Below are 57671 nucleotides of genomic sequence, written 5' to 3'. Positions count from 1 at the left end.
GCTGCGGCAGCTGCGGATAAAGCAGTCAGGGATCTGGCGGATACTGCGCTGAACAGCCCAATGAAGGGAGTGATATTAAAAAAGCTTATGAATGGAGGTGAAACGGCAGCAGCCGGATATCCGGTTGTAGTTATCGGACGAACTGATGAGGTTACCATAGAAGTTGGTATTCCCGATGAACAAATCAACGAGATTAAGCTGGGGCAGAAAGCAGAAGTTTCCGTATATGGGATAGAAACTGGGTTTGAGGGAAGTGTTTCAGGAATTGGTGCGTTAGCGGACAGCAATACCCGGACCTTTACTGTAAAAATCCGTGTAAAAAATCCTGCCGGCGTGTTAAAACCTGGAATGATTGCCAACGTCATCCTCCATACCGGTTCACAAAAATCTGTTTTAATTCCGCTGGACAGCGTACTGCAGCGGGCGAATGGATCAGTCGTATTTGTGTATGATGCTGCCAGCGGTACCGTGACCAGAAAAGTAGTGACAACCGGAGAGATCAGGGGTAATTCCATTGAAATTCTTTCCGGACTGGAGTTTGGAGAACAAATAGTGACAGAAGGTCAGTTTTTATTATATGACGGCGATGCTGTTCAGCTTGCAGAGGAGGTTGAGCCATGATTGCATGGAGCGTTAAGCATAAAAGTATTCTTGCTCTGCTGACCGGACTATTTATGATGCTTGGTATTTATGCTTATGTCGTAATGGAGAGACAGGAAAATCCTGAAGTCACCAGCCCGGTTGCTTCCGTTACCTGTATTTATCCAGGTGCGAGCCCGGAGGATATAGAAAAGCTGATCGTCAAGCCAATTGAAGATAAAATTGATACCATTTCAGGAATCAAAAAGCTGGAAAGCTACTCCGTGGATTCAGCCGGAGTAATTCAGATTACACTGAAAGATATGAGTGATAATGAAATTAATAAAAAGTGGGACAAGCTGCGGGAAAAGATTGATGATATAAAGCCCGAGCTTCCCGCTGATGCACAGGCGCCTGTAATAAAAACAGACTTTTCAAGTTCCTACGGACTTATTTTAGGCCTTTCAGGGGAAGACAACACCAATCAGGAGATGGCAGATGTTGCCAGGCAGATAAAAAACATGCTTTCCAAAGATACAGATGTGAAAGCTGTGGATATTATGGGTGATGAAAAGCAGCAGGTGGAAATTGACTTAAACATGTCAAAGCTTCAGCAGTATGGTATATCGCCTGCCACAGTCGCCACTCAGCTGGGAGCCCGTAACATTAACATTCCCGGCGGTAACCTGGAACTTACTGGCACTAAGATACCGGTGCAGGTTTCCGGGGAATATCAGTCTATGGAGGAAATAAAGAATACAATTGTTTCTGTTTCCACTGATTCCGGTACTCCTGTTTATTTGAAAAATGTGGCCGAAGTTCTTCAGACGCCGGTAAAGCCGGAAAAGCAGGTATTTGTCAATGGAAGCCAGGGGGTGCTGATCGGTGTCAAATATGCGGATGGTATCAATATATTAAATGTGGAAAAACGCCTTCAGGACAAAATTCACGGGTTTGAAAAATCAAAGCTGTATGCGGGAATGAAACTGACAGAATTAAATAATCAGGCCAGTTTTGTAAAGGATTCCATTGATATGTTTGCAGATAACCTGATTGAAGGGATTCTGCTGGTTTTTATCGTTGTTCTTATATCCATGGGACTGCGGTCAGCTGCTGTTGTATCTATCCCCATTCCTGTTATCTGTATTCTTGTATTTGGTTACATGTATCTGACAAGAATTCCTCTTCACCAGGTAGCAGTTGCATCACTGATGATATCGTTAAGCTTAATGGTAGCAAATGGAATTGTTGCAAATGATAACATTCAAGTTTATCTGGCCAGGGGTGAAACGCTCACGAATGCCTGTATCAATGGTGTAAAGGAGGTTGGAATTCCTATTCTGACTTCATCACTGACTACGGTTGCCTCCTTTCTTCCTTTGGCAATGATGAACGGAGATGCGGGAAAATTTGTAAAAACGCTGCCGATTCTGGTAAGTGTGGCGCTGGCAGGTTCTTATCTGACTTCTCTGACAATTGTTCCAGCTCTGGCTCATCTGCTTAACCGTCAGCCGGCCAAAGATAAGCCTGTTAAAGCCGAGCCATCCAGATTTACAGTATGGATACAAAAAATAGCAGAAAAACTGCATTTAAAACAGCTTCTGGAAAAAGGGAATGAATTATATGGACGCTTATTAAGTTTTTCATTAAAGAAACCACGCACGGTTCTGTTATTTTTTGCCGGGTTGTTTGCAGCTTCTTCTCTTATTGTACCGACTCTCGCCGTGCAGCTGTTTCCTCCTGTAGAGCGTGATCAGTATGTACTCAACGTAACAACCCAGGACGGAAGTACTTTAGAAAAAACTCTGGCTCAAAGCCAGAAGGTAGCCGCTGTGCTGGAGAATGAAAAATCCGTACACTCCTTTGCAAGCACTGCTGGTGATGGTTTTATGAAATACTATGTTACCTTTGAACCGGAACAGCAGGCTACGAACAAAGCACAGTTTCTGATTAACGGAACCCGTTCAGAAGCAGCTGCTGTAGAAAAGAGAATTCTTGAAGCAGTTCCAGGGATCAGTACTACCCTTAAATATCTGGAAATCAGTTTGCCTTTGACATACCCCATTCAGGTACGAGTATCTGGTGATGATATTGAAAAACTTCGGAGCGCAGCCGCTGAGATAGAGGAACGCTGCCGTACTGTACCGGGTACCCGAAATGTGGAGGACAACTATGGAGATAACAGCTACCGCTTAAACGTAAATGTAAATGAGGAAAAGGCGAACCTTGTAGGAATCACCAACTACGATGTTGCCAGTACAGTGCGAATGGCAGTAAACGGATTAGAAATATTAAAAATGAAGCAGAAGGATCTGGAGAAAGATTCCCTGCCGGTTATTGCAAAAATATCCGATAAAGATAAAACCAGCAGGGAAATACTCAATACCATATTCCTGACTTCTCAGGTGACAGGAAAGAATGTTCCGCTGACGCAGATTGCCGCAATACAGACCCAGTCGTCGTTAAACCAGATTATCCGCCGGAACAGCCAGCGGACGATTACCATTGGCAGTTATGTGGAAGATGGATACAATACGGCAGCAGTAATGGAAAATGTGGAAAAAAGTATGAAAGATCTAAGGCTTCCGGACGGTTATACTTTGGAATACGGCGGCGAAAGTGAAAACAGCACGGATGCATTTTCTTCCATGACATTGCCCACGATCATCGCAGTTATCCTGATTTATATCATACTGGTATTCCAGTTTGGAGATCTTGTAGAGCCGCTGATTATAATGGGTACGATTCCGCTGTCCTTTATCGGCATCATCTGGGGCTTAAAGTGGATGGGGTATCCCATTGGATTCATGGCGCTGTTAGGTGCAATCAGCCTCATGGGAGTTGTTGTTAATAACGGTATTGTACTTCTGGATTACATAAAGGTGCTGATTCCCCAGTCGGATAGCGTTAAGGAAGCCATTGTTAAGGCATGTGAAACGCGAATGCGCCCAATCATGATTGGAATGGTAACAACCGTTTTCTCTCTTCTTCCGCTTATGACTTCAGGAGGACCGCTGTGGGCACCTATGGCTACAGCAGTAATATTCGGAATGATCCTGTCCACAGTTTTAACTATGATTGTCATTCCCTGTGCCTATGCAATGATTGCGTCTGTGCGTGAAAAACAAAAAGGAAATTAAATTTATTTCAAAAAGGTTTAAGAAGGCTTTGTTCACAATAATATGAACAAGGCCTTTTCCTTTATATAGAGTTAAATTAAAAAACTACTAAACAAATAAACTATATTTTTTTGAAAGATATGTTATTATAGTGTAAAAGATTGAAAACGGGAGGTACTATGGAAAATCATATAAAAATAATTGACACCATAAAAGAATACTGCCTCGGGCATTCTGGTTCCTATGAAGCAAGACCATTTGGAGAGTACCCAATCTGTTATAAGGTAATGGGGAAATTATTTGTGCAGCTCAATCCACAGGAGAATTTCTATAAAATAACCTTAAAATGCGATCCGGAAAAATCATATCTTTATCGTCAGCTTTATCCGGGAATAATAGTAAGGGGTTACCATTGTCCTCCCGTTCAGCAGCCGCATTGGAATACGGTTGATTTAGATGCGTTTTCAGATCAGGAGCTGCTTTTTCAGATGATTGATGAGGCTTATGAATGCGTGATAAATAAATTCAGTAAAAAAGCGAAAGAGAAGCTGCGCAATCTGTCTGTGCTGGAGTTTCGGGACACGGATGGAGATGATCCGGATTTTGCTATGCTTTGCGGAAGGCTGGACCGCACACTGGTTGAGATTGTGGGAAGTCAATATCAAAGAAGCAGGTATGATCAGTATAATCAGAGAGACAGCATTCATGATGTGATTGTTGCATATCATAATGGAAAAGCGGTAGCGTGCGGAGCATTCAAAATGTTTGATGAAACTCATGCGGAGCTGAAACGGGTCTATGTGGATCCGGCACATCGTCATATGGGGTTAGGCGGGGAATTAATCCGGAGATTAGAAGCAAAGGCAAAGATGAAAGGTTATATCTGGTGTATTCTGGAAACCGGGAGGCAGTTAGATGCAGCTCATACAATGTATAAAAAGGCGGGTTATCAGATTATTCCTAATTACGGCCAGTATGCTGGGATGGAGGATTCCATTTGTATGGAACGTAAAATATGATGGGGGCAGAAAAGCAGATACCAGCTTTTTAATGATATGCATGGATGATTTGGAGAAGGCCAAAGAATGGCTTGTAAGAAAGGAGTGTAGGGGGTATTATGAATAATAAAGAAATCATTGAGAGAGCGATGCAGCAATCAGCAATAGACAGTAATTGCTGTATGGAGAATTTTAGAAGCAATGAGAATAAGGTCGTACTATCTGTAAAAAATCCCAAAGCCAGAAAATATTTAGAACTCCCCTTTTTCTGCGATTTAACATCCTATGGCAACAACATTGTTGCATCTGTTTCGGGAGAATTAAAAGATATAGTAGAGGAATATATAGAAAAGTATCCGGTTGCTCATTGTTTTGAGACACCAAATCTACATATATTGATAGAAAGACTAAAGCCGTTTAATCTGAATGTCTGTTTTATGGGTGAGTATTTTTTGCCGGATTTGGAAGCGTTAAAGCCGCTTTCCTGCCAGTTTGAAATAAGAGTTCTGGAGCCGGAGCATTTTTCAGAATATTATCTGCCGGAATGGAGCAATGCACTATGTGAAAAACGAAAAGAGTTAGACTGCCTTGCAGTAGGTGCATTTGATGCTGGAAAACTGATTGGACTTGCAGGAGGGTCTGCTGATTGTGATACCATGTGGCAGATCGGTATTGATGTACTGCCGGAATATAGAAGGCTGGGAATTGCTTCCAGTCTTACAAGCAGGCTTGCGATAGAAATATTGGATAGAGGGATTGTTCCATTTTATTGCTGTGCATGGTCAAATGTGAAGTCTGCACGGAATGCCATAAAAAGTGGGTTTCGACCTGCCTGGGTGCAGGTTACGGCAAGAGAGAATAGTTTTATTGATGAAATGAATAGGTAGGAAATCAGGAGACAGTTGTATGACAACAATATATTTTATTCGGCACGCTGAACCAGATTATTCAAATCATTCTGATGTACCGTTATTAATGCCATGGATTGTAAAGTTTACATTTGATGATGAAAAATTTATGGGAATTGAAAAAATAGAGGTTCGGAGAAGCAGATGATGTTTATGAATACAGACTTTTTAAAAAATAACGAAATATCTCTCAAGTTAGTAAAAACAACTGTAGGCAACATACATAAGCAATGGCTTCCTGCATATCATTTTGCAATATATGATAAGCAGGGGGAAGAAGTTGGTGGTTGTGATTTAAGAATCGGACATAACACTAATGTGTATTATGGCGGCAACATTGGATACCGCATAGAGGAACAATATCGTGGATCTCATTATGCAGGGAAAGCCTGCCTGTTACTGTTTCAGCTGGCTAAAAAACATAAGATGGATTACCTTATAATCACCTGCAATCCCGATAGCCACGCTTCAAGGAAGACCTGTGAGTATGCAGGAGGAACATTAGAAAAAATTGTACAGATACCAGTTGATAATGAAATGAGAAAAGCTGGAGAAACGGAAAAGTGTATCTATCGGTTTCATTTACATGATTATTAGAAATTAGGGAGGTGACTGACAATGAAAAATGAATTACATGTCTTTTTTGATTATATCTGTCCGTTTTGTCTGAGGGCACATAACTATTTAAAGGAGCTTATGACGGAATATCCGGATGTGCCAATAGTATGGCATCCCTGCGAATCTCATCCCAGACCAGACCGGTATGGACCTCATAGTGATTTGTGTATTCAGGGATATTTTTACGCTCTTGATCATGGAGTTAATCATATGGATTACCATGACCGTATGTACCAGGCTGCCTTTAAAGATCATGTTAATATTGAGGATATTGATGCTCTTGGTGATTATGTCAGTGATATGGTTGATGCGAATGACTTTAAACAATCGATTCGACAGGGGACTTATCTTAAAAAACTCGCGGAATCCAATAAACTTGCATTTGAACATTCTGGCGTCTGGGCTGTCCCTGCATATAGAATGGGGGATTTGAAACTAGATGCAGTTGAAAATGTGGGTGTTAATAAAGAACAGATACGGCAGATTCTAAAGGGGGAAAGTAATGCAGCTGAAAAATAATATGTTATTAAAAATTGATAAGGCTGTTAAAGCAGATGCAGCTGAAATAGTTGAATTTCTTAATATTGTGGGTGGAGAGAGTGATAATTTATTGTTTGGAGCAAATGGTTTTCAAATGTCGGTAGAAGCAGAAGAAAATTTCATAGAAAACCTGCTGGATTCTACTGTTTCGGCTTTGTTTACAGGGAAAATTGAAAATAAAATAGTGTGTACAGGCAGTATAATGACCTCACCAAGAAAAAGAATATCTCATCAGGCGGATCTCGCCGTTTCAGTGAAAAAGAAATATTGGGGTTTAGGTATAGGAACACACCTGATGCAGACAATGATTTCGTTTGCTAAGGGAAATGGTCAGACAGAAATACTGCATTTAGGCGTGAAAGAAGATAATTTAACAGCAGTAAAACTATATAAAAAAATGGGATTCAATGAAATCGGCAGGCATAAAAACTTCTTTAAAATAGATGGTAAATATTATGATGAAATTCTAATGGATTTGCATTTATGAAAATTGACTTTGTAGAAACTGATTTAATAAAAAATATTGATAAAATACACACAACAGAATTAGGTGAGCAGAGGATCAGGAAGAATTTGAGTCTGGATACGCCTGATTTAATTGCATGGAGTAAAAACAGAGTTGAAAATGCAGACAGTATAAGCAGAAAAGGAAAGAATTGGTATGTGAATGCTGCCGGATGCATTTTAACTATTAACGCATATAGTTTTACAATAATTACAGCTCATAGAAAGAAATAATAGGAAGAACACGCTGGTGTGAAATATCTTAAATAGAGCGGAGGACAATACTGTGAGAGTGTTTGTCGTGTACTGCCATCCAAGTAAGAAAAGCTTTACGCATGATATTAAGCAGGAGTTTTTAAAGGGACTAAATGACTCAAATCATGAATTTATTGTCTCTGATTTATATGAGATGAATTTTAATGAGGTGATATCAGAAAACGAATATGAGAGAGAAGCTTATTATAAAACGGAAATTCCGGTGGCGGACGATGTTATTGAAGAACAGCGTAAAATTCAGGAATCTGATGCTATTGTATTTATATACCCTGTTTTTTGGACGGAGGCTCCTGCAAAATTAGTAGGCTGGTTTGACCGGATATGGACGAGCGGTTTTGCATATAATCCGAATCCCAAAATGAAGATACTTAAGAAGGCATTATTTATCGTTTCTGCAGGAAAAACAATGGAATCTCTTGAAGAAACAGGCGAATCTAGTGCGATGAGAATTGTTATGCTGGGTGACAGGATCAGAGACAGAGCCATTGAAAAAGAAATGATTATATTTGATGGCACCACCCATTGGGATGAGGAGCAACGAAAGGAACGGATGGCAGAGCATCTTAATACTGCATATAAGTTAGGGTTGAATTTTTAAATAAATAATATGGATTAATTCAGATGGTAGGAGGAATATTGTGAAAAAATTAGGTTTGATAGGTGGCATGGGACCGGAGTCTACCATTCCCTATTACCGCGATATTGTTTATGGTATTAAACAAAGAGTGGGTAAAGACTATTATCCTCAATTAACAATTGAAAGTGTTAATGTTTTTAAAGTTTTGAAATTATGCAGAGAAAATAGGCACGAAGAATTGACCAATTATCTTCTGGAAGCAATCAACAATTTGGAACGTAGCGGAGCAGAAATAGCTGCTTTATCAGCAAATACACCGCATATCGTATTCGACAGGCTTAAAGAACAAACATCAATACCTCTAATCAGTATTATTGAGGCGACCTGTCGAGAGGCTGAACATAGAGGTTTTAAAAAAATAGGTCTACTTGGAACCATTTTTACAATGACGGGAGATTTTTATAAAAAACCTTTCTATGAGAAGAATATAGAGATTGTGGTTCCATCAAGTTTATCAATGGAATTTATTAACGAAAAAATTACAAAGGAGTTGGAACTTGGCATAGTGAAAGAAGAAACACGAAAGAGCTTTCAAAAAATCATTATGCAGATGAAAGATGAAAATAATATTCAGGCTGTAATTTTGGGTTGTACAGAACTGCCTTTGATTTTAAATGATGAAGTGAGTTCTGTCCCGTGCCTGGATACAATGCAAATACACATCGCGTCTATAATAAATGCTATTCTTGGCTGATTTCCGTCCTGGCAGAGATTATAAACAAACTGGTAAGAAATTCTGGTAGCAGATGGTATTCAAAACGAAATGGATATGTGGACAATATGATTTAAATCTATAAAAGTTTAGTATGAAACCACAAAATAATTAAACGACAAAAAGGATGGCTGCCGATATGATTCTATCTGACAAAACAATTATTAAAATGCTAAAAGAAAAAACTCTGTTTATAGAACCCCTGGAAGAGGGACAGATTCAGCCCGCAAGTGTGGATATTCGCCTTGGAAACACATTTAGCGTAGTGGAAGATACTTCAGACGGAATTATCACAATGCAAAACGAGATTAAATACAAGACAATTGTGACGGATAAATATATTCTCCTTCCCGGTCAGTTTGTACTTGCAACCACGCTGGAGTATTTTGCAATGCCAGATGATCTTACCGCATTTGTTGAAGGAAGAAGTTCTCTGGGCAGGATGGGGCTTTTTATCCAGAATGCTGGTTGGGTTGATCCGGGGTTTGAGGGAGAAATAACCCTTGAGTTGTTTAATGCCAACCGCTGCGCGATTGAGCTGCAGTCTGGACGCAGGGTGGGACAGCTTGTTTTTGCCAAGATGGATGAGAATGCTTTGAATCCATACCGGGGAAAATATCAGGGGCAGAAAGGGGCTACCGGTTCAAAGGTATTTATGGATAACGATGTAAGTTAATTAATGGAGGCTGAAATGGTACGGCAGAAATGTGAGTGCTGTATACTGGAAGTTTTGTCTTCCAATGAACGGGCAATTAAATTTTACATAAGCCATGGTTCTACAATTTTCGAAGTGGAAGAGAATGGCATGAGATTATTATGTGATAAAATGACGAAAGATTTCAGGTAAGGAGCGATCTATGGAATTTGAGATGCAGGAAAATGTTTTGACTGTAAAAGATTATCAAAAACTTAGAACATCTGCAGGCTGGAGCGAGTTACCAGAGCAGCAGATAGAGACTGCATTAAAGAACTCATTATTTACAATAGCAGTCAAATATCAGGAACAGGTTGTGGCTATGGGCAGACTTGTGGGAGATGGGTGTTATATCTGCTATATCCAGGATCTGGTTGTATTACCGGAATACCAGGGTAAAGGTATTGGAAAATATATGATAGAAAGGCTTGTTTCTTATGTAAGGGAGCAGGGAATTCCAGATACAAATATTACATTGGGACTCTTTGCCGCCATAGGGAAAGAAGGCTTTTATCAGAAACAGGGATTTCATATCCGGCCAAATGATCACAGAGGGGCTGGAATGGAGATTATATTACCCGTACACCAGGATACAGGAGCATAGCTGGAAGTAAAAATAGAAAAGGAAGGTATGGCATGCAAACAATTATTATCCGGTTATCTCCGGAGAAACTTGAAAATGCTGATTTGGACTTACGTTACTATATTCCAGAACGTATAGAGGAAATAACTGACGGAATGGTTCAGGACAATGGGTATGATTATCTGGAGGAAAATGCTCTGGCACTTTGGCTCCAGACAGAGGATGCGATCAGCGCTTATCCAGCTATTGTGAAGCTGTTTAGGGAAGAATCCTTTATGGGAAATGACCTTTCTTTGTCAGCTGAACTATATATCTCTGAAAAAGATACGGATGAGCTGGAAAACTGCAGGCTTGTTTATCCATAATAAAAGGGGGAAGATCCAATGGTACATTTGGTATACTGCGACAATCAAGGTAAAAAGGGAGAACGTGACTTAGACAAAATAATCTCCGGTACGAAGATGATGGTGGTAAGAGGGGCAGCTGGACGTAAAATCCCTCATAGCAGAGTATTTGAAGGTGAAACCGTTTATTTTATGGAGAAAGGAACCGGTGAAATCTCTGCGTATGCCGTTGTAAAGTCTGTCCAGAATCATGTAAAACTGGCAGATGAGGAAATATCAAAAGTTTTGAATGAGAATCAGGATAAACTTAATCTGACGGACAAACAGAAAGAGCGCTGGCATAAAAAATGTTTGTGTCTGGTTGAATTTGGCGGAGTTCAGCAAATTGAACCAACGCTGCCCTTTGATCATCAGGGGAATATGGATGACTGGCTGATTATTGATAAGATTGAGGATGTGGTTGTGGGTACCAGTATACCCTATAACTATGAAAAGTCCAGGTTCTGACAATTATAAATAAGTATAATTCCATTTTATAAAGGACATATGAAATGAATCCATCCAGACTAAAAATAGGAGATACCATAGGAATTATTTCTCCCTGCCATACGGCAGACCAGGAACGTTATGCTCCATTTCTTGCAGGAATCAAAAAACTTGGATATCAGGTAAAAGAAGGAAGTAATTTATATAAAAATACATATGGCTATGCGGCAAGTGAACAGGAAAGAGCAGATGATTTTAACAATATGATTTTAGATCCCGAAGTTAAAATGATTTTGTTTGGCGGAGGCAATGTGGGGAATGAATTCCTTCCGGCTATCAATTTTCAGGCGATAAAAGACAACCCAAAGATTATTTGCAGCTACAGCAATGGTACAACAATCTTAAATACGGTTTATGCCCAGACCGGCCTGACGGTTTATTATGGACAGTTTCCAGGTGTATTTAAGGATTTGAATAATTACAATCTTAAACAGTTTCAGGCACATTTTACAGGTGAAACTCCGTCAGTATTTGAGAAAAACAGTAAGTGGAAAGCTATAAATGAAGGGGCATGTGAGGGGACTCTTATTGGAGGCTATACAACACGCTTTGCTTATTTAATCGGAAATAAGTACTTTTCTTTTGACAAAAGAAAAGATTATATATTATTTCTGGAAAATTATGAAGCCTTCAATGAGCCGTCAGAGATCAGTGCTCATTTAGCGCAGATTGAGCAGCATGAAATCATTGAGCATGTAAAAGGCCTGCTCTTTGGACATTACTCTGAAAGCATTAATCAGGAATTGACCGATGTTCTGATACGCTTTGGTAAGAAAAATGGAATACCGGTCATGTCCTGTGATGACTTTGGACATGGCAGAAACCATGGGATACTGCCAATTGGAATTCGGGCCAGGCTGGATACTGGTAAGAAAACGCTGGAATTTATAGATTAAAAAGAAAAAGTGAATTATATGAAAATTTTGATGTTTGGTGGTACAAGATTTTTTGGTATCCATACAGTAAATGAATTAATAAAAAATGGACATGATGTCTCCATTGCAACAAGAGGAATCACGTCTGATAAGTTTGGCAGCAGTGTCAAGAGAATCATTCTGGACCGGAACAATCAGGAGAGTCTGAAACAAAGTCTTGCCGGAACACATTATGATGTGGTGATTGATAAGCTGGCATATTGCTCTAACGATGTGAAACAGATATTTGATGTTCTTGATTGTGATAAGTATATTCAGATGTCCAGTACCACTGTTTATGATCCCAAGCACTGGAATACCGTGGAAGAGGACTTTAATCCTAAGGAGAAAGAACTGGTCTGGTGTTCAAGAATGGATTTTCCATATGATGAAATAAAAAGACAGGCAGAACGCGCGTTATGGCAGAGATACCCGGACAGAAAAATCGTTTCAGTCCGATATCCATTTGTATTGGGAAAAGATGATTACACAAAAAGACTATTGTTTTATGTTGAGCATGTAAAAAATGGTCTGCCTATGAATCTTGATAACCCGGATTACCAGATGAGTTTTATAAGATCTGACGAAGCCGGAAAATTAATGGCATTTCTGGCAGACAGTAATTATACCGGACCAATTAACGGCGCTTCTGATGGAACGATATCAATACGGGAAATTCTTAATTATTTGGAGCAGCGGACGGGGAACAAAGCAATCCTTGCGCCAGATGGAGAGAATGGTCCATACAATAACGAACCTGAATACAGCATTAATACAGACCGGGCGAAACAATGCGGTTTTACTTTTACCAATATTAAAGACTGGATCTTTGAACTGGTTGATGAGTATTTGTCCGATATCACATATGAAAGGAAATAGAAAAATGTTTCGATACGTACATACTAATATTATTGCGAAAGACCCGGATAAACTGATTGCCTTTTACAAAGAAGTGTTTCACTGCAAAAGTATAGGGGAGAAACGGGATTTAAAAGGACAGTGGCTGGACAGGCTGACAGGTTTAAATAATGCCCATATCACAGGAGAACACTTATTACTTCCAGGTTACGGTGATGATCATCCCACCTTGGAAATATTTTCCTATGATGCAGTCAGAGAGAACGTAAGGGGAGAAGTAAATCGCCCTGGTTTTGCCCATATTGCATTTGAAGTTGACGATGTGGAGACAACCCTGGGATTAATGATACATGCCGGAGGAAGCCAGGTCGGAGAATTGGTAACAGCCGAATATCCCAATGATACGGAAGCTGTTTTTGTCTATGCCAGGGATCCGGAAGGCAATATTATTGAGCTGCAAAGCTGGAGGCAGAAAAAGAACTAAGTATTTCTGGCTTTTTACAGTAGAGAGGAGTATAAACAATATGGATCAAATTCTGGAACTTGTGTGTGGATTAAAAGATAAAAACGATAAATATGCATATCAGTGTTTGAAAAAACTGGAGTCTGAAAGTTTAATTTCAGATAAAGTTTACCCATATTTTGATCTTTTTGCTGAACTATCAGATCATCCTAATTCATATTTCAGAACCAGAGGAATTATATTAATTGCAGCAAATGCAAAATGGGACAGGGAAAATAAAATTGATGGAATCATTGATCAGCTTCTTAAGCACGTGGAAGATGAGAAGCCAATTACGGCAAGACAGTGCATAAAAGTGTTGCCGCTGGTAGCTCAATATAAACCTGAACTGGCAAATGATATCAGCATGGCTTTACGTAATGCAAATACCCAAATGTTTAAGGACAGTATGCAGCCATTGGTTAATAAAGATATAAAAGAAGCATTAAATCGTATAGATGGGATAAAACGATAAATTCACAGATAAAAGAAAGGCGTGGAATGAATATACAGTTTGAAAACAGATACTACTCTGACAAATTAATGATATCAGAGTATGTACATAAGATATTGTGTAAAAGAATTTATATAATGGGAGCTGTAGTTGCTCCCATTGCGCTTATTATGACTGGAATAACGCTGATCGGGCAGGATTACATTCTGACTGCGGTTTTCGGAGTTTGTCTATTTATCCTTATTTTCACGATTCTGATTACCCCCCCAATGACCATAAGACAGATGCAGGAATATGACAGGAAACTGAATAACGGGAAAAAGAATGAGGCAATTATTCAGTTTGGTGAGAAAATCTCTATTTCCCAGGGGACATTTTTCCTGACAATCGAATATTCTCAGATTTTAAAAACTTATGAACTGAGAAATTCGTTTGTCCTGATGTTTACTAAAAACAGTGGAATCATTATTGATCCGAACGGATTTACCATAGGTGATTTTAGTGATTTCAAAGAATTTATCAGCAGAAAATGCAATGTCCTGTAATGAAATTGTGAGTTTCAGAGACTGTTGTAACCGTATTGATACTATAAAATATATGTATGTTACAATTGTTGATAACCGTATTATTAATAGAATATATAGTAATTGTTAATTAATAGTCAAACAATAAAGAAAATATTATAGAATATACGCTTAATTATCCTCCGCTTTTGTCGATATTATCCATAAGAGCTGAAGAAATACCAGCTGACTAAACGAGCGGAGGTAAAGGCTATGAACATCATAAAAAACTTAAAAGTGGCAAACAAATTATGGCTTATTATTTTTCCTGCGGTTTTCGCACTCATATTTTTGCTGGTGTTTTTTATTTATCGGTCGAACCAGATTATGGAAGATTCAAAGACAGCTTTATACGATGAGGTCTTTGTCAGTACGGATAAAATCCTGAATGCAGACCGGGATTTTTATCAGGCGGCTATTGTGCAGAAAGAGATTTATCTGGATAAGGATAAATTGACAGATGAAGACATAAATAAACTGATAGCAGACTACGATGAAAATGTCAAACAGGTTCAGGACCGGGTTACAACCGCACTTGACAATGTTAAATCAAATGAAGCTCTTTACAGAAACTATCAGCATTCCACTGCCAAATTGACCTTAGAACAGTTATATACAGCTTTTCAGGCAGACTTTCAGACATGGCTGAATGCATATGACATTAAAAATGGTACGGGGGATATGGAGTTATCACAGTCCGGCTTTGACAAAGCAAGAGAAGATATTAATCTGATGACAGAACTGCTTGAAGATTATGCCAAAACCCGCTCTGCTGAAATTGAAAACAGTGTAACCCAAAGTATCCGGACATCAGTTGCAACAATAGCTGCTGTGATTTTTTTAATCGCTCTGTTCTCGATTCAGACTGTCCGATATTTAAAAATTAATATCCAGTATATTACCGGAATCAGCAAACGGATTGCCCAGGGAGAATTATCTCTTGAAATAGATGAGAAAAAAATCACCAGAGATGAACTGGGGCAGCTTTGTGATGCAACCGGGCAGACGCTTCGGCAGTTGAATGAATATAATTCGTATATCAATGAGATCACTGAGGTACTGGATATTATGGCTGGGGGAGATATGAGAATTACATTAAGTCAGGAATACTCTGGCAGGTTTTCTTCTATTAAGAGTTCCCTGCTTCGTATTTCCTCTTCTCTGAATAAGACACTGACGACAATTGCGGATACTTCCAGACATATAGATTCCAGTTCCCGGCAGATTTCCGATACCGCACAGTCCCTGGCCCAGAGCACAACAGAGCAGGCGAGCTCTGTGGAAGAGTTGTCTGCTTCCATTGCAGATGTGTCTCAGCTGGTACATAAGAATGCAGCCAGTGTGACAGAAGCTGCTGATTATATCGGAGAGACAGTCATGGATATTAAAGAGAGCAATGCCTCCATGAAGCAGATGCTGGCTTCCATGGAAGAAATCGGCAGTTCCTCCGGTCAGATCAATAAGATCATTGCAGTAATTAATGATATCGCATTCCAGACCAATATTCTTGCATTGAATGCGGCTGTTGAGGCAGCCAGAGCAGGCTCGGCGGGAAAAGGCTTTGCGGTAGTTGCAGATGAGGTCCGGAATCTGGCAACAAAATCTGCCAGCGCAGCGCAGCAGACTTCTTCCCTCATTGAAGATTCCATTAAAGCAGTTTCAGACGGATCTAAACTGGCAGAAGATACGGCAGAAGCGCTGGAACGGGTTTCCTCAAAGGCATCTCAGATTAATGAGATTATTCTTAAGATTAAAGAGGCTTCCTCTGAACAGGCTGTTTCCATTTCCCAGATTAACCAGGGAATTGAGCAGATATCCTCTGTTGTACAAACGAATGCCGCTACTGCGGAAGAAAGTGCTGCTTCCAGTGAAGAACTGTCCGGTCAGGCAGCCCTGTTATATAGTGAAGTGGGTAAGTTTAAGCTTGCAGATGTATAGACCGTTTTCATTATCAATTATTGTTTGAATACGTATGCTTTGGGAATAGCCCGGATTGTTATTTTACAGTCCGGGTTGTTTTGATTTAAAGACACTGGCTTGGTTGTTATATTCCATTACTTAAGCTATAATATTTGTAATTGGTAAAGTAATATAAAAATATGAAAATGGAAAAACTGCATAGTAAAAAAGCTACGGAGGAATTGAACATGTTTGAACCGATGATTGCTGCACTGAAATTGCAAAAAAGGCGAATCGTTTTTACTGAAGGGACTGATCCAAGAATATTAGAAGCAGCCAGCCGCCTGCAACGCGAAGGAATTCTGACTCCCTTTTTGCTGGGGAATCCGGCTGAGATCAACGCTGCAGCCAGAGCGTGTAACTGGCCTGTTGATGAAATTGAGATGATCGATCCTCTGAATTATGATGGTCTTGATGAAATGGTGTTAAAAATGACGGAATTAAGAAAAGGTAAAATGGACGAAGCAGCCTGCCGCGAGGCTCTGAAAAAGTCCAACTATTTTGGAACCATGCTGGTTCAGATGGGTAAGGCAGACTGTCTTTTGGGAGGAGCAACTTATTCCACTGCAGACACTGTGAGGCCTGCCCTCCAGCTGATTAAGACAAGACCCGGCAGCAAAATTGTATCCAGCTGTTTTATCCTTACCAGGAAAACAGAAGGTGGGAATGAGATGTATGCCATGGGTGACTGTGCGATAAACCTTGATCCCAATGACGAGGAACTGGCGGAAATCGCATGTGAAACAGCCCGGACAGCCAAACGGTTTTCCATCGATCCCAGGGTTGCGTTACTATCCTATAGTACACTGGGTTCGGGAAAGGGAGAGTCTGTTGATAAGGTGAGAATGGCAGCTGAGAAATTAAAAGCCATGAATCTGGATTTTCCGGCAGACGGAGAATTGCAGTTTGATGCGGCATTCTCTCCAGTTGTGGCAAAAACGAAAGCTCCGGAATCAGCAGTTGCGGGAAAGGCTAACGTATTTATTTTTCCTGATATCAACGCCGGTAATATCGGTTATAAAATTGCACAGCGTTTAGGAGGATTTGAAGCCTTCGGACCAATCCTGCAGGGATTAAATGCGCCGATTAATGATCTTTCCAGAGGCTGTAATGCAGATGAAGTTTATAAAATGTCAATTATTACAGCAGCCCTTATATAGCTTAGAAACAGACATTTCACTGTCTTTGTGAAAGGAGTTCCATATGTTTAGAGAAATGCGGCGTAAAAATCAGGTACTGTCAGCAGAAGAAAGCATTCAGATTCTGGAGCGGGGAACATCAGGAGTGCTGGCAGTATCTGGTGATGATGATTATCCATATGCTGTCCCCTTAAGTTATGTATACCATGATAATAAGATTTATTTTCATGGTGCAAAAACAGGTCAAAAGTTAGATGGAATTGCCAGAAATGAAAAAGTTTCATTTTGCGTTATTGATCAGGATCAGGTTGTACAGGATGAATATACCACATATTTTCGCAGTGTCATTGTATTTGGCAGAGCCCGTCTTATGGAGGAAAAGGAAAAAAGGAGAGCTCTTGAAATCTTAACAGCAAGATACTCTCCTGATATAGAAGAAGGCCAGCGGTCTCAGGCAATTGATAAAGGTTTAAGCGCTGTCTGCATGATAGAACTTAGTATTGAACACATAAGTGGTAAAGAGGCAAAAGAATTGGTTAAGCAAAAAGAAAAATAATTGATTCGGACACTCACATCATCAGTGAAATTTCAGAAGAAGTAATGCATCTCACTGATAAAAGAGTAACTGCAGCTGCTCACATATCCAATGGGATTCATATCTAAAATTTAAATGATCCGACCAGTGATTTTAATGACACAGCCTGTGCAGATAATTCTTCTGCTGTAGAAGCACTTTCTTCTGCAGCAGCAGAATTGGATTGCACAACCTTGGAAATCTGATCGACACCAATGAGCATTTGGTTGATTGCATCATTTTCCTGTTCTGTAGCCGAAATTATTTCTCTCATACTTCTTACTGCGATTTCGGTTTTTTCCACAACTTCCTTCAATGATAGACCTGTTTCATCAACCATACGTGACCCTTCTTCTACCGCAAGAATGGATCTTTCTATCAGTGCAGTTGTACTGCTGGCGGCCTGACTGGATTTGGCTGCCAGACTTCTTACCTCATCAGCAACAACGGCAAAACCCTTACCTACGCTTCCCGCGCGTGCTGCTTCTACCGCAGCATTCAGGGCCAGAATATTTGTCTGGAAAGCAATTTCTTCTATTACTTTTATAATTTTTCCTATCTCGGCAGAGGTAGTATTTATTTCGTTCATTGCAGAAATCAGGCTATTCATCTGATCGTTGCTGAATTTAATTTTTTCACCCAGTTCTGACATGTACTTTTCTGAAGCTGTTGCATTGGAGGTATTTAGTTTTGTCCGAGAAGAAATTTCATCGAATGATGCTGCCAGTTCCTCTATGGAAGAGGCCTGCTCGGTAGCGCCCTGAGCCAGTCCGGTTGCACCTGCCGCCAGTTGTTCTGCGCCTGAGGTTACCTGACTGGAAGCAATATCAATCTGATGTAAAGTATCAGTTATATTATTGCTCATATAACTGATGGATTTATAAATTTCATGCATATCACCCACATAGGCGCTTTCGGGTATCTGAGGCCTTGCTGAGAAGTTTCCTCTTGCCATTTCGCCAAGAAGATATTTTACATCTTCAATGATAGATTGAAGTGAACTTGTTAACGTCTTTGCTGACTGAGTCAACAACATTGTCTCATCATTGGTCTTAATATCTGCAACGATACTGTGGAAATCCCCTTCTGCCAGCTTCTGAAGCCGGGTTGTACATATGTGAATCGGTTTTCCAATGGCATTTGCTAATTTAGCAGCGGATAGAAAACTTATGATAAGAGTCAGTACAATCACTGCAATGGTCATGGCGATACTCTGGACCGTACCACTTAAAAAATCATTAACCGGGGCACTGATTGCAATACTCCAGCCGTTTGTTTCTTCTATTGGGGCATAAGCAAGATATTTATTCTGGCCTTGGTATTTGTAAGATCCAAAACCATTTTTTCCGGAAATCATTTCTTTCAGCACTGCTGCCAAAGATGCATACTGGGGATCTTTTTTTGCTTCTTCTATGTAATTAGTCAGGTTTTTAATTAATTCATAGTTTGGATGTGCAATCATCGTTCCCTTGCTGTCAGTGATGTAGGCATATCCATTCTTACTGACATTTATGGAAGAAACCAGAGTGTTGAGAGAACTTACATCCATACAGGCCATAACTGCACCAATGACTTCTGAATTCCGGATACCGTCTTTCCAGATCGGAGCCGCAACGGCACACACATATTCTCCGGAGTCTCTGCTGTAAATCGGATCGCTGATATTTGATTTACCAGCCAGAGCGGTTATAAAGTATTGTCTGTCATAAACGTTTAACTCTGAATTTGCAAGACTAACACCATCTTTATTAAATAAATAGACCTGGCTCCAGTTATACGATTTTTTGTATTGTTCTAATATTTCCAACTTTTCAGTAATTGGTATTGTATCTACTGAAAACTCTTTTACTGTGCCTAATGTTTCTACAATATTTAACGTGGATTTCAGACGATATTCTACCTGACCTGCAGCCACTGTGGCAGTCGTTTTTAAATTATTTTTCAAGATATAGATTGTTGACGAAAAGTTGAGAAAACATGTTAAAAAACCTACAAAGATAAGTGATGCAGAAACCGTTACCATGATCATAGACCGTATCTTTCTTTTAATTGTTGTCGCTTTTTGTAATTTGTTGTTATTCATATTTTTCTCCTTTTCGTATTGTGGGGTAAAATATAACAATGAAAAATCTGATTATGAATAAATTTTATTATAATTACACAAAAATGTAAATAAAATTTTTGATAAATCAAAAATCTTTTGTCGACAAAATACGACAAAAAATGTCGATAAAAAAATGTCAAAAAATTAACATAATTTTAAAACAAATTTAACAAAATCTAGTGTTATACTGTTACGGAACAACGGAAAGGATGACGCATTTTCCAACTTTATGCAATGTGGATACACTGGACTGGAAGACCCAGAACACAAAAAAAATCGTCCGTCACATAGTGAAACATGTGGAACCCGGGGATATCATACTTCTTCACGATGTTTTCCCTACATCGGTAGAAGCTGCGCTGGAGGCAATTGATGTATTAACCAGACAGGGTTATACGTTTGTTACAGCTGATGAATTATTAATTGATTAATGAATGAATGGTTCAGGCTCTGTTAGCGGAATTGAAAAAAAGTATCACTAAGAGCTCTTCCGCAATGGCATTTTGGTTATATAATAATCTTAGAACAGAAATGTCCATTATATAACAAAGGAGGAGTTAACATGTCAACAGCCGTAATCTGTACGATTTTAATTGTGATCTGTTATTTTGGATTAAGAAGTTCGATTAAAAGGGCAAAGCAGGGCTGCTGCGGAAGCGGCAGTGAAGAAGTTAAGAAAATAAAAGCTGCAGATACCAATGAATCCCATTACCCGTTTACCTCGACTATTCAAGTAGATGGTATGACCTGTGCCAACTGCAGAAAAAAGGTGGAGAATGCATTCAACAGCCTTAACGGGATTTATGCAGCCGCAGATTTGGAAAAAAAGCAGGTTGTGATTCATATGAAAGAAAAATTAACAGAAAGTGAACTAAGAGATATTGTAAAAAAGGCTGGTTATTTTCCAGGACGGTTCATATAATCCCAGTGCTTTTGACGGAGGTGCGGCTCAATAACTATATTACAGTTATTGAGCCGCACCTTTCCTTTTACATTTAAAATCAGGGTAGGAATCCTCTTTTACACAGCAATGGATCCTTTGACCAGACTGATTTATTTAATCCCTTTCATCATTGCATTTACAAGTTCTGGATAATAAAAGGTATAATTAATTCTGTCAAGCAGACCAAAGAGTTCGCCATTACCGCTTATGGCACCATTATCCCACCAGATGCAGGGAATCCCTTTCGCTTTTGCTGATTTTACATAGAAATTTGCCCAGTCGGTACGCTGTTTCAGATTATTTTTATTCATTGCTCCGAATTCACCAATTATGACGGGATAACCTTTGGAAATAAAATAGCGGTGGATATTGTCCATCAGATAGGTTATGGCCCCGGTATCTGCACTGTTATTAAGGTGCCACTCCGGAGTTCCGGAAGTATTCAGGGCAAAGTCATACGGAGTGTAAGCGTGTATAGAGACAATGATCTTATTATCTTTTGGTATAACAAAGTTATCCCAGGCGTTTGAGGAAGAAGTAGCAGCATAAGGCGGTATCATTAAATGCCTTAAAGGGTTGTTCCCGCCGGAGCTGCGAATGGTTTTTACAAAAGCAGCATTGAAGCGGTTCACGACCTCCTGTCCTTCTCTGTTACCGCCGTTCCACTCGTCCGCCGTACCCTTTTGCCGCGGTTCATTCAGACCTTCAAAGATCAGATGCTCATCATAATTTTTAAATCTTTCCGCGATCTGGGTCCATACTTTTGTAAGGATTCTGGTGGCAGCAGCTTCATTTGCGAAGGAAGGAAAATGCCATTCCTCATGATGAAGGTTTAAAATAACAAACATCCTGTTATTGATGCCATAATCTACAACCTCCACAACCCTGTTAAGCCACGCAGGATCAATGGTGTAATCCGGTGCAGGTCCAAGGTGCTTTTCCCAGGTAGTTGGGACTCTTAAGGTATGAAAGCCGCCTGCCTTGATTTTATCAATCATGGCTTTATCCGTTTTTGGATTCCCCCAGGATGTTTCGGAAGAAAGACCGGAGCCTCCCGTTGCATCCAGGGTATTTCCTAAATTCCAGCCGATACGGATTTCCCTGACCAGTTCAGCAGAAGAGATATTCCGGATGGATGAAGGATTGCTGGCTTTTGCTGCGGCGGTCTCATTCATTAGACCTGCCTCTTCAGACATAATACTTGTTGTTTTCATGTTTTTTGTACTCATATACCCTCCTATAAAAATTTTTTTACTACAATTAGAGAATAACACGTTCTGTATCAGTTTAAAATGAAATCAAGTGCAATAATATCTGTTAAATAAAATGAATGGCAATAATGATAGGTTACATAGCAGATTTTAGGGAAAAAGCAGGTGATGATACATAGAAATGCATGGAGAACAAATGTTCTTGACAAATGACCGGACACTGTCCATAATAAAGAAAAAGAGATCAGAATAAGCCCTGTTTATCTGACTGGATACGGGATAACGTATGGAGGAGAAGAAAATGGATTTATTTGATTATATGAGGGAAAACACGATGGAAAAAGAGTCCCCTCTTGCTTCCAGGCTTCGTCCGTCCACCCTGGATGAAGTGGTGGGCCAGCAGCATATTATCGGAAAGGACAAGCTTCTTTACCGCGCGATCAAAGCGGATAAACTTGGTTCAGTCATATTCTACGGACCTCCTGGAACCGGGAAAACCACTCTGGCCAGAGTAATTGCCAATACCACCAGTGCGGATTTTAAACAGCTCAATGCAACAGTGGCTGGAAAAAAGGATATGGAAGAAATTGTGAAAGAAGCTAAGGATTCTCTGGGGATGTACGGGAAGAAGACCATTCTTTTTGTAGATGAGATTCACAGATTCAATAAGGGGCAGCAGGATTATCTTCTGCCTTTCGTAGAAGACGGTACATTAATTCTAATCGGTGCTACCACGGAAAACCCATATTTTGAGGTGAATGGTGCTCTTCTTTCCCGTTCCAGGGTATTTGAACTTAAGACACTGGAGAAAGAAGACATTAAGGAACTGATCAGACGGGCAGTTTACGATAAAGAGAAGGGAATGGGCGCCTATGACGCAGTCATTGATCCTGAGGCAGAAGATTTTCTGGCAGATGTGGCAAACGGCGATGCGAGAGCAGCATTGAATGCGGTGGAGCTTGGTGTCATGACAACGGAACGGGATCCTCATGACGGGAAAATTCATATTGATATGGAAGTGGCACAGGAATGCATTCAGAAACGTGCAGTCCGGTACGATAAAAATGGTGATAACCACTACGATACCATATCTGCATTTATTAAAAGCATGAGAGGTTCGGACCCCGATGCAGCAGTTTATTATCTGGCAAGGATGCTTTATGCAGGGGAGGACATTAAATTTATAGCCAGAAGAATCATGATCTGTGCGTCAGAAGATGTGGGGAATGCAGATCCACAGGCGCTTGTGGTGGCAGTAGCGGCGGCACAGGCAGTGGAGCGGATCGGACTTCCCGAGGCCCAGATTATTTTATCCCAGGCAGTTACCTATGTGGCATGTGCCCCCAAAAGCAATGCGGCTTGTATCGCAGTATTCGAGGCACAGGATGCGGTAAAAAATAAAAAGACCATGCCCATACCGGTTCATTTACAGGATTCCCATTATAAAGGCTCCTCAAAGCTTGGACATGGGCAGGGGTATCTCTATGCCCACGATTATGAAAATCATTATGTGAAACAGCAATATCTGCCGGATGGGCTGGATGGAACGGAATTTTACCGGCCGACGGAAAACGGATATGAGAAAAAAATCAGGGAACACTTGAGCTTTCTGAAAAAATAACTTTTCTTTTTATATATTAAGGTATATAATAGGCATATCGTACGACCTGATTCAACATGATTAGGACCGGAAGTGCATTCCGGTCGTCTGTTTGCGATATTCTATCGTAAATCATTCCCAAGATTACGAAACAACTGGTATAAGGAATCATGAAGGAGATTAATATGCGTGAAAAATTACAGACATTGCCGTTAGCGGAGTTAAAGGAGCTTGCCAAAGCCCAGGGGATAAAGGGCTTCAGTTCCATGAGAAAGCCCGATATTATAAATATACTCTGTGAAAAGGAAGGAGAGACTTCTGATTTCGCAGTTGCGGCCGGGAGTGTTTCGGCAGAAAAAAGGGAACCGGTCAGAGAGCCGGTAACCGGACAGACAGAGAAAGAAACCGGCAAACCGCCCGTACCAGCTCCCCAGCCCCAGGTACAGTCCGCCGGAGAGCAGCAGAACACACCGGTTCAGAATAATATTAAGAAAACGGTTGTCCGTTCCTACCGTCAGGATACACAGCAGAGAACATACCGCCCGGCAGGGGGAGCAGTTTCTGAGGGGAATAACAGATATGACAATTCCACAAGAACGGAAGGCATGACCAGGAATGAAGCGCCGGTAAAGCAGGAGACCCCTGTGAGGGTGGAACCAAGGCAGGAATATGGTGCGGAAGATCCCAGGGTGGATTTTCAGCCAAGCCCTGAACTTCAGGAGCTTGACAGCGGAATTGATGCCCATGGAATACTGGAAGTCATGCCTGACGGATTTGGCTTCATCCGTTGTGAGAATTATCTTCCCGGTGAGAATGACGTCTATGTAGCGCCATCCCAGATCCGTCGTTTTAACATGAAGACCGGAGACATTATTCATGGCAGCCGCAGAGTAAAGACTGCAGCAGAAAAGTTTGCAGCACTCTTATATGTGAAGAAGATTAACGGATATCCAACCAATATGGCAGAGCGCCGGCCCAATTTTGAAAATATGACTCCTGTTTTTCCTGACAAGCGTCTTCACATGGAGACAGACGGAGGAAAGAATACCACTGCCATGAGAGTGGTGGATTTGTTAGCTCCCATTGGAAAAGGCCAGAGAGGTATGATTGTATCTCCGCCAAAGGCAGGTAAAACTACGTTATTAAAGCAGGTGGCCAAGGCAATCACACTCAATCATCCTGAGATTCATCTGATGATACTTCTCATTGATGAACGTCCGGAAGAGGTTACAGATATTAAGGAATCGATTGTAGGTAATAATGTGGAGGTTCTTTATTCCACGTTTGATGAACTTCCGGACCGTCACAAACGGGTATCGGAGATGGTGATTGAGAGGGCCAAGCGTCTTGTAGAGCATGGAAGAGATGTGGTAATCCTTTTAGACAGCATAACCCGCCTTGCAAGAGCCTACAACTTAACGGTTGCACCAAGCGGAAGAACTCTTTCCGGCGGTCTTGATCCTGCAGCTCTCCATATGCCCAAGCGCTTTTTCGGTGCAGCAAGGAACATGAGAGAAGGCGGTAGTCTTACCGTACTTGCTACAGCACTTGTTGATACGGGAAGCCGTATGGACGATGTTATTTATGAGGAATTTAAAGGTACGGGCAACATGGAGCTGGTGCTTGACCGGAAGCTTTCAGAGAAGAGAATCTTCCCGGCTATTGATATTTTAAAGTCAGGAACCAGAAGAGACGATCTGCTCCTTACCAGAGAAGAAGCAGAGGCTGTGGACATTGTGCGTAAGGCTACCAATACATTAAAACCTGAAGATGCAGTAGAAAAAATTCTGGACCTGTTTTCAAAAACCAAGAATAACCGGGAATTTGTGGAGATGTCCAAGAAGATGCGCTTTTTCTAAGGCTGTAATCTTTTATATAATAAATGCTTGCATTAAGTTTTTTTCTATGTTATACTATACAAGCTGTTTATTAGACAAAGTCGGTTTACGAACCGCGATTTAATAGAAATCAGAGTATGCGAGGTGAAAATCATGAAAGAGGGAATCCATCCAAATTACTACCAGGCAAAGGTTGTTTGCAACTGCGGTAATGAATTCGTAACTGGTTCTACAAAGGAAGACATCCACGTAGAAGTTTGTTCTAAATGCCATTCATTCTACACCGGTCAGCAGAAAGCTGCTTCCGCTCGTGGACGTATTGATAAATTCAATCGTAAATATGGCGTTAAGGCTGAATAAGTTTGGAGCAAAGAAAAGGTTGAGTTTAGTGGAAACACTTTAGCTCAACCTTTTTTGAGATTAGAATCTTGTTACATCTATTTTTTTACAGAGAGGTGGTTGGCGTATGAAGTATTCAGGGATCGGCGGTCAGGCCGTGATTGAAGGCGTTATGATGAAAAACAGGGATGAGTATGCCATAGCAGTCCGCAAGCCGGACGGAACCATTGAAGTGAAAAAAGATGCGTATGTCAGCATGGGGGAAAAAGTAAAATTGTTTTCTCTACCGTTTTTCAGAGGTATTTTCAGTTTTGCTGATTCTATGATACTGGGTATGAGGGCGCTCACCTTTTCTGCCAGCTTTTTTGAGGATGATGAGGAGGATTTAGAACCCTCCGGATTTGAGAAGCTGCTGGAACGGATTTTTGGTGAAAAGATGGAAAAAGCCCTGATGAGCATGGTGATGGTATTTTCCGTAATCATGGCGATCTGCATATTCATGGTGCTTCCTCTGTTTCTGGCTAATATATTTCACCGTTTCATTCAGTCACAGACTGTGATGGCTATATTGGAAGGTGTAATCCGTATCGGTATTTTTATCACTTATATTAAACTGGTTTCCCGCATGGAGGACATCAGACGTACCTTCATGTACCACGGAGCCGAACATAAATGCATTAACTGCCTGGAGCACGGGCTGGAACTGAATGTGGAGAATGTAAGAAACAGTTCCAAGGAACATAAGAGATGTGGAACCAGTTTTCTTTTAATTGTAATGATTATCAGCATTTTGTTTTTTATGGTGATTCAGGTAAAGACTCTGCCCCTGCGGATTATAAGCCGTATTATTCTGATTCCGGTGATTGCAGGGGTATCCTATGAGTTCCTGCGTTTAGCAGGGCGGAGCGATTCAAAGCTGGTGGATATTTTAAGCAGACCGGGCATGTGGATGCAGGGGCTGACTACCAGTGAACCCGATGACTCCATGATTGAAGTCGGGATTGCCTCTGTGGAAGCAGTATTTGACTGGAGAGAATTTCTTGGTAAGAATTTTCCGGAGAATAAATCATGAGTTTAACATTAAGTCAGTTATTGGAAGAAGGAACAGACAGACTGATGAAGGCAGGGGTAGAGGAAGCTGCGATTGATGCGAGATATCTGCTGCTTGAAGCATTCCATACGGATCTGACTCATTTTCTTATTGAACGGAACAGGATTCTGAGTGCGAAAGAGGAATCCGGAGAATCTGTACGTGATTTTTACCGGATGCTTGGACTGCGGTCGGAGAGAATTCCCCTTCAGCAGATTACCGGGAGCAGGGAATTTATGGGTCTTGATTTTTTTGTCAATGAACATGTTCTGATTCCCAGGCAGGATACGGAGACACTGGTGGAGCAGATTTTAAAGGATTATAAGGGCAGGAATCCCAGGATTCTGGATTTATGCACCGGCAGCGGGTGCATCGCCGTAAGCCTTGCAAAGCTTGGCGGGTTTGAATCGGTTGTGGCTGCTGACATTTCCGAAGAAGCTTTAAACGTTGCGAAAAGGAATGGGGAAGCAATTTTAGGGAAAGAGAAAATTATATTTCTGTTAAGCGATTTATTTAATGCTTTTAAGGAAGATGAGTTGTTCGATGTGATTGTGTCCAATCCGCCCTATATTCCCACTGAGGTAATGAAAGATCTGCAGCCTGAGGTGCGGGATCATGAGCCTGTGCTGGCACTGGATGGAAAAGAAGATGGGCTTTACTTTTACAGGAGACTGGCAGCAGAAAGCCGGAATTATCTAAATCCTGGCGGTGCGGTCTATCTGGAGATTGGTTATGACCAGAAAGACGCAGTCAGTACACTGCTTGAGGAAGCTGGTTTTATAAAGATCCGTTCATGGTGCGATGCGGCGGGTATGGACCGCGTAGTGAGCGGAGTTTTAGAAAATTAATGGGCAGAAGCCCTTTTGGTGACATTTTGGAGGATACCAATGTTTGATCGATTAGATGATATATTAATTCATTATGAAGAGCTGATGCAGGAGCTTAACAATCCATCCGTAGCAGAGGATCAGAACCGGTTTCGGAAGCTGATGAAAGAACAGGCGGATTTAGCAGATCTTGTAGAAGCTTATACCCAGTATAAGAAGGCGAAGCAGACTGTGGAAGAAAGTCTGGCACTTCTTGAAGAAGAGAGCGATGAAGAGATGCGAGAGATGGCAAAAGAAGAATTATCAGATGCCAAGAAGCAGATTGAACAGCTGGAACAGCGACTTAAAGTACTTCTTTTACCCAAGGATCCCAATGATGATAAGAATATCATGCTGGAAATCCGTGCAGGAGCAGGTGGTGATGAGGCTGCACTTTTTGCTTCTGAGCTGTATCGCATGTATGTCAATTATGCAGAAGCCCAGAGATGGAAAGTAGAGTTAATCAGCGTCAATGAAAACGGAATCGGCGGTTTTAAGGAAGTGGTTGCCATGATTACAGGAAAAGGCGCTTATTCCAAGATGAAATACGAAAGCGGCGTTCACCGGGTCCAGAGAGTACCGGAGACAGAGAGTGGCGGCAGAATCCATACGTCAACGGCTACTGTGGCAGTTATGCCGGAAGCAGAAGATGTGGATGTAGTAATTGAGGATAAGGATGTCAGAATTGATGTCATGCGTGCTTCCGGTAACGGCGGACAGTGTGTCAACACAACGGATTCCGCAGTTCGTCTGACTCATATGCCTACTGGTATTGTAATTTACAGCCAGACTGAAAAATCCCAGCTTCAGAACAAAGAGAAGGCATTCCGTCTGCTTCGTTCCAAGCTTTATGATATTGAACTGGAGAAGAGACAGAATTCTGAGTCGGAGGCGCGCAGAAGCCAGATCGGTACAGGTGACCGGTCTGAGAAGATCAGAACCTACAATTTCCCACAGGGCCGTGTGACAGATCACCGGATTAAGCTGACTCTTTATAAGATTGATTCCATCATGAATGGAGATATTTATGAACTTCTGGACTCTCTGATTGCAGCAGATCAGGCAGAAAAACTTGCCAGACTGAATGAAAATTAAGGAGATTAGCAGAAATTTCTGCAAAGATTTTAAAATAAATGCCTGTACTTGTAATATTTTAAACAGCAGGTATAATATAATAAAGAAGGGCAATCGCCACAGGGTGGTTGGCTAATCAGAAAAGCAAAAACCTTCCCGACCGGCCAAAGTACAGGGAAGGCTTTTTGCGGTCAGTGACACGTCATAAAGACGAATGTCAGCAGTGCCAGAAGGAACGTACCAAAAGACATTAAGTCCTTGAAATCATAATTCTTCATAAGCAACACCTCCATTCTATGTAGAATCGAGGCCTACCACCCTATACACGATTGCCAGCAGTTTGTACCTGCCAGTATAATTATATGTACCAACTCATAAATATACCAATAAAAAATGAAAATATCTGAAAAATCCCTCTTGGACATAGTCGTTGTCTGAGAGGGATTTTTTGCTGTTAAATGAAATAGTCAGGGAATGACGCCACAAGCTCTGACTTTTCCAGCTGGTGTCTGTTTATATGCCTGGTCATCAGGATCTCAGCAAGCTCTGAATCCCTGCGTTCAATGGCATATATAATATTCTCATGATCTTCCACAATCTTGGTAGGCTTGCTTGATTTTAAGGAAAGGGTTCTGATCCGGTCAAAATGGACCATCTGGGACTGAATGACCTCAAACGTTCTGGCTTTATTCACAGATTGGAACAAGAGCATGTGAAACTCATTATCCAGAGGAAAGAACTTTGCCGTATCTTCCTGCTCCAGGCAGAACTTCTGTTCATTTATATTGTCTTTCAGCTTCTTTAAATCCACTGGTTCCGGACTTTCGCATGCAAGCTTTAACACCGCATTCTCCAGAACAAGTCTCATAAAGCGGGCTTCTTCAATGCGTTCATAATCTATTTTTGATATATAGCTTCCCCTCTGGGGAAGTATTTCAACAAGGCTGGATTTGCTCAGTTCAATCAGTGCCTCTCTGACTGGCGTTCTTGAAAGCTTTAAGGTAGAAGAAAGCTCGTTTTCACTTACTGCACTGCCGGGAGCAAGCTCCAGGTTAATGATATTATAGAGAAGAACGCGTATGGCATAGTTTCTTGCATTCTCTCCGGGAGACCGATCGAACAATTTCATAAAAAACCTCTCTTATCAAAATATAAATCCTGCTGACAGGATCATACGGTTAGTATACTACTGAACAGCAAGTTTATCTATTGTTTTATTTAAAAACCCGCCTGGAAGGGGAAATAACTTGTATACAAGTATCATGCTTTGAAAACATTGAAATGTCAATGATATAAGAATCAAAAGTAAAAATATGTGAATATGCACAAAAAAACAGGATGAAAATGTACAAAATTACATATTGAATATTTCTTCGTAATATACTACCATACAAGATAGAAGGGCATGTAAATAGAAAAATTCATACATGTTTGGTTGGCTGGGCAATACTAGCACATAATAGGGACAGCACTTATTTTGTGCCGGCCGCACTATACGTTAAAACCATGAATGATTACAAAACAGGAGGAACGAAATAATGGAAATGACTTTACGCTGGTATGGACCAGGATATGACAGTGTGTCTCTTGAACAGATCAAACAGATACCCGGAGTAAAAGGTGTTGTTACAACCCTGATGGGAAAACAGGCAGGAGAAGTTTGGACCGAGGCAGAGATTTTGGAACTTAAAAAAGCAGTGGAGGATGCAGGCCTCACTATCGCCGGAATCGAATCAGTTAACATTTCTGACGATATTAAGATCGGTACCGAAAAGCGGGAACAGCACATTGCAAATTATATTGAGACTCTTGAAAATCTGGGGAAAGCCGGAATTCATATGGTCTGCTATAATTTTATGCCTGTATTTGACTGGACACGTTCCGATCTTGCAAGAGTACGTCCTGATGGATCAACCGTACTTGCTTATAACCAGGATGTAGTGGATAAAATCGACCCCGCACATATGAAGGAATCTGTTGAAAAGATGTCCAACGGTTTTGTTATGCCAGGCTGGGAGCCGGAGCGTCTGTCACGTCTGGAAGCTTTATTTGAGGCATACAAAGACATCGACGAAGAGAAGCTGTTTCATAATCTTGTATATTTCCTTGAGTCAATTGGTGAGGTTTGTGAAAAATATGATATCAGGATGGGGATTCACCCCGATGATCCGGCATGGCCAATCTTCGGTCTGCCAAGAATCGTGCGTAACAAGGAATGGATTGTAAGACTGTTAAAGGCTGTTGACAAGCCATACAACGGTATTACCTTATGCACAGGATCTCTTGGATCCAACCCGGCCAACGATATCTGTGATATTATTAAAGCTGCAAAGGGAAGAATTCCATTTGCACATGTGAGAAACTTAAAATACAACAGTGAAAGAGATTTCGAAGAAGCAGCGCATCTTTCTTCTGACGGCTCCATGGACATGCATGCCATTATGAAAGCACTGTATGAAACAGGGTTTGACGGCGTGATCCGCCCCGATCATGGAAGAATGATCTGGGGAGAGGTTGCCATGCCTGGATACGGTCTTTATGACAGAGCACTGGGAGCAGTATATCTCCAGGGATTATGGGAAGCCATTGATAAGGAATCAGGGAAAAACTAAGGAGGCAGTGCCGGTATGAAGCTGACATTAGAAGGTTTAAAAAATAAAGAAGCCTGGGAGGCAGCTGGAATCAGTCTTCCGCTTTATGACATTGAGACGGTGGTCAGAGAGACAAAAGAGGCACCGGTGTGGGTGCATTTTGGAGCAGGTAATATCTTCCGTATCTTTATCGGAGGAATTGCAGACACTCTGATTGCGCAGGGAGAGAGCACCAAAGGAATTACCTGTGTAGAGACGTTTGATTTTGATGTAATTGATAAAATCTACGATCCATATGACAATCTGGTTCTTGGAGTAACCCTGAATGCAGATGGCTCCACTGGAAAAAAGGTGATCGGATCCCTGACAGAAGCAATCAGGGCGCAGTCCTCTGCTGCGTCTGAGTGGAACCGCCTGAAGGAGATCTTTGTTAATCCCGGCTTGCAGATGGCGTCTTTCACCATTACAGAAAAAGGCTATGCACTGAAGGGAACAGAGGGAAATTATTTCCCATTTATCTTAGCAGATCTGGATAATGGTCCTGAGAAAGCAGTTTCCGCCATGGCAGTGGTATGTGCGCTGCTGTTTGAACGGTTTAAGGCTGGAAAGGCACCTCTGGCAGTGGTATCCATGGATAACTGCTCTCATAATGGAGAAAAGCTGAAACAGTCCATCGTGACAGTTGCAAGAGAATGGGAGAACAGAGGATTTGTGGAGAAAGCCTTTGTTGATTACCTGGAAGATGAATCACGTGTTTCTTTCCCATGGTCCATGATTGATAAGATCACACCACGTCCTGCAGATTCTGTATGCAGCGAGCTGGAAAAAGCTGGGGTTGAGGATATGGCTCCGGTAATCACATCCAAGAAGACCTACATCGCGCCGTTTGTTAATGCAGAGGGACCTCAGTATCTGGTAATTGAAGATAAATTCCCCAACGGTAGGCCGGCACTTGAGAAAGCCGGTGTGTATATGACAGACCGGGATACTGTAAATAAAGTAGAGCGAATGAAAGTTACCACCTGTTTAAATCCGCTTCATACGGCACTGGCTGTTTACGGCTGTGTTCTTGGATATACACTGATTGCAGATGAGATGAAGGATGAGCAGCTGAACCAGCTGGTTCATGAGATTGGTCCGGTTGAAGGTATGCCGGTAGTTACGGACCCTGGAATTCTATCTCCTATGGAATTTGTAGACGAAGTAATTCGTGTCAGAATCCCTAATCCTTTTATGCCTGATACACCTCAGCGAATTGCTACTGATACATCTCAGAAGGTTGGAATTCGTTATGGCGAGACCATTAAGGCATATGTGGAAAAATACGGAGATGCGAAAAAACTAAAAGCCATTCCTCTGGCAATTGCTGGCTGGTGCCGTTATCTTCTGGCAGTGGATGATGAGGGTAAGGCATTTGAACTTTCTTCTGATCCTATGATTCCGGAGCTGACAGAGAAGTTAAAAGGAATTGAACTTGGAAAGCCGGAGACTTATCATGGCCAGCTGAAAGAAATCCTGTCTAATGAGCATATTTTTGGAATTGATCTATACAAGGCAGGTATTGGTGAAAAGATTGAAGAAATGTTCTGCGCTCAGATAACGGGAGCAGGAGCAGTGAGAGAAACACTGAAGCATGAATTAAATCACTGATGAAGATAGAAAAGTGCGTCCCGGCAGGGGGAAAGTCCTGGCTGGGACGCACTTTGTATATTATGATATTCCGGATTCTATTTTCTGATTCTTAATTCCATGTTTTTCTGCAAAGCCTGTCAGTATCATAGTCAGGGCTCCGTCACCGGTTACATTGCATGCAGTACCAAAGCTGTCCTGCAGTGCAAAGATTGTCAGCATGAGAGCGGTTCCCATTTCATCGAAACCTAAGACGCCGGTAATCAGACCAAGAGACGCCATAACAGTTCCTCCCGGAACGCCCGGCGCACCGATTGCAAATACGCCCAAAAGAGCACAGAACAAAAGCATGGAACCCAGGGAAGGCGTGGAACCGTAAAGGATTTTCGATACAGTCATTACAAAGAAAACCTCGGTGAGTACAGATCCGCATAAGTGAATGTTGGCAAAAAGCGGGATGCCGAAGTCCACCATATCTTCCCGCAGAGTGGGCTGTGATTTTTTTGCACATTTTAAAGCGACGGCGAGAGTGGCTGCTGATGACATGGTTCCTACGGCAGTGATATAGGCAGGTCCGTAGTTGCGCAGAACATCAAAGGGATTCTTTCTGGAATAAGCTCCGCCGATCAGATACAAAACTGCCAGCCAGATATAGTGCCCTGCCATTACAATCAGCACGACCTGAAGGAAAACAGGAAGTTGTTTTGTGATGGTTCCTTCGTAGGACAGAGCGCAGAAAGTAAATGCGATAAAAACAGGTAGAATAGGTATGACCACCTTCGTTACAATGGAAAGAACAATTTCCTGAAATTCCTCCAATACCTGGGTTATAACCTTAGATTTCGTCCAGGTAGCAGCAAGACCCAGCAAAAGAGAAAACACCAGTGCGCTCATCACAGGCATGATCTGGGGAATATCCAGCTGAAATACAATACCCGGAAGTTCCTTTAGGCCATCTGTACTGGCGGAAATGGACAGATGAGGGATCATAATATATCCGGCGGTCATGGAAAATAAGGCTGCACCTATGGAAGATATATAAGCTGCGGAAACAGCAATTCCCAGCATTTTGGAAGCGTTATTGCCTAATCTTGTGATAGATGGGGCAATAAAGCCGATGATGATGAGCGGAACACAGAATACAATGATCTGATTCAGTATGTATTTGACTGTTACCACAACATTCATCAGTTGTTCTCCAGCAACCTGTCCGATTAAAATTCCCCCGATAACCCCCAGAAGTAATTTAAATGGTAAACTACTTACTAATTTTTTCATACCTATTCTCCTATCATGATTTTAATGATTTCCTCGTTGGTTTCTTTCATGCCTCTTTTCCCCAATCTGCCAACGTTTCTCAGCGTAGCTTCTACGCCTTTTGTGACAATGCCGTCCCCATCCAGAAACTGCTGTCCCTGACTGTACATGCTGTATCCAAAGATTCCGGCCTCAATGGAGGAGGCAATCTTTGCCGCACAGGAAGCTTTTGCTCCATCGCAAACGATACCGGAAACAATGGCCAGTGCATTGACAACCGTATGTATGACCTCTTCATAGCCCCCACCGCATAGATAGGCTATTCCGGCTCCTGCCCCTGCCCCCGCATTGACTGCTCCGCAGTAAGCGGATAATCTTCCAATGGGAGTCTTCTGATGAATGGAAGTTAAGTTGGATAAGGCAAGTGCCCGGTACATGGTTTCTTCGCTTACTCCTAATTCCTTTGCATAGACAATTACAGGAACGGAGACTGTGATCCCCTGATTGCCGCTTCCCGAGTTTATAATAACCGGCAGCTCGCAGCCATTCATACGGGCATCAGAACCGGCGGCAGCCATGGCCTTTGCTTTAAGGGAAATGTCGCTGCCAGCGCTCTTTAAAAGCACCTTTCCAATATTGGCGCCGTAGTCATTCTTAAGCCCTTCTTCGGCAATGGCCCAGTTGTACTTAATCTGGCGGTCCAGCGTTTCTTTGATATCAGCAATGTCAACTGTATTAATAAAGTCCCAGATATCCTCCATATTGAGTAAGCTCCGGTCAGTCAGGGCCTCTTCTTCTTTGCCGGCTTCCAGCTGTTTTAAGATCACCCCGTCCTTCTCGATCAGTACAATATTGGTATGGTAATTGGCAATCCGCACATTGCAGGTGGAAGACCCTTTATACAGAGTGATAAGGATATCGAAGGTGATTCCGTTATCAATGTGTACAACCCCTATTTCAGTGTCCTCCATAAATTTTTTCATCCCGGTGATCTGCTCTGGTGTAACGCAGGAGATCACTTCCAGTTCCTTTTCCGGATCTCCCGCTACGATACCTGCAGCGACGGCAGCCGGGATTCCCTTTAAGTGACCGGTATTGGGAACAATTACGGATTTAACATTTTTAATGATGCTTCCGCTGGCTCCTATTACCACCTTATCAGGGATGGACCCAAGCGTTTTTCTTGCTACTGCGGCAGCGTAGGCCAGGGCGATTGGTTCCGTACAGCCCATAGCGGGAATCAGTTCCTCCTTCAGTATCTGCACGTAGGCGCGGTATTTACAATTTGCCTTTTCCATACTTTTAATCCTTTCTGATCGTGTGCTGAAAATACTCATCTTTTGAGTTGATTTCTGAGTGACTTTAATGTACCATAAAAACATCCAGATGTAAAATTTAATGTTTTTATGATTATGTTTAATATTTTTAAATGATGAGAGGAAAATTATGGAACTCCGTGAGATACGAACGTTTTTAGAAGTGGCTGATTTGAAAAGCTTCTGCAGGGCTGCAGAAAAGCTTAAATATTCCCAGGCGGCAGTCACAGTTCAGATTAAACAACTGGAAAAAGAATTAAATATCCACTTATTTGACCGGATTGGAAAGCAAACCACTCTGACTCATGAGGGGGAGATGTTTTATCAGTATGCATCTGAAATTATGCGGAATGTGGCCTATGCCCGTAATGCGCTGGGACAGTCATCGGAGCTGACGGGCAGGCTGGTAATCGGTACAATCGAATCCATCTGCTCTACACTGTTTCCTCCGTTGATCAGGGAGTATCACCACCGGTATCCCAGAGTCAATATCAATATTATTGTTGATTCACCGGGTACTCTGCTGAACATGATGAACAGCAATCAGGTAGATATGGTGTATTTTCTGGATCGCAGAATGTATGATGCCAAATGGGTTAAAATATTGGAAAAACCCGAGGAAATCATATTTGCTGCATCAAAGGAGCATATCTTTGCAAAGGAAACAGGACTTACCATCGATCAGGTGATTACCCAGCCACTGATACTGACAGAAAAAGATGCAAGCTACCGGTTTATACTGGAGCAGTATCTGGCATCAGACGACAAGAAGCTTCATCCCTTCCTGGAAATTGGAAATACGGAATTTATCATAAAACTTCTAAAGCAGAATGAGGGAATCTCCTTTCTTCCCGAGTTTACCATAAAAAAAGATATGGAGCTGGGAAGTCTGACCAGGCTTTCCATGAAAGAATTTCATCTAAGAACGTGGAGACAGATAATTTACCATAAGGATAAGTGGCTAAGCAGGGAGATGAAGGCGTTTATGGAGCTGGTTCTGGAGATGGAGGAGCGTTGATATTGTACGGGCTGTAACCATGTGATATACTAAGAGAACGAAATTAACCAGCTGGAGGATAAACTATGGAAGTATTGAAAATTGGAATCATGGGAACAGGAAGAATTGCGTCACTGCTGGCAGAGACCATGGTTCAGATGCCTGAAGTCTGTTTGTATGGAGTTGCTTCACGAAGCCTTGAAAAGGCGGAAGAATTTGCGGCACGTTATTCTATAAAAAAAGCATATGGCTCTTATGAAGAGCTGGCGGCTGACAGCGGAATTCAGCTGATTTATATTGCGACTCCCCATTCGGAGCATTACAGCAATGCCAGGCTCTGTCTGGAGCATGGGAAGCATGTTCTCTGTGAAAAATCCTTTGCAGCAAATTATTCCCAGGCGAAAGAAATGATTGATCTGGCAGAAGAGAAAAACCTGATGATTACGGAAGCCATGTGGGTGCGTTATATGCCTATGGCTGAGACATTAAAAGAGATTCTTCATTCCGGAATTATCGGAGAACCGATGACGCTCACTGCCAATCTCGCCTATCTGGTATCGAATAAGCCCCGGATTGTTAAGCCGGAGCTTGCAGGAGGAGCGCTCTTAGATGTAGGAGTTTATACCCTTAATTTTGCCTCTTTAGTCTTCGGTGATGAAATTACAGAGATATCTTCCAGCGTAATAAAGACAGATTCAGGAGTGGATGCCCAAAACAGCATCACGCTTTTATACCCCCGGGGAAAAATGGCTGTACTTAACAGTTCGGTTCAGGTACTTTCTGACCGGCAGGGTATCATTTACGGAACAAAAGGATTTCTGGTTGTGGAAAACATCAATAATTTTGAATCTATTTGTGTATATGATACAGATCGGAAGCTGGTGGTAACCTATGAAAGACCACAGCAGATAACCGGATACGAATATCAGGTTCTGGCAAGCAAAGCGGCCATTGAGCAGGGCATGACAGAGTGCCCGCAGATGCCTCACCAGACGACTCTTCATGTTATGAAAGTCATGGACGAGCTTAGAAGACAATGGGGGATACGTTATCCCTTTGAAAAGGACGAATGAGGATACCGGTATGTTTAATAGAAAAGATTTGATACGGCTGCTGGCCCCTTTAATTGTGGAGCAGATCCTTGCAGTTTTGGTAGGGATGGCAGATGTGGTCATGGTTGCAGCAGTCGGAGAAGCAGCAGTATCCGGAGTTTCCCTTGTTGATTCCATCAGCATACTGATACTCCAGATCCTGTCTGCCCTGGCTACCGGGGGAGCTGTTATTTCAGCACAGTATCTGGGTAAGAAGCAGTTGGAAAATGCATGTAAGGCAGCAGGCCAGCTCATAGGTGTGACTACGGTATTGTCACTGGCAGTATCCGCAATTGCATTGGCAGGAAACAGGCTTTTGCTGGCATCAATATTCGGAAATGTGGAAACTCAGGTGATGAGTGATGCAGTGATATACTTTAGAATCACAGCGTTATCCTATCCCTTTATGGCGATTTATAATTCCTGTGCAGCGCTGTTTCGTTCCATGGGTAACTCCAAGGTTTCCATGGTGGTATCTATGGTGATGAATACCATAAACATTGCAGGCAATGCCATCTGTGTTTTTGGACTTCATATGGGAGTGGCAGGTGTGGCGTTTCCAACGCTTGCAAGCCGTATGGTAGCGGCAGTTATGATGTTTTACCTGATTCAGAGTCCTGATAATTCAGTCAGAATCAAACGGCTTGATGAATTAAGGCCTGATTTTCATATGATAAGAAACATTCTGTCAGTCGGAATTCCCAACGGACTGGAAAACGGCATGTTTCAATTTGGAAAGATTGCGTTGCAGAGTCTGGTATCTTCACTGGGAACTGCGGCGATTGCAAGCTATGCAGTAGCATCCAATCTCGTGACTCTGCTTTATCTTCCCGGCAATGCCATTGGATTAGGGCTGATTACCATAGTGGGCCAGTGCGTGGGAGCAGGTGAGAGGAAGCAGGCAAAGCAGTATACCAGACGCTTGGTCATGGTCAACTACGGAATTCTTCTGGTGCTGTGTATTGTTATGATCGTATTTTCCGGCCAGCTTGTTTCCATTTACCACCTTTCTGCAGAAGCGGCCAGGATTTCTGTACAGATGATCGAGGCACACAGCTATGCCATGATTGTGTGGCCAATAGCATTTACGATTCCATATTCTTTAAGAGCGTCCATGGATGCCAAATTCACCATGGCTGTCTCGGTTTTCTCTATGTGGCTCTTTCGGATTGCATCTGCCTATTTTTTTGTGCAGATTATGAATTTGGGAGTAATGGGGATCTGGTATGGAATGTTTATTGACTGGTTTTTCCGCGCAGCTGTATTTGCACTGCGGTTTCGGGGAATTGAAAAAAGGGCAGTGTCCGTTAGTTAACGGCACTGCCTTTTTTATGGTATAAAACCCTATTTTAGTATTTCTGCTAATCTGCCTGCTTAAGTTTTTTTTTAATCCATATGTGTGTTTATATCTATCATGTTTGTAAAAAGTTGATGGCAGAGTGTAAAATCTTTTTCTTTTATAGCCTGATACATTTTTACGTGATCATCAATCAGGATAGAGGAAGCATATTTTTTATATATGTTGCTTGAGAAAAGCTCAATTTGTTTATAAATCAGACTTCCAATTAGTTCATACATCATTGGAAAATATTTATTTTTTGAACATCTGCAAATCTGAAGATGAAATTCAAAATCATAGGCAGCACCTTTGGCGTAATCTTTACGTTTAAATGCATCAACCAGGTTGTCACATATAAGCTTTAATTGTTCAATATCATCCGGCTCTGCTTTTTTTATGGCAAGTGAGAGACTTTCCAATTCTAAAGCTCGGCGGACTTCGACAATTTCAGATACATTCTGCTCATCCATAATAAAATCTGCATAGTTTGCAATATATTCAGCTGTACTAAATTGTTTTACATAACTTCCATCACCAACCCGGATATCAATAAGTCCCATTGCGCGCAATCGTTCGACAGCAGCTTTGATGGAAGGACGGCTAACTCCCAGCATTTTTGTAAGTTCATTTTCTGATGGGATTTTTTCACCCACTTTGAACTTACCTTGTATAATATAGTCTTTTAACATGTCAAAGACCTGATCTGATACACTTTTTCTTGCTATTTTTGGCAAATTTTCCATTTAATTTATACTCCATATCTTATTGACTGATTAAAGTATATCGGCATTAAATGCGAATGTCAAGAAAAGCATAGGCATCCTTCTTCTACAAATTTTCGTCAAAGTGCTAAAAAAATATAAGATTAATTAGGGGATTTTAACGGAAATTCAATGGGTAGTAATGTACTTATTGACAAACATAAATCATAGCTGTAATATGTAAGTTGTCATACAACTTACATTTATACATATAAACATATGTTAAGGAGAAGAAAACTATGAAAATTACCAGTATGGATGTTATGGCCCTGGAAAAGGACAACGGATGTGGTGGATCACGTCCAGTCATCTGTCGAATTAACACAGATGAAGGATTCTACGGTTTAGGCGAGGCAGCAGTTGCAATTGGGACAGGAGCAAGAGGTGCATATGAGCTGTTAAAAGATTTTGGCCCATTAATTATTGGTATGGATCCATTGGCTAACGAAGTGATTTGGGAAAAGCTATTTAAAGTATCTTTCTGGGGGCAGGGAAATGGAGCTATCATGATGGCTGCAATCAGCGCTATTGATACAGCTCTCTGGGATATTAAAGGAAAAGTTGCAAATCTTCCATTGTACCAGTTACTTGGAGGAAAGCAGCGCAGCAAATTAAGGACTTATGCAAGTCAGCTCCAGTTTGGATGGGGAATTGATAAGTTCAATCCGGCACAGACACAAGGTGGAGATGCTTTACTCTACTGTGAGGCAGCAGCAAAGGCTGTAGAAGAGGGATATGAGGCAATCAAGATCAATTTCCTTCGTTTTGACCGACAGGGAAAAATTCTTACTCATTTAGATACAACTGGTCATTTAAGCAGAGAGACGATGAAACTGGCAGAGGAGAGATTATCTGCAGTTCGTAAAACTGTTGGACCAGATATTGATATTATAATTGAAAACCATGCTATGACTGATGCTAACACTGCTATTCAGTTTGCTAAGATGGCTGAGCAGTATGATATTATGTTCCTGGAAGAAGGATGTACACCATTAAATCCTGGAGTTATGAAGAAAATTTCTGAGAATACAGGCATTCCATTAACTACTGGTGAGAGAACATATACAAGATGGGGATTCCTCCCATTTCTTGAAAACGGAAGTTTATCTATGATTCAGCCGGATATCGGAAACTGCGGTGGTATTACAGAGTGTAAGAAGATTGCTGATATGGCTCATATTTATGATATAGGTGTTCAGTGTCATGTATGTTCAAGTCCAATCAGTGTTGCAATTGCTCTTCATCTGGAGGCAGCTATTCCAAACTTCATTATTCATGAGCATCATATTGCAAATACAACAAGTGGTACAATTCAGCAGTGTGAATACAACTACCAGCCAGTAAAAGGATACTTTGAATTACCTGAATTACCAGGTATTGGACAGGAATTGTCTAAGAGAGCAATTGAAACAGCTGAAATCGTGACAATTAAATAGGAGAAAAAAATATGGAAAGTACTTCTGGTAAAGGAACTCTTGGATTTAGAGAATTATTGTCTTTAGCAGTAGGGCAGGTAATTGGTGCCGGTGTTGTAACATTAGTAGGGCAGGCAATCGGTGTAACTGGCCGATCTGTATGGCTTGCTTATGTATTTGCTGTTGTTCTTGGATTATGTATTATATTTCCGTATATTATGCTAAGCAGTATGATTCGTGTAAATGGTGGAAACTATACATTTGTTGCAACAATTCTTGGAGAACGATGGGGCGGAATGTATGGAATGGCCTTTACTTTGAACAGTTTTGCCTGCGGTATGTTTGGACTGGGCCTTGGAACTTATCTGAATGCCTTATTCCCAAGTGTTAATATCAAAATAACTGCAGTTATCGCAATCACATTATTCTGGATTGCAAATATGTTGGGCGTAAAATTCATGGCAAAGATACAGAATGTGATGTCTGCCTGCCTTTTAGTCGGTCTGGCTGTGTTTATTGTAGTTGGTCTTTTCAACTTACGTCCAGGTACATTTGATTTTTCATCACCGGAATTTTTCACAGGCGGTGCCAGCGGATTTTTTAATGGTACATTATTATTAGTTTTCTCCTGTACAGGTCAGTCTTTTATTGTTGCTTTTAGTAAGGAAGCTAAAAATCCTCGCCGTGATGTTCCTTTTGCAATTATTGCAGCCAGTGGAGTTATTCTTGTTGTATATGGATTAATTGCAGTTGTTGCTTCTGGTGTTCTTCCAATCGATCAGGTCGCTGGTAAACCACTGACACTTGCAGCTGGACAGATTCTATCCCGTCCATTGTATTATGCATTTATTATTGGTGGACCAATCATGGCACTTGCAACAACTCTGAATTCATCCTTTACTGTTTTTTCCCGTCCATTCCATCAGATGGCAAGAGATGGCTGGTTCTCGAAAAAGATGGCGGTAACAAACAACTTAGGAGCTCCTTATATCTTACTTACAGTTATTTACATTATTTCGGTAGTTCCGGTACTGTTAAACTTTAGTATTAGTACAATTACAAGCAATTCAATTCTCATCAGCCGTATCTCAGACGTTGTTGCAATTGTTGCTGTAATTTGTCTTCCAAAACGTATTCCTGATGCCTGGGAAAATAGATACTTTAAGATTTCAAAACCAGCATTCTATGCATTGATGATATTCTGCCTTTGTGTAACTTTATTTGTAATCGGATTATCACTGCGTAACTTAAAACCAACATTAGTCATTGTTACGGTCGTATTAATTACTTTATTCTTTATTTATTCAACACTTAGACAGAAGTCAGGAAAAGTACAGATGGAAAAGAGCTACGAGCTTCAGTAATAATATGGAATATAAATTGCAGAGCCGGACACGAAACCCATAGGTGCAATTCAATGAGAGGGAAATAATTCTTATCAATTATTTCCCTCTCATTTTTCTTCATTCATCTTTCCATCAGCATTCACATAAGAACCATCCACGACACGGCTGACTGCCATCTGTCCCACAACACCGTCATGCCCGGGGTTAAAGTAATACCAGCTGCCGTCGACCTTATGCCATCCGGTCACCATAATCCCTATCTGGTTTGTATAAAATGTGGCATTATAATGATTATCACGAATCCAGCCGGTCACCATGGCACCTTCTGTTCTTCCTTCCTCAGGATTAAAGTAATACCAATGACCGTTTAAATAGCGCCATCCGGTAGCCATATATCCATTATCCATAAAATAATAGGAATTACCCTGATATTCGATCCACTGTCCGGCTGGATATTTGGAATTCCACTGATTGAAGTACCGCCATCCGGCGTCATCCTTCACCCAATTTCCCGAAATATAGATAGATTCATCTTTTGTATGGGCATAGCTGGTCAAATAGTCTGTGCCGTATGCAGCAAACCATACGGATAAAAGCACGGCAGCTGCCAGGTGAATGGCAGGGGCCGGAAACAAGCGGCGTCTGTCGTTCATATTCTCCTCCTTCCGGTTTATCCAGAGATTGTATGAATCGATTATAAGCGAACCCCTGGAAAAAAACAATGAGGGAAAGGAAACCGTAAGATATTATTTATAAATCTGTGTTTTTAATGAAAAGGATCTTGACACAACTCTCTGCGTTTGTTATATTACATATAGAACAAATGAGGCAATGTTTGCAGATAACCGGATAAAGGAGGAAATTGCCGTGAACATTAATAAATTTACACAGAAGTCTATGGAGGCTGTAAAGAATTGCGAAAAGCTTGCATATGAATATGGGAACCAGCAGATTGAGCAGGAACACATGCTTTACAGTCTTCTTACCATTGAAGACAGCCTGATTTTAAAACTGGTTACAAAGATGAATATACAAAAAGAGCAGTTTCTTGATGAAGCCGCAGGGGCAATACAAAAGCTTCCTAAAGTGAGCGGAGGACAGCTCTACATCAGCAATGATTTAAATAAAGTTTTAATCAGTGCCGAGGATGAAGCGAAGGGAATGGGAGACCAGTATGTTTCCGTTGAGCATTTATTCCTGGCTATGTTAAAGCAGCCGTCTAGAACATTAAAGGAATTGTTTCGCAGCTACGGAATAACCAGAGAAAATTTTTTGACAGCTTTGTCTACGGTCAGAGGCAACCAGCGGGTTGTAAGCGACAATCCGGAGGCTACCTATGATACTCTGACAAAGTATGGGTACGACATGGTAGAACGGGCCAGAGAACAGAAACTGGACCCGGTAATAGGAAGAGACAGCGAAATCCGCAACGTAGTCAGAATTCTATCCAGAAAGACCAAAAACAACCCGGTTTTAATCGGCGAGCCAGGCGTAGGTAAGACAGCGGTTGTAGAAGGGCTGGCTCAGAGAATCGTAAGAGGGGATATACCGGAGGGATTAAAAGATAAAAAACTGTTTGCACTTGATATGGGTGCCCTGCTTGCAGGCGCAAAGTACCGGGGAGAATTTGAAGAACGTTTAAAGGCAGTTCTTGATGAGGTGAAAAAGAGCGACGGCCAGATCATCCTATTCATTGATGAGCTTCACACCATTGTTGGCGCAGGAAAGACAGAGGGCTCCATGGATGCAGGAAACATGCTGAAACCCATGCTTGCCAGAGGAGAACTTCACTGCATCGGTGCGACCACACTCGACGAATACCGTCAGTATATTGAAAAAGATCAGGCCCTGGAACGGAGATTTCAGCCGGTTATGGTGGATGAACCCACAGTGGAAGATACGATTTCCATCTTAAGGGGATTAAAGGAGCGGTATGAGGTTTATCACGGGGTGAAGATCACAGACTCTGCCCTTGTATCCGCCGCCACCCTTTCTGACCGCTATATCAGTGAGCGTTTTCTTCCGGATAAGGCCATCGACCTGGTGGATGAAGCCTGTGCCATGATAAAGACAGAGCTGGATTCCATGCCTTCTGAACTCGACGAACTTTCAAGACGGATTATGCAGATGGAGATAGAAGAAGCTGCGTTAAAGAAAGAAACTGACCGGTTAAGCCAGGACCGTCTGGCAGAACTGCAGAAAGAACTTGCAGAGCTGCACGACGAATTTGCATCACAGAAGGCTCAGTGGGAGAATGAAAAGGCAACGGTAGAACGTCTTTCTTCTTTAAGAGAAGAAATTGAAAATTTAAACAGGGAAATCCAGACAGCCCAGCAGAAATATGACTTAAACCGTGCGGCAGAGCTGCAATATGGCAGACTGCCCCAGCTTCAGAAGGAACTTCAAGAGGAAGAGGAACGGGTAAAGAATCAGGATTTAAGCCTGGTTCGGGAAAGCGTTACCGAGGATGAAATTGCAAGGATTGTATCTAAATGGACGGGAATCCCCGTTGCCCGGCTGACTGAGAGCGAGAGAAATAAGACTCTTCATCTTGACCAGGAACTCCACAAAAGAGTCATTGGACAGGAGGAAGCCGTATTAAAGGTGACTGAAGCAATTATCAGGTCCAAGGCTGGAATTAAGGATCCAACCAAGCCGATCGGTTCCTTTCTCTTTTTAGGACCTACTGGCGTGGGAAAAACAGAACTCGCCAAGGCACTTGCAGAAAGCCTGTTTGATGAAGAAAACAACATTGTCCGAATCGATATGAGCGAATACATGGAGAAGCATTCCGTATCCAGACTCATCGGAGCACCTCCCGGATATGTAGGCTATGACGAGGGAGGCCAGCTTACAGAAGCAGTCCGCAGAAAACCATATTCCGTGGTGCTGTTTGATGAAGTTGAGAAAGCCCATCCGGATGTATTTAATGTGCTATTGCAGGTTCTTGATGATGGACGGATTACCGATTCCACCGGAAAAACCGTTGACTTTAAAAATACCATTATAATTATGACATCCAACATTGGTTCCCAGTATCTTCTTACAGGAATAGACAGTGAAGGAAATATCAGAAAAGAGGCAGAAGAGATGGTAATGGGAGACTTAAGAGCCCATTTCAGACCGGAGTTTTTAAACCGTCTGGATGAAATCATTCTGTTTAAGCCACTGGATAAGAGTAATATTTCCGGCATAGTGAGTCTGCTGATGAAGGATCTAAACCGGAGGCTGGAGGATCGTGAGATCAGTATCGAACTGACCGGTCAGGCGAGTGAATTTGTAGTAGAACAGGGGTATGATCCGGTGTATGGTGCCAGACCGTTAAAACGTTATCTGCAAAAGCATGTGGAGACACTTGCGGCAAGGGTGATACTTGGAGATGAGATACATGCAGGCAGTACCATTGTAATTGATGTTTCGGAAGATGGGGAAAAACTGATTGCATATCTGGAATAAAAAGGCGGATGGATTAAGAACTGGATAATATGCATAATGAAGGGAGCCGGATTTCGGCTCCCTTGTGTGTCAGAATCATCAGACTTTTTAATTAAGATACTGTCCAGAGGATATCTCTGTTTACCGTATGATAAAAAGTATCCCGTATTTCCTTGGGATCGGTTGTCTTTCCAAGAATCCACATGAGTTTCGTAACTGTGGCTTCCAGAGTCATATCATATGCTTCCAGCAGACCGAATTCTTTCTTAATGGAATGTCCCACTTCGTAAACAGACATATTGCTGCCTTCATTGGTTACCTGGGTGGTCATAACCACAGTCTTCCCCAGAGAAATCCATTTTTCAATCGCTTTATAGAAATCCCCCGTATCATAGGAAGGAAGGCCGCCTACACCGAAGGATTCGATGATAACTGCATCATAATGCCCTGCCATATAATCCAGAACATCCGCACCCATGGATGGGATCAGTTTTAAAAGAGCCACGTTGCAGTTCAGCTTATGAGAGAACAGAGGGGTACCGGAGCAGTTCTTTTTGTCATCCAGATAGAAAATTACGTGCCCATCCTGAATTGTGGCAATATAGGGGAAATTAATGCTGGAAAAGGCATTGTAGCTTTTTGTCCGTTCTTTCTTCCCCCTTGTACCGGAAATCACTTTCCCGTCGAAAACAATATTCACATCATGGGACCTGTCATCACTGGCGAAACGGAGGCTGTCGGATAAATTGGTTCTCGCATCCGTGTTTTCCATGTCAATGGGTTTTTGAGCACCGGTTATGACGATGGGTTTAGGTGAATACTGCACCAGATAAGAAAGTGCTGCAGCGGTGTAAGCCATTGTATCCGTGCCATGGCAGATTACAAAGCCGTCATAATCCGCGTAATGATCTTCAATGGCTTTTGCAATCACAAGCCAGTGCTTTGGCTGCATATTGGTGCTGTCTATATTGAAAATCTGAAGACTGTCCACATGGCAGAAATCTGCCGCATCGGGAACATAGGAGAGGAGTTCTTCTGATGTCAGAAGGGGTTTTAAACCAGAATCTCCTCTTTTGCATGCGATGGTACCACCGGTTCCCAGCATCATTATTTTTTTCATTGGAATTTACCTCCTGATGGATTATGAACCTGATTGTAGCATTTCTTTTTCCATTCGTACAGGGCATTTCTTGAAAATCAAAGAAATCTGTGTTAAAATGAGGGACAAACAGATATAGGAGATAAAGTGATGGCAAATATACCAAAGGATCCGGTTATGCTTCTCAGCTACATCAATACTCAGCTGAGAGATTTTTATCCGTCTTTAAATGAGTGCTGTCTGAGTCTGGGGATAGAGGAAGAAGGGATCATTCAGTCTCTGGCTTCCATTGACTACCGGTATGACAATGAAAAAAATCAGTTTGTGTGAGTGAAGTGGATATAAAAGGGTCGTCGCAGCTGCGGGGGCCTTTTTTGGAAATATGATTTGTGACTATTTACGGGTGTCGGACCATAATATTATTAGAATGAAAGATCAGAAAAAAGGAAAACTGTTTCATGGATAAGGGTATCGGCATTTATTGTAAATGAAGCAGGATAGAAGGGAGGGATTTGACATGGTATCTGTCTGGCAACAGATTATAGCTGTATGGAGCTGGTTAATGGAGCATTTAATCTATATAAACCTGATTCTTTCTGTTATTATTGTTTTTTTTCAGCGGAGGGATCCAAAGGCAGTCTGGACCTGGCTTTTAGCGCTGTATTTTATACCTGTATTCGGATTCCTCTTTTATCTCATCCTGGGGCAGGATATGAGGAAGGGGAAGATGTTCCGGGTTAAGGAAGTAGAGGACCGGATGCGTTACTCTGCCAGAAATCAGGAAGAGTTTTTAAAAAGCCATGATATTGGACTGGACACCTCCCTTGCAAGGGATTATGCAGATCTTGTGGTATACAATTTAGAAACATCGGGCTCTGTTCTGACTGTTGATAATTCTGTAGAGATCTTCACAGACGGAGAGAAAAAGTTTAAGGATCTCAGGGAAGAACTGTCCAAAGCAGTCCGGTTTATCCATCTGCAGTATTACATTATTAAGGATGACCAGCTGTTTGATTCCATCATGCCCATATTAATGGAACGGGCAAAAGCAGGAGTGGAGGTCCGGATACTCTGCGACGGCATGGGCGGTCGGTTCATGCGTAAATCAAAATGGGAGAGATTAAAGGAAAGCGGCGTTAAGGTTGGGATCTTCTTTCCCCCGGTATTAGGAAGGCTGCATCTGCGTATAAACTATAGAAACCACCGGAAGATTGTTGTCATTGATAACCGGGTCGGCTACGTGGGCGGATTTAATATCGGAAGAGAATATATTTCCCAGGATCCAAAATTCGGCTATTGGAGGGATACTCATCTAAAGCTTCAGGGCGGCTCTGTTTTAAGTCTTCAGATTCGTTTTGCACTGGACTGGAACTATGCGGTAGGAGAGAATTTATTTAAAAATATGACATACTTCTGTGAGGACGAAGATGGAGCCTGTCTTTATAATATGGGAGTGGTGGATATGAACCAGACAGAAAAAAAACTGGGTATCCAGATTATTGCCAGCGGACCTGATGCCAGAAGCAGACAGATCCGGGATAATTATATCCGGCTGTTTTCCAAAGCAAAACATCATATCTACATTCAGACTCCTTATTTTGTTCCTGATGATGCGGTGCTTTCTGCCCTCAGGGTTGCTGCCAGATCCGGAGTAGATGTCAGGCTCATGATACCATGCAAGCCGGATCATCCCTTTGTTTACTGGGCTACTTATTCCTATGTGGGTGACTTACTTTCCGAGGGAGCCAGATGTTACACATATGAAAACGGATTCCTTCATTCAAAAGGCGTAATGACAGACGGAAGGGTCAGCTCCTATGGGACTGCCAATATGGATATCCGAAGCTTTGAACTGAATTTTGAGGTCAATGCGGTGATCTATGATGAAGAGACAACCAGAAAATTAGAAGAGTTATTTCTGGAGGATTTGAAGGTATGCAAAGAGATCACACCGGAGAGATATGAAGCCAGAAGTATCTTTATCCGGATTAAGGAACAGGGCAGCAGACTTCTCTCTCCTCTTTTATAGAATTCTTTTACAGCGCAACATAATATCTCCATGTCCGGCACATAATGAAGCTTATGAAGATACTATCACAATTAAACTTAAAAGAATTACCCTTGAATTTTTGTAAATGCGGGGTTACAGGCTGGTGCCTGGAGGTGCTGTTTACCTCAACAGACTCCATTCTGCGCCATGACTGGCGTCTGATTGGGCAGACATCTCTTCTGATGTTTCCTATTTATGGCTGCGGAGCATTGCTGGCGCCCATCGGAACACTGATTGACCGCTGGGTTAATCCCAGAACCGGTCTGGCAGCAGCGCGGACGGATATTGCCATCCGTCACGGATTTCTCTATATGGTGCTGATCTTTGTGGCGGAGTACTTATCCGGATCGCTTTTGCGGGGCAGGGGAATGTGCCCCTGGGACTATACCGGCAGGAACACCAACATTGACGGACTGATCCGCCTTGATTTCGCGCCGTTGTGGTTTGCTACGGGATTATTGTTTGAACAAATTACAAAAAAGAAAGGCAGGTAGTATTGTAATTAAAGAAACCATTCTATATAATAGATGGAATGGAGGACTTAGACCAATGATTCGATTTATTCTTGTAGCAGCAACCGTTATTAGTTACCTGATCTTAAGCATTCCGGTCCTGATTGCTGAAAACCTGATCGGAAGAAAGAACCGCCGTCTGCGTGACGAACAAAGTATTTCAAAAGTGCGGTGGATATTTAAGATCATCCTGTTTTTTGCAGGTGTTAAAATTACAGTAAAAGGAAAAGAAAAGATACCAAAGAACGAGGCAGTCTTATATGTGGGAAATCATAGAAGCTATTTCGATATTCTTGTTGGTTATACAACTGTTCCCGGTCTGATTGGTTTTGTAGCAAAAAAGGAGATGGAAAAGATTCCCCTTCTCTCCACCTGGATGAAATATGTCAACTGCCTGTTTTTGGACAGAAAGAATGTAAAGGAAGGATTAAAAACCATTCTTCTGGGCATTGAGCAGGTGAAAAGTGGGATTTCTGTCTGGATATTCCCGGAAGGAACCCGGAATTCAAATGAAGATATTAGGAAGCTTCTTCCTTTTAAGGAAGGCAGCTTAAAAATAGCAGAAAAAAGCGGTTGTCCGGTAGTTCCTGTTGCCATAACCGGGACTGCGGAAGTTTTTGAGAAGCACCTTCCGTTTATTCGTTCTTCTAAAGTGACTATTGAATTCGGAGAGCCCTTCCTTGTGAAGGAGCTGGAACCGGAATTTAAAAAATTTCCGGGTGCTTATGTAAAAAAACAGATTGAAGATATGCTGGAAGCAGAGCTTTCACATCAGGGAAAGCTGACAGGGCGGTAAAAAAGACCAACAGATAAGGCAGAGGAATGGACATATGAAAAAATTAGACTTGCTGGAGATCCGAGAACAGCTTGACGGCATTGACCGTGAAATTGTAGTGCTGTTCGAAAAGAGAATGAGACTGAGCGGTGAGGTGGCTGAATTTAAGATTGAAACCGGAAAACCGGTTTATGATAAGGAAAGAGAGATGCAAAAGATTGATTCCGTAACCGGAATGGTGGATGACGGATTCATGAAACAGGCAGTCAGCGAACTGTTTACCCAGATGATGACCATCAGCCGCCATTATCAGTATAAGCTGATGGCGGAACACGGATTGAAAGGGGAGGATACCTTTCGCCCGGTGAAAACCATTCCTGTAACTGATGCCCGGGTGGTTTATCAGGGCGTAGAGGGTGCATACAGCCATGCTGCAGCACTTCAGTATTTCGGCTCTGATAAAAGCTTTTATCATGTGGTGACTTTTGAGGATGCCATGAAGGAAGTGGAGTCAGGACGTGCGGATTATGCCGTGCTCCCCATTGAAAATTCCTCTGCAGGTGCAGTGATTGATAACTATGACCTGCTGATGAAATACAGCAACTATATAGTAGCGGAGACATTTCTGTCTGTAGATCATGCACTGCTGGGGCTTCCGGATGCCAGTCCGGAAGACATCCGCACTGTATTTTCCCACCCCCAGGCGTTGATGCAGTGTTCGGAGTTTCTGAATGATAACAGGAACTGGAAGCAGATCAGTGTGGAGAATACTGCCGCTGCTGCAAAAAAGATCATAGAAGATGGAGATCCATCACAGGCGGCAGTCGCCAGTGAGACTGCTGCCAGACTCTATGGCCTGAAAGTCCTGAAATCTTCTATCAATCATAACAAATCCAACACCACACGGTTTATTATTCTGTCCAATAAACGGATATACCGGGAGGATGCACAAAAAGTCAGTATCAGTTTTGAACTGCCCCATAAAAGCGGTACTCTCTATAACATACTGAGCAATATGATCTATAACGGAATCAGTATGATTATGATTGAATCAAGACCGATTCCCGGAAGAAACTGGGAATACCGTTTCTTCGTAGATATGGAAGGAAATTTAAGTGAACCCTCGATTCAGAATGCTTTAAAGGGCATTTTAGAAGAAGGTCGCAATATGCGGGTTTTGGGAAATTATTAATGCTTACTAAGAAGTTCGGCCTGGATCCAGGCCGGACTTCCATTTACACAGGGAGGAATCATTAAATTGAAGGAACTGATTTTATACCGCGATCTAAAATATCAGAAACTATTTGACCAGATCATAAGACAGCTGACTCCGCAAGCGGAGCAAATGAAAGAAACGATGCCGGAATCCTTTGCCTGTGCCGGTCAGCTTATCGAGCTGGCGGCGTCCTATGGCTTTGAGGGGAATCTCTGGCATTGTTTTTTAGCATTATGCCTTGCAGATCATGAGAATGCTTACAGCACCTCCTGTGAAATTACGGGACCTGTCAGGGGCACACTGAATGAACTGGCTGCCCATGATTTTAAAATTATGAAGGAACTGTTTGATCAGGACATCTCAAAGCTGGACTTTGGGGAAGAAGGCGGCATTTGGGCAGCTCTTTCTGATTACCGGGCCAATGACGGAAACAGTAAAATTTATAACAAACGTATCCGGGATCAGATTGTGACGCTTGCAGTAGAGTTAAAAAAGGCGCCGGATGTTCAGGTGTTCGGAGAGAAAATCACTACATTTTATAAGAATTTCGGCGTGGGTAAATTCGGCTTAAATAAAGCCTTTCGTGTGGAAGAGACTGATACGGATCCAAAGATTATACCTATTACAAGCATGGATCATATTTATTTAAATGATCTTGTGGGATATGAACGGCAGAAAGAGAAATTAATTGAGAACACAGAAGCGTTCTTAGACGGTAAACCGGCCAACAACGTTCTTTTATTCGGAGACAGCGGAACTGGAAAATCATCCAGCATCAAAGCGATTTTAAATGAATATTATGACAGGGGTCTGCGGATTATTGAAGTTTATAAGCATCAGTTTCATACTCTTTCAAAGATACAGGAACAGATAAAAGACAGAAATTATAAATTTATCATCTATATGGATGATTTATCTTTTGAGGATACAGAACTGGAGTATAAGTATTTAAAGGCTATCATAGAGGGAGGACTTGCAAAGAAACCGGGCAATGTTTTAATCTATGCTACCTCAAACCGCCGTCATTTAATCCGTGAAAAATTCAGTGACAAGAGGCAGCTGGATGATGAATTACATAATAATGATACCGTCCAGGAGAAGCTTTCCCTGGTTGCCCGTTTTGGAGTAACCATTTATTATGGGGCGCCTGAACCGGCTGAATTTAAAGAGATTGTTAAACAGCTGGCAGCCCGCAGCCAGATTTCAATGCCTTTGGAAGAACTGTATGAAAAGGCAAATATCTGGGAACTCAGTCATGGCGGTTTATCAGGCAGAACGGCAAATCAGTTTATTACCTATCTTCTGGCAAAGCAGGAAAATTGTTAATTTTTTGCAGATTTTACCGATATTTGACACAAAAGGTAAAAAAATAAGGTAGAATAATAAAAAACTGCCCTGTAGAAGGCAGTGAGGAGGACAAGTATGGCAATCAGATTATTTGCCGCTATTGATGTAGGATCTTTTGAACTTGAACTTGGCATTTATGAGATTTCCCCGAAAACGGGAATCCGCAAGATTGATCATGTCCGCCATGTCATCGCCCTTGGAAGGGATACCTATAAAAATGGAAAAATCCGTTATGAATTAGTGGATGAAATGTGTAAAGTGATCGAGGACTTCGCAGATATTATGCAGTCCTATAAAGTGACAGGATATCGTGCCTATGCAACCAGCGCACTCCGGGAAGCAAAAAACAGTCAGATTGTGCTGGATCAGATCCGGGTAAGAACCGGCATTGAGGTACAGATTATCAGCAACTCCGAGCAGCGCTTCATCAGTTATAAGGCTATCGCTTCCAAGGATGCAGAGTTTAACAAGATTATACAGAAGGGGACTGCCATCGTAGATGTGGGCTTCGGCAGTATGCAGGTTTCCTTATTTGATAAGGATGCCCTCATATCCACTCAGAATCTGATGCTTGGAGTATTGAGAATCCGTGAGATGATGGGCGATATGCAGGTGAGTACCCAGATGCAGAATACCCTCATAGAAGAGATGGTGGATAATGAGTTAAACACCTTCCGGAAGGTTTATTTAAGAGACCGTGAGATTAAAAATCTTATCGGCATCGGGGAAAGCATTCTCTATCTGTCCAGAGAAAGTCATGGAGGAAAGCCGGTAGAGTGGATCACTGCAGAGGAATTCATGGTTTTCCATGAAAAGATTAAGCTGATGTCTCTTGACCAGATTCAGGACCGGTTTGGAGTCAATGCAGAATATGCCGCTCTCCTGGTCCCGGCCGCGATTATTTTTAAGCGCGTTCTGGAACTGACCGGAGCTGAGATGTTCTGGATTCCAGGAATCCGCTTATGTGACAGCATCGCTGCAGAATATGCGGAAGAAGCAAAGTCAGTTAAATTTCATCATGATTTTTCCGAGGATATTCTTGCTGCCTCCAGGAACATGGCAAAACGCTACAAGTGCCACGGCCCTCATACCATCCATATGGAAAAATATGTTCTGGCTATTTTTGACAGCATGAAAAAGTTTCATGGTATGGGAAAGCGGGAGCGCCTTCTTTTGCAGATCGCTGCCATCCTGCATGCCTGCGGTAAGTTTATCAGCATGAGAAAACCCAGCGAATCTGCTTATAATATTATTATGTCAACTGAAATTATTGGACTGTCCCATATGGAACGGGAAATTATTGCCAATGTAGTAAGATACAACGGAGTGGAATTTGATTATAACCGGGTGCAGCTCAATGAAGAATTGTTCCGCAATACAAAAGGGGAACTGTCTCACGAAGATATCACCATTTTAATCGCCAAGCTGACTGCCATATTGAGGCTTGCCAACTCCATGGACCGCAGTCATAAACAGAAATTATCAGATAACCGGATGATTGTTAAGGAGGGTAAGCTTGTGGTAACCACTTCTTATGAAGGGGATATGACGCTGGAAGCATTATCATTTAATCAGAAGGCGGATTTTTTTGAGGAGATATTTGGTATCAGGCCTGTACTCAGGCAGAAGAGGAGGTTATCCTGATGGCAGACATCAATGAAATATATTACAATCCGGATAATTATGTAAATCGGGAGCTGAGCTGGATCGAGTTTGATTACCGGGTACTGAGTGAGGCAAGAGATAAAAATCTGCCGCTTTTTGAACGGCTGAAGTTTTTAAGCATAACAGCTTCTAATCTTGATGAGTTTTATATGGTACGTGTGGCTTCCCTGAAAGATATGGTTCATGCAAAATATACCAAGCCGGATATTGCCGGTATGAAAGCGGATGAACAGCTGGAGAGGATCAGTGAGCAGACCCATGAGCTTGTCTCTGTGCAGTATTCCACCTATAACCGGTCCATTCTTCCTGCACTTAAGCTAAACGGGCTGCGTGTCATCTCCAGCCATGAGGATTTAAATGAAGCAGAGGGAAAGTTTGCAGATACGTATTTTGAAAGAGATGTTTATCCGGTTCTGACTCCCATGGCGGTGGATTCCTCCAGACCATTTCCGTTAATCCGGAATAAATCCTTAAATATCGCTGCTCTTCTAAAAAAGAAAAGCGGTGAAGAAGAACTGGAATTTGCCATGGTTCAGGTTCCCAGTGTACTGCCGAGAATCGTGGAACTTCCGGCCGGTGAATCAGGGGAGAGGTCCTTCATTCTTCTGGAACAGATCATTGAGCGGAACATGGAAAGTCTGTTTTTAAACTACAATGTAGTCACCACCCACCCGTTCCGTGTCATGAGAAATGCCGATCTTACCATTGATGAGGAGGAAGCGGTGGACCTTCTGGAAGAGATTGAAAAGCAGCTGAAGAAACGTCAGTGGGGAGAGGCCATTCGTCTTGAAGTGGAAGAGAAAATGGATAAACGTCTTTTAAAGATTTTAAAGAGAGAGTTAACTATAAGCTCCAGTGATATATTTGAGATTGCAGGACCCTTAGATCTGACCTTTCTTATGAAGATGTACGGAATTAATGGTTTTGATCATTTAAAGGAAGTTCCATACGTTCCACAGCAGGTACCTGAGCTGATGAATGAGGATGATATCTTTACCAATATCCGCAAGGGGGATATTCTCCTCCACCATCCTTACCAGACTTTCGACCCTGTGGTACAGTTTGTAAAAACGGCTGCCAGGGATCCGGAAGTCCTGGCAATTAAACAGACGCTTTACCGGGTCAGCGGCAATTCGCCTATTATTGCAGCACTTCTGGAAGCTGCTGATAACAGAAAGCAGGTTTCCGTTCTGGTGGAATTAAAAGCCCGCTTTGACGAGGAAAATAACATCAACTGGGCAAAAAAACTGGAAAAAGCCGGCTGCCACGTAATCTATGGGCTGGTCGGATTAAAGACTCACAGCAAAATAACCCTGGTAGTGCGCAGGGAAGAGGACGGAATTCGCCGCTACGTTCATCTCGGAACCGGAAATTACAATGATTCTACAGCGAAGCTCTATACGGATTTAGGCCTGATGACCTGCAATCCCCAGATCGGAGAAGATGCGACTGCAGTATTCAACATGCTTTCCGGATATTCAGAACCCCTTCACTGGAACAAGCTGGTGGTGGCTCCTATCTGGCTGAGAGCCAGATTTTTAAAGATGATCCGGCGGGAAGCGAAGAATGCGGCTGCCGGTAAGCCGGCCCATATCATAGCCAAGATGAACTCTTTGTGCGACAAGGAAGTAATTGCCGCTCTGTATGAGGCTTCCTGTGCAGGAGTGGCCATACAGCTCATTGTCAGAGGTATCTGCAGCCTGAAGGCAGGAGTTCCCGGTTTAAGTGAAAATATCACGGTGCGTTCCATTGTTGGAAATTTCCTGGAACATGCCAGAATCTTCTATTTTGAAAATGACGGAAGCCCGGAGCTTTATCTTGGAAGTGCCGACTGGATGCCGAGAAATCTTGATAAACGGGTGGAAATCATGTTCCCTGTAGAGGATGAAAGACTGTTGGAAAGAATTATGCATGTCCTGAAAGTACAATTAGAGGACAATGTAAAGACTCATATTCTGCAGCCGGACGGAACATGGGAAAAACCGGATAAGAGAGGAAAGACACTGATCAACTGCCAGGAGCAGTTCTGTGAGGAGGCCGCCCTTTATGTCAGGGCCGAACTTGGCAGACTGGATCCCGCTGCCAGCAGGGTATTTATACCTACGGAAAGTCAGGGCTGAGAGAGAGTTCCTGATTTACCGTTTTATAGCTTTTTTGTAAGAAAATAGTAAGGCAAAGATACCTTTCTTGTGGTAAAATGGATGCAGGCTTTTTCTTTTTCAACGTGAGAACGCCGCTTACATAACGACAAGGGAGGTATTTTTCAATGTCCGAGACAATAAGCATTCTGGTTGTGGATGACGAGAAAGAGATTGCGGATCTGGTGGAGATTTATCTGGTCAGTGACGGATATAAAGTATACAAGGCAAATAATGCGGAAGAGGGGCTGGAGGTTCTTAATAAAAATCAGATTCATCTGGTACTCTTAGACATTATGATGCCTGGAATGGACGGCCTTTCCATGTGCAAGAAGATACGGGAGACCAACAACATTCCGATTATTATGCTGAGTGCCAAGTCAACAGATTTAGATAAGATTTTAGGACTTGGAACGGGAGCTGATGATTATGTAACAAAACCCTTTAATCCGCTGGAACTGACTGCCAGAGTCAAATCTCAGCTGCGCCGTTATACCCAGCTTAATCCCAACAGTGCGGTAAACGAATCGGCAAAGAATGAAATAGGAATCCGGGGACTGACCATCAATAAGGATAATCATAAGGTGACGGTATATGGAGAGGAGA

At 42.0% G+C, this 57671-nt stretch carries 56 protein-coding genes and 1 pseudogene (2 of these 57 cut by a window edge); 49 read left to right on the top strand and 8 right to left on the bottom strand.

Features of this window, described 5'->3' with window-relative positions:
* From DS742_RS10665 to DS742_RS10560, 24 genes are all read left to right on the top strand, one after another.
* A protein-coding gene (locus DS742_RS10665) for an efflux RND transporter periplasmic adaptor subunit (protein WP_170313425.1) crosses the window boundary here: on the top strand, positions 1–621 show its 3' portion. It extends 600 nt beyond the left edge of the window; 621 of the gene's 1221 nt are visible here — the last part of the coding sequence; its start codon lies off the left edge, out of view; it ends in the stop codon at positions 619–621.
* Positions 618–3719: an efflux RND transporter permease subunit gene (locus DS742_RS10660; RefSeq protein ID WP_117416983.1), complete on the top strand. Its 3102-nt coding sequence runs from the start codon at positions 618–620 to the stop codon at positions 3717–3719. Before DS742_RS10665 ends, DS742_RS10660 begins: the two co-directional genes overlap by 4 nt.
* Positions 3720–3877: 158 nt before the next feature.
* A complete protein-coding gene (locus DS742_RS10655) occupies positions 3878–4717 on the top strand; it encodes a GNAT family N-acetyltransferase (RefSeq protein WP_117416982.1) in 840 nt (279 codons plus the stop codon).
* A 98-nt stretch (positions 4718–4815) separates the two neighbouring features.
* Positions 4816–5583 (top strand): GNAT family N-acetyltransferase, encoded by a 768-nt coding sequence (locus DS742_RS10650; RefSeq protein WP_117416981.1) that lies wholly within the window; start codon positions 4816–4818, stop codon positions 5581–5583.
* 19 nt (positions 5584–5602) lie between these two features.
* Positions 5603–5752: a hypothetical protein gene (locus DS742_RS28800; RefSeq protein WP_170313424.1), complete on the top strand. Its 150-nt coding sequence runs from the start codon at positions 5603–5605 to the stop codon at positions 5750–5752.
* Positions 5749–6201 (top strand): GNAT family N-acetyltransferase, encoded by a 453-nt coding sequence (locus DS742_RS10645; RefSeq protein ID WP_117416980.1) that lies wholly within the window; start codon positions 5749–5751, stop codon positions 6199–6201. Before DS742_RS28800 ends, DS742_RS10645 begins: the two co-directional genes overlap by 4 nt.
* A 21-nt stretch (positions 6202–6222) precedes the next feature.
* Complete coding sequence (locus DS742_RS10640) at positions 6223–6741, top strand: DsbA family oxidoreductase (protein ID WP_117416979.1); 519 nt, start codon at positions 6223–6225, stop codon at positions 6739–6741.
* The gene (locus DS742_RS10635; RefSeq protein ID WP_117416978.1) at positions 6725–7249 is read left to right on the top strand and encodes a GNAT family N-acetyltransferase; all 525 of its coding nucleotides are present in this window, start codon (positions 6725–6727) and stop codon (positions 7247–7249) included. Before DS742_RS10640 ends, DS742_RS10635 begins: the two co-directional genes overlap by 17 nt.
* Positions 7246–7500, top strand: a complete 255-nt coding sequence (locus tag DS742_RS10630) for a DUF3781 domain-containing protein (protein WP_117416977.1) — start codon at positions 7246–7248, stop codon at positions 7498–7500. The genes DS742_RS10635 and DS742_RS10630 overlap by 4 nt, the downstream gene beginning before the upstream one ends.
* Positions 7501–7552: 52 nt before the next feature.
* Entirely contained in the window at positions 7553–8140 is a 588-nt protein-coding gene (locus DS742_RS10625; protein ID WP_117416976.1) for an NAD(P)H-dependent oxidoreductase, read from the top strand.
* 40 nt (positions 8141–8180) lie between these two features.
* Positions 8181–8873 (top strand): aspartate/glutamate racemase family protein, encoded by a 693-nt coding sequence (locus tag DS742_RS10620; protein WP_117416975.1) that lies wholly within the window; start codon positions 8181–8183, stop codon positions 8871–8873.
* A gap of 157 nt (positions 8874–9030) precedes the next feature.
* The gene (gene dcd / locus DS742_RS10615; protein WP_117416974.1) at positions 9031–9567 is read left to right on the top strand and encodes a dCTP deaminase; all 537 of its coding nucleotides are present in this window, start codon (positions 9031–9033) and stop codon (positions 9565–9567) included.
* A gap of 15 nt (positions 9568–9582) precedes the next feature.
* The gene (locus tag DS742_RS28795; RefSeq protein WP_170313423.1) at positions 9583–9738 is read left to right on the top strand and encodes an N-acetyltransferase; all 156 of its coding nucleotides are present in this window, start codon (positions 9583–9585) and stop codon (positions 9736–9738) included.
* Positions 9739–9748: 10 nt separating this feature from the next.
* Positions 9749–10189, top strand: coding sequence for a GNAT family N-acetyltransferase (locus DS742_RS10610; protein WP_117416973.1), 441 nt, complete (start codon positions 9749–9751; stop codon positions 10187–10189).
* 32 nt (positions 10190–10221) lie between these two features.
* Positions 10222–10533, top strand: coding sequence for a hypothetical protein (locus tag DS742_RS10605; RefSeq protein WP_117416972.1), 312 nt, complete (start codon positions 10222–10224; stop codon positions 10531–10533).
* Between the two features lie 18 nt (positions 10534–10551).
* On the top strand, positions 10552–11019 hold the full coding sequence (locus tag DS742_RS10600; protein ID WP_117416971.1) for a hypothetical protein: 468 nt from the start codon (positions 10552–10554) through the stop codon (positions 11017–11019).
* Positions 11020–11063: 44 nt separating this feature from the next.
* Entirely contained in the window at positions 11064–11954 is an 891-nt protein-coding gene (locus tag DS742_RS10595; RefSeq protein ID WP_117416970.1) for a S66 peptidase family protein, read from the top strand.
* A gap of 18 nt (positions 11955–11972) precedes the next feature.
* Positions 11973–12851, top strand: a complete 879-nt coding sequence (locus DS742_RS10590) for an NAD-dependent epimerase/dehydratase family protein (RefSeq protein WP_117416969.1) — start codon at positions 11973–11975, stop codon at positions 12849–12851.
* A gap of 4 nt (positions 12852–12855) precedes the next feature.
* Complete coding sequence (locus DS742_RS10585; protein WP_117416968.1) at positions 12856–13314, top strand: VOC family protein; 459 nt, start codon at positions 12856–12858, stop codon at positions 13312–13314.
* A gap of 40 nt (positions 13315–13354) precedes the next feature.
* On the top strand, positions 13355–13807 hold the full coding sequence (locus DS742_RS10580) for a SufBD protein (protein ID WP_117416967.1): 453 nt from the start codon (positions 13355–13357) through the stop codon (positions 13805–13807).
* A 26-nt stretch (positions 13808–13833) separates the two neighbouring features.
* Positions 13834–14331, top strand: coding sequence for a YcxB family protein (locus DS742_RS10575; RefSeq protein ID WP_117416966.1), 498 nt, complete (start codon positions 13834–13836; stop codon positions 14329–14331).
* A 231-nt stretch (positions 14332–14562) separates the two neighbouring features.
* Entirely contained in the window at positions 14563–16287 is a 1725-nt protein-coding gene (locus tag DS742_RS10570) for a methyl-accepting chemotaxis protein (RefSeq protein WP_117416965.1), read from the top strand.
* Positions 16288–16496: 209 nt separating this feature from the next.
* Positions 16497–17468, top strand: coding sequence for a phosphate acetyltransferase (pta, locus tag DS742_RS10565; protein ID WP_117416964.1), 972 nt, complete (start codon positions 16497–16499; stop codon positions 17466–17468).
* 43 nt (positions 17469–17511) lie between these two features.
* Complete coding sequence (locus DS742_RS10560) at positions 17512–18003, top strand: pyridoxamine 5'-phosphate oxidase family protein (RefSeq protein WP_117416963.1); 492 nt, start codon at positions 17512–17514, stop codon at positions 18001–18003.
* A 103-nt stretch (positions 18004–18106) separates the two neighbouring features.
* Here DS742_RS10560 and DS742_RS10555 read toward each other — a convergent pair whose 3' ends face one another.
* A complete protein-coding gene (locus DS742_RS10555; RefSeq protein ID WP_117416962.1) occupies positions 18107–20104 on the bottom strand; it encodes a methyl-accepting chemotaxis protein in 1998 nt (665 codons plus the stop codon).
* 248 nt (positions 20105–20352) lie between these two features.
* Here DS742_RS10555 and DS742_RS10550 point away from each other — a divergent pair.
* Both DS742_RS10550 and DS742_RS10545 read left to right on the top strand, forming a co-directional pair.
* Positions 20353–20556 (top strand): annotated as a pseudogene (locus DS742_RS10550) (polysaccharide deacetylase family protein); the annotation flags it as partial.
* Between the two features lie 131 nt (positions 20557–20687).
* Entirely contained in the window at positions 20688–21047 is a 360-nt protein-coding gene (locus tag DS742_RS10545) for a heavy-metal-associated domain-containing protein (protein WP_117416961.1), read from the top strand.
* 131 nt (positions 21048–21178) lie between these two features.
* On the opposite strand, the gene DS742_RS10540 is transcribed toward DS742_RS10545, so the two are convergent.
* The gene (locus tag DS742_RS10540; RefSeq protein ID WP_117416960.1) at positions 21179–22297 is read right to left on the bottom strand and encodes a glycoside hydrolase family 5 protein; all 1119 of its coding nucleotides are present in this window, start codon (positions 22295–22297) and stop codon (positions 21179–21181) included.
* Positions 22298–22580: 283 nt separating this feature from the next.
* Between DS742_RS10540 and DS742_RS10535 the strand changes: the two genes are divergently transcribed.
* From DS742_RS10535 to prfA, 6 genes are all read left to right on the top strand, one after another.
* Positions 22581–23900: a replication-associated recombination protein A gene (locus tag DS742_RS10535; protein ID WP_117416959.1), complete on the top strand. Its 1320-nt coding sequence runs from the start codon at positions 22581–22583 to the stop codon at positions 23898–23900.
* A gap of 164 nt (positions 23901–24064) precedes the next feature.
* Entirely contained in the window at positions 24065–25738 is a 1674-nt protein-coding gene (gene rho, locus DS742_RS10530; protein WP_117416958.1) for a transcription termination factor Rho, read from the top strand.
* 132 nt (positions 25739–25870) lie between these two features.
* The gene (rpmE, locus tag DS742_RS10525) at positions 25871–26077 is read left to right on the top strand and encodes a 50S ribosomal protein L31 (RefSeq protein WP_104439128.1); all 207 of its coding nucleotides are present in this window, start codon (positions 25871–25873) and stop codon (positions 26075–26077) included.
* A gap of 106 nt (positions 26078–26183) precedes the next feature.
* Complete coding sequence (locus DS742_RS10520; protein WP_117416957.1) at positions 26184–27128, top strand: DUF1385 domain-containing protein; 945 nt, start codon at positions 26184–26186, stop codon at positions 27126–27128.
* Positions 27125–27994: a peptide chain release factor N(5)-glutamine methyltransferase gene (prmC, locus tag DS742_RS10515; protein WP_117416956.1), complete on the top strand. Its 870-nt coding sequence runs from the start codon at positions 27125–27127 to the stop codon at positions 27992–27994. The genes DS742_RS10520 and prmC overlap by 4 nt, the downstream gene beginning before the upstream one ends.
* A gap of 39 nt (positions 27995–28033) precedes the next feature.
* A complete protein-coding gene (gene prfA / locus DS742_RS10510) occupies positions 28034–29107 on the top strand; it encodes a peptide chain release factor 1 (RefSeq protein WP_117416955.1) in 1074 nt (357 codons plus the stop codon).
* Between the two features lie 433 nt (positions 29108–29540).
* Here prfA and DS742_RS10505 read toward each other — a convergent pair whose 3' ends face one another.
* Entirely contained in the window at positions 29541–30215 is a 675-nt protein-coding gene (locus tag DS742_RS10505) for a GntR family transcriptional regulator (RefSeq protein WP_117416954.1), read from the bottom strand.
* Positions 30216–30624: 409 nt separating this feature from the next.
* Here DS742_RS10505 and uxuA point away from each other — a divergent pair, with 409 nt between their 5' ends.
* Both uxuA and DS742_RS10495 read left to right on the top strand, forming a co-directional pair.
* Positions 30625–31698 carry a mannonate dehydratase gene (gene uxuA, locus DS742_RS10500; protein ID WP_117416953.1) on the top strand — a complete coding sequence of 358 codons (1074 nt, stop codon included), beginning with the start codon at positions 30625–30627 and terminating at the stop codon, positions 31696–31698.
* A 15-nt stretch (positions 31699–31713) separates the two neighbouring features.
* Entirely contained in the window at positions 31714–33327 is a 1614-nt protein-coding gene (locus DS742_RS10495) for a mannitol dehydrogenase family protein (RefSeq protein WP_117416952.1), read from the top strand.
* 60 nt (positions 33328–33387) lie between these two features.
* Here DS742_RS10495 and DS742_RS10490 read toward each other — a convergent pair whose 3' ends face one another.
* Positions 33388–34584, bottom strand: a complete 1197-nt coding sequence (locus tag DS742_RS10490; RefSeq protein WP_117416951.1) for a dicarboxylate/amino acid:cation symporter — start codon at positions 34582–34584, stop codon at positions 33388–33390.
* A gap of 2 nt (positions 34585–34586) precedes the next feature.
* Positions 34587–35861 (bottom strand): L-cysteine desulfidase family protein, encoded by a 1275-nt coding sequence (locus DS742_RS10485; protein ID WP_117416950.1) that lies wholly within the window; start codon positions 35859–35861, stop codon positions 34587–34589.
* Between the two features lie 148 nt (positions 35862–36009).
* Between DS742_RS10485 and DS742_RS10480 the strand changes: the two genes are divergently transcribed.
* The 3 genes from DS742_RS10480 to DS742_RS10470 all read left to right on the top strand — a co-directional run bounded on the left by DS742_RS10480 (position 36010) and on the right by DS742_RS10470 (position 39282).
* Positions 36010–36897: a LysR family transcriptional regulator gene (locus DS742_RS10480; protein WP_117416949.1), complete on the top strand. Its 888-nt coding sequence runs from the start codon at positions 36010–36012 to the stop codon at positions 36895–36897.
* 65 nt (positions 36898–36962) lie between these two features.
* Positions 36963–37949 carry a Gfo/Idh/MocA family protein gene (locus DS742_RS10475; protein WP_170313422.1) on the top strand — a complete coding sequence of 329 codons (987 nt, stop codon included), beginning with the start codon at positions 36963–36965 and terminating at the stop codon, positions 37947–37949.
* Positions 37950–37959: 10 nt separating this feature from the next.
* Positions 37960–39282 (top strand): MATE family efflux transporter, encoded by a 1323-nt coding sequence (locus tag DS742_RS10470; protein WP_117416948.1) that lies wholly within the window; start codon positions 37960–37962, stop codon positions 39280–39282.
* A 71-nt stretch (positions 39283–39353) separates the two neighbouring features.
* On the opposite strand, the gene DS742_RS10465 is transcribed toward DS742_RS10470, so the two are convergent.
* Positions 39354–40049: a FadR/GntR family transcriptional regulator gene (locus tag DS742_RS10465; RefSeq protein WP_117416947.1), complete on the bottom strand. Its 696-nt coding sequence runs from the start codon at positions 40047–40049 to the stop codon at positions 39354–39356.
* A gap of 257 nt (positions 40050–40306) precedes the next feature.
* Between DS742_RS10465 and DS742_RS10460 the strand changes: the two genes are divergently transcribed.
* Together DS742_RS10460 and DS742_RS10455 are read left to right on the top strand one after the other, a co-directional pair.
* On the top strand, positions 40307–41503 hold the full coding sequence (locus DS742_RS10460; RefSeq protein WP_117416946.1) for a mandelate racemase/muconate lactonizing enzyme family protein: 1197 nt from the start codon (positions 40307–40309) through the stop codon (positions 41501–41503).
* 11 nt (positions 41504–41514) lie between these two features.
* A complete protein-coding gene (locus DS742_RS10455; protein ID WP_117416945.1) occupies positions 41515–42846 on the top strand; it encodes an APC family permease in 1332 nt (443 codons plus the stop codon).
* Positions 42847–42935: 89 nt separating this feature from the next.
* On the opposite strand, the gene DS742_RS10450 is transcribed toward DS742_RS10455, so the two are convergent.
* Positions 42936–43481, bottom strand: coding sequence for a glucan-binding protein (locus DS742_RS10450; protein ID WP_117416944.1), 546 nt, complete (start codon positions 43479–43481; stop codon positions 42936–42938).
* Positions 43482–43695: 214 nt separating this feature from the next.
* Between DS742_RS10450 and clpB the strand changes: the two genes are divergently transcribed.
* On the top strand, positions 43696–46284 hold the full coding sequence (gene clpB, locus DS742_RS10445) for an ATP-dependent chaperone ClpB (protein ID WP_117416995.1): 2589 nt from the start codon (positions 43696–43698) through the stop codon (positions 46282–46284).
* Positions 46285–46375: 91 nt separating this feature from the next.
* Here clpB and DS742_RS10440 read toward each other — a convergent pair whose 3' ends face one another.
* Entirely contained in the window at positions 46376–47383 is a 1008-nt protein-coding gene (locus DS742_RS10440; protein ID WP_117416943.1) for an asparaginase, read from the bottom strand.
* A 129-nt stretch (positions 47384–47512) separates the two neighbouring features.
* Here DS742_RS10440 and DS742_RS10435 point away from each other — a divergent pair, with 129 nt between their 5' ends.
* From DS742_RS10435 to DS742_RS10395, 9 genes are all read left to right on the top strand, one after another.
* Positions 47513–47692 (top strand): DUF4250 domain-containing protein, encoded by a 180-nt coding sequence (locus DS742_RS10435; protein WP_117416942.1) that lies wholly within the window; start codon positions 47513–47515, stop codon positions 47690–47692.
* 187 nt (positions 47693–47879) lie between these two features.
* On the top strand, positions 47880–49391 hold the full coding sequence (cls, locus tag DS742_RS10430; RefSeq protein ID WP_117416941.1) for a cardiolipin synthase: 1512 nt from the start codon (positions 47880–47882) through the stop codon (positions 49389–49391).
* A gap of 44 nt (positions 49392–49435) precedes the next feature.
* The gene (locus DS742_RS10425; RefSeq protein WP_117416940.1) at positions 49436–49906 is read left to right on the top strand and encodes a putative ABC transporter permease; all 471 of its coding nucleotides are present in this window, start codon (positions 49436–49438) and stop codon (positions 49904–49906) included.
* Positions 49907–49961: 55 nt separating this feature from the next.
* On the top strand, positions 49962–50720 hold the full coding sequence (locus DS742_RS10420; protein WP_117416939.1) for a lysophospholipid acyltransferase family protein: 759 nt from the start codon (positions 49962–49964) through the stop codon (positions 50718–50720).
* 34 nt (positions 50721–50754) lie between these two features.
* Entirely contained in the window at positions 50755–51891 is a 1137-nt protein-coding gene (gene pheA, locus DS742_RS10415) for a prephenate dehydratase (RefSeq protein WP_117416938.1), read from the top strand.
* 60 nt (positions 51892–51951) lie between these two features.
* On the top strand, positions 51952–53241 hold the full coding sequence (locus DS742_RS10410; RefSeq protein ID WP_170313427.1) for an ATP-binding protein: 1290 nt from the start codon (positions 51952–51954) through the stop codon (positions 53239–53241).
* A gap of 96 nt (positions 53242–53337) precedes the next feature.
* Positions 53338–54906, top strand: a complete 1569-nt coding sequence (locus tag DS742_RS10405; protein WP_117416937.1) for a Ppx/GppA phosphatase family protein — start codon at positions 53338–53340, stop codon at positions 54904–54906.
* Entirely contained in the window at positions 54906–57047 is a 2142-nt protein-coding gene (locus tag DS742_RS10400) for an RNA degradosome polyphosphate kinase (RefSeq protein WP_117416936.1), read from the top strand. The genes DS742_RS10405 and DS742_RS10400 overlap by 1 nt, the downstream gene beginning before the upstream one ends.
* Before the next feature lie 146 nt (positions 57048–57193).
* On the top strand, positions 57194–57671 hold the 5' portion of the coding sequence (locus DS742_RS10395) for a response regulator transcription factor (RefSeq protein ID WP_097002614.1). Its footprint extends 230 nt past the window's final position; the window shows 478 of its 708 coding nt (coding positions 1–478); the start codon lies at positions 57194–57196; its stop codon lies beyond the right edge, outside the window.

Origin of the sequence: Lacrimispora amygdalina, from assembly GCF_003432035.1 — a bacterium.
In the GTDB taxonomy this organism is placed as follows: Bacteria; Bacillota; Clostridia; order Lachnospirales; family Lachnospiraceae; genus Lacrimispora; species Lacrimispora amygdalina.
The sequence above is the reverse complement of the archived record's forward strand: the minus strand, read 5'-3'. Positions and strand labels throughout refer to the sequence as shown.

Coding starts and splice junctions, on each gene's coding strand:
- DS742_RS10660 (WP_117416983.1), top strand. CDS start 618: ATGATTGCATGGAGCGTTAAGCATAAAAGTATTCTTGCTCTGCTGACC.
- DS742_RS10655 (WP_117416982.1), top strand. CDS start 3,878: ATGGAAAATCATATAAAAATAATTGACACCATAAAAGAATACTGCCTC.
- DS742_RS10650 (WP_117416981.1), top strand. CDS start 4,816: ATGAATAATAAAGAAATCATTGAGAGAGCGATGCAGCAATCAGCAATA.
- DS742_RS28800 (WP_170313424.1), top strand. CDS start 5,603: ATGACAACAATATATTTTATTCGGCACGCTGAACCAGATTATTCAAAT.
- DS742_RS10645 (WP_117416980.1), top strand. CDS start 5,749: ATGATGTTTATGAATACAGACTTTTTAAAAAATAACGAAATATCTCTC.
- DS742_RS10640 (WP_117416979.1), top strand. CDS start 6,223: ATGAAAAATGAATTACATGTCTTTTTTGATTATATCTGTCCGTTTTGT.
- DS742_RS10635 (WP_117416978.1), top strand. CDS start 6,725: ATGCAGCTGAAAAATAATATGTTATTAAAAATTGATAAGGCTGTTAAA.
- DS742_RS10630 (WP_117416977.1), top strand. CDS start 7,246: ATGAAAATTGACTTTGTAGAAACTGATTTAATAAAAAATATTGATAAA.
- dcd (WP_117416974.1), top strand. CDS start 9,031: ATGATTCTATCTGACAAAACAATTATTAAAATGCTAAAAGAAAAAACT.
- DS742_RS28795 (WP_170313423.1), top strand. CDS start 9,583: ATGGTACGGCAGAAATGTGAGTGCTGTATACTGGAAGTTTTGTCTTCC.
- DS742_RS10610 (WP_117416973.1), top strand. CDS start 9,749: ATGGAATTTGAGATGCAGGAAAATGTTTTGACTGTAAAAGATTATCAA.
- DS742_RS10605 (WP_117416972.1), top strand. CDS start 10,222: ATGCAAACAATTATTATCCGGTTATCTCCGGAGAAACTTGAAAATGCT.
- DS742_RS10600 (WP_117416971.1), top strand. CDS start 10,552: ATGGTACATTTGGTATACTGCGACAATCAAGGTAAAAAGGGAGAACGT.
- DS742_RS10595 (WP_117416970.1), top strand. CDS start 11,064: ATGAATCCATCCAGACTAAAAATAGGAGATACCATAGGAATTATTTCT.
- DS742_RS10590 (WP_117416969.1), top strand. CDS start 11,973: ATGAAAATTTTGATGTTTGGTGGTACAAGATTTTTTGGTATCCATACA.
- DS742_RS10585 (WP_117416968.1), top strand. CDS start 12,856: ATGTTTCGATACGTACATACTAATATTATTGCGAAAGACCCGGATAAA.
- DS742_RS10580 (WP_117416967.1), top strand. CDS start 13,355: ATGGATCAAATTCTGGAACTTGTGTGTGGATTAAAAGATAAAAACGAT.
- DS742_RS10575 (WP_117416966.1), top strand. CDS start 13,834: ATGAATATACAGTTTGAAAACAGATACTACTCTGACAAATTAATGATA.
- DS742_RS10570 (WP_117416965.1), top strand. CDS start 14,563: ATGAACATCATAAAAAACTTAAAAGTGGCAAACAAATTATGGCTTATT.
- pta (WP_117416964.1), top strand. CDS start 16,497: ATGTTTGAACCGATGATTGCTGCACTGAAATTGCAAAAAAGGCGAATC.
- DS742_RS10560 (WP_117416963.1), top strand. CDS start 17,512: ATGTTTAGAGAAATGCGGCGTAAAAATCAGGTACTGTCAGCAGAAGAA.
- DS742_RS10555 (WP_117416962.1), bottom strand. CDS start 20,104: ATGAATAACAACAAATTACAAAAAGCGACAACAATTAAAAGAAAGATA.
- DS742_RS10545 (WP_117416961.1), top strand. CDS start 20,688: ATGTCAACAGCCGTAATCTGTACGATTTTAATTGTGATCTGTTATTTT.
- DS742_RS10540 (WP_117416960.1), bottom strand. CDS start 22,297: ATGAGTACAAAAAACATGAAAACAACAAGTATTATGTCTGAAGAGGCA.
- DS742_RS10535 (WP_117416959.1), top strand. CDS start 22,581: ATGGATTTATTTGATTATATGAGGGAAAACACGATGGAAAAAGAGTCC.
- rho (WP_117416958.1), top strand. CDS start 24,065: ATGCGTGAAAAATTACAGACATTGCCGTTAGCGGAGTTAAAGGAGCTT.
- rpmE (WP_104439128.1), top strand. CDS start 25,871: ATGAAAGAGGGAATCCATCCAAATTACTACCAGGCAAAGGTTGTTTGC.
- DS742_RS10520 (WP_117416957.1), top strand. CDS start 26,184: ATGAAGTATTCAGGGATCGGCGGTCAGGCCGTGATTGAAGGCGTTATG.
- prmC (WP_117416956.1), top strand. CDS start 27,125: ATGAGTTTAACATTAAGTCAGTTATTGGAAGAAGGAACAGACAGACTG.
- prfA (WP_117416955.1), top strand. CDS start 28,034: ATGTTTGATCGATTAGATGATATATTAATTCATTATGAAGAGCTGATG.
- DS742_RS10505 (WP_117416954.1), bottom strand. CDS start 30,215: ATGAAATTGTTCGATCGGTCTCCCGGAGAGAATGCAAGAAACTATGCC.
- uxuA (WP_117416953.1), top strand. CDS start 30,625: ATGGAAATGACTTTACGCTGGTATGGACCAGGATATGACAGTGTGTCT.
- DS742_RS10495 (WP_117416952.1), top strand. CDS start 31,714: ATGAAGCTGACATTAGAAGGTTTAAAAAATAAAGAAGCCTGGGAGGCA.
- DS742_RS10490 (WP_117416951.1), bottom strand. CDS start 34,584: ATGAAAAAATTAGTAAGTAGTTTACCATTTAAATTACTTCTGGGGGTT.
- DS742_RS10485 (WP_117416950.1), bottom strand. CDS start 35,861: ATGGAAAAGGCAAATTGTAAATACCGCGCCTACGTGCAGATACTGAAG.
- DS742_RS10480 (WP_117416949.1), top strand. CDS start 36,010: ATGGAACTCCGTGAGATACGAACGTTTTTAGAAGTGGCTGATTTGAAA.
- DS742_RS10475 (WP_170313422.1), top strand. CDS start 36,963: ATGGAAGTATTGAAAATTGGAATCATGGGAACAGGAAGAATTGCGTCA.
- DS742_RS10470 (WP_117416948.1), top strand. CDS start 37,960: ATGTTTAATAGAAAAGATTTGATACGGCTGCTGGCCCCTTTAATTGTG.
- DS742_RS10465 (WP_117416947.1), bottom strand. CDS start 40,049: ATGGAAAATTTGCCAAAAATAGCAAGAAAAAGTGTATCAGATCAGGTC.
- DS742_RS10460 (WP_117416946.1), top strand. CDS start 40,307: ATGAAAATTACCAGTATGGATGTTATGGCCCTGGAAAAGGACAACGGA.
- DS742_RS10455 (WP_117416945.1), top strand. CDS start 41,515: ATGGAAAGTACTTCTGGTAAAGGAACTCTTGGATTTAGAGAATTATTG.
- DS742_RS10450 (WP_117416944.1), bottom strand. CDS start 43,481: ATGAACGACAGACGCCGCTTGTTTCCGGCCCCTGCCATTCACCTGGCA.
- DS742_RS10440 (WP_117416943.1), bottom strand. CDS start 47,383: ATGAAAAAAATAATGATGCTGGGAACCGGTGGTACCATCGCATGCAAA.
- DS742_RS10435 (WP_117416942.1), top strand. CDS start 47,513: ATGGCAAATATACCAAAGGATCCGGTTATGCTTCTCAGCTACATCAAT.
- cls (WP_117416941.1), top strand. CDS start 47,880: ATGGTATCTGTCTGGCAACAGATTATAGCTGTATGGAGCTGGTTAATG.
- DS742_RS10425 (WP_117416940.1), top strand. CDS start 49,436: ATGAAGCTTATGAAGATACTATCACAATTAAACTTAAAAGAATTACCC.
- DS742_RS10420 (WP_117416939.1), top strand. CDS start 49,962: ATGATTCGATTTATTCTTGTAGCAGCAACCGTTATTAGTTACCTGATC.
- pheA (WP_117416938.1), top strand. CDS start 50,755: ATGAAAAAATTAGACTTGCTGGAGATCCGAGAACAGCTTGACGGCATT.
- DS742_RS10405 (WP_117416937.1), top strand. CDS start 53,338: ATGGCAATCAGATTATTTGCCGCTATTGATGTAGGATCTTTTGAACTT.
- DS742_RS10400 (WP_117416936.1), top strand. CDS start 54,906: ATGGCAGACATCAATGAAATATATTACAATCCGGATAATTATGTAAAT.